Annotated in this window: 41 protein-coding genes (1 of these 41 cut by a window edge); 24 read left to right on the top strand and 17 right to left on the bottom strand. The window is 42.3% G+C overall.

The features are described 5' to 3' along the window. Nucleotides 1-84: 84 nt before the first annotated feature. Nucleotides 85-771 (bottom strand): helix-turn-helix transcriptional regulator, encoded by a 687-nt coding sequence (locus A0125_RS14160; protein ID WP_066757699.1) that lies wholly within the window; start codon nucleotides 769-771, stop codon nucleotides 85-87. A gap of 593 nt (nucleotides 772-1364) precedes the next feature. On the opposite strand from A0125_RS14160, the gene A0125_RS14155 reads away from it, so the two are divergent. Both A0125_RS14155 and A0125_RS14150 read left to right on the top strand, forming a co-directional pair. Beyond that, complete coding sequence (locus A0125_RS14155; protein WP_197464888.1) at nucleotides 1365-3725, top strand: TonB-dependent receptor; 2361 nt, start codon at nucleotides 1365-1367, stop codon at nucleotides 3723-3725. Between the two features lie 30 nt (nucleotides 3726-3755). Then, complete coding sequence (locus A0125_RS14150) at nucleotides 3756-5162, top strand: hypothetical protein (protein WP_066757694.1); 1407 nt, start codon at nucleotides 3756-3758, stop codon at nucleotides 5160-5162. A 96-nt stretch (nucleotides 5163-5258) separates the two neighbouring features. On the opposite strand, the gene A0125_RS14145 is transcribed toward A0125_RS14150, so the two are convergent. Next, nucleotides 5259-5609, bottom strand: a complete 351-nt coding sequence (locus tag A0125_RS14145; RefSeq protein WP_066757692.1) for a phage holin family protein — start codon at nucleotides 5607-5609, stop codon at nucleotides 5259-5261. A gap of 192 nt (nucleotides 5610-5801) precedes the next feature. Here A0125_RS14145 and A0125_RS14140 point away from each other — a divergent pair, with 192 nt between their 5' ends. Together A0125_RS14140 and kbl are read left to right on the top strand one after the other, a co-directional pair. Beyond that, nucleotides 5802-6212, top strand: a complete 411-nt coding sequence (locus A0125_RS14140) for a DUF2147 domain-containing protein (RefSeq protein WP_066757689.1) — start codon at nucleotides 5802-5804, stop codon at nucleotides 6210-6212. A gap of 143 nt (nucleotides 6213-6355) precedes the next feature. Then, nucleotides 6356-7546 carry a glycine C-acetyltransferase gene (gene kbl / locus A0125_RS14135; protein WP_066757685.1) on the top strand — a complete coding sequence of 397 codons (1191 nt, stop codon included), beginning with the start codon at nucleotides 6356-6358 and terminating at the stop codon, nucleotides 7544-7546. A 108-nt stretch (nucleotides 7547-7654) separates the two neighbouring features. Here kbl and A0125_RS14130 read toward each other — a convergent pair whose 3' ends face one another. After that, nucleotides 7655-8314, bottom strand: coding sequence for an SGNH/GDSL hydrolase family protein (locus A0125_RS14130; RefSeq protein WP_066757682.1), 660 nt, complete (start codon nucleotides 8312-8314; stop codon nucleotides 7655-7657). Nucleotides 8315-8427: 113 nt separating this feature from the next. Between A0125_RS14130 and typA the strand changes: the two genes are divergently transcribed. Then, nucleotides 8428-10233 carry a translational GTPase TypA gene (typA, locus tag A0125_RS14125; RefSeq protein WP_066757679.1) on the top strand — a complete coding sequence of 602 codons (1806 nt, stop codon included), beginning with the start codon at nucleotides 8428-8430 and terminating at the stop codon, nucleotides 10231-10233. A gap of 174 nt (nucleotides 10234-10407) precedes the next feature. On the opposite strand, the gene A0125_RS14120 is transcribed toward typA, so the two are convergent. The 7 genes from A0125_RS14120 to A0125_RS14090 form a co-directional block, all read right to left on the bottom strand. Continuing rightward, a complete protein-coding gene (locus A0125_RS14120; RefSeq protein WP_066757674.1) occupies nucleotides 10408-11100 on the bottom strand; it encodes an OmpA family protein in 693 nt (230 codons plus the stop codon). Between the two features lie 106 nt (nucleotides 11101-11206). Beyond that, nucleotides 11207-11977 (bottom strand): hypothetical protein, encoded by a 771-nt coding sequence (locus A0125_RS14115; RefSeq protein WP_066757671.1) that lies wholly within the window; start codon nucleotides 11975-11977, stop codon nucleotides 11207-11209. 58 nt (nucleotides 11978-12035) lie between these two features. After that, nucleotides 12036-12434: a hypothetical protein gene (locus A0125_RS14110; protein WP_066757668.1), complete on the bottom strand. Its 399-nt coding sequence runs from the start codon at nucleotides 12432-12434 to the stop codon at nucleotides 12036-12038. A 4-nt stretch (nucleotides 12435-12438) separates the two neighbouring features. Further along, complete coding sequence (gene rlmD / locus A0125_RS14105; protein WP_066757665.1) at nucleotides 12439-13845, bottom strand: 23S rRNA (uracil(1939)-C(5))-methyltransferase RlmD; 1407 nt, start codon at nucleotides 13843-13845, stop codon at nucleotides 12439-12441. A 69-nt stretch (nucleotides 13846-13914) separates the two neighbouring features. After that, a complete protein-coding gene (locus A0125_RS14100) occupies nucleotides 13915-14400 on the bottom strand; it encodes a thioredoxin family protein (RefSeq protein WP_082785046.1) in 486 nt (161 codons plus the stop codon). Nucleotides 14401-14408: 8 nt separating this feature from the next. Further along, nucleotides 14409-16769 carry a TonB-dependent receptor gene (locus A0125_RS14095; protein ID WP_066757726.1) on the bottom strand — a complete coding sequence of 787 codons (2361 nt, stop codon included), beginning with the start codon at nucleotides 16767-16769 and terminating at the stop codon, nucleotides 14409-14411. Nucleotides 16770-16934: 165 nt separating this feature from the next. Next, on the bottom strand, nucleotides 16935-17294 hold the full coding sequence (locus A0125_RS14090; RefSeq protein WP_156472560.1) for a hypothetical protein: 360 nt from the start codon (nucleotides 17292-17294) through the stop codon (nucleotides 16935-16937). Between the two features lie 166 nt (nucleotides 17295-17460). Between A0125_RS14090 and A0125_RS14085 the strand changes: the two genes are divergently transcribed. Together A0125_RS14085 and A0125_RS14080 are read left to right on the top strand one after the other, a co-directional pair. Then, nucleotides 17461-17997 carry a 3'-5' exonuclease gene (locus A0125_RS14085; protein ID WP_066757657.1) on the top strand — a complete coding sequence of 179 codons (537 nt, stop codon included), beginning with the start codon at nucleotides 17461-17463 and terminating at the stop codon, nucleotides 17995-17997. A 61-nt stretch (nucleotides 17998-18058) separates the two neighbouring features. Continuing rightward, nucleotides 18059-18889 (top strand): UDP-2,3-diacylglucosamine diphosphatase, encoded by an 831-nt coding sequence (locus tag A0125_RS14080; RefSeq protein ID WP_066757655.1) that lies wholly within the window; start codon nucleotides 18059-18061, stop codon nucleotides 18887-18889. On the opposite strand, the gene A0125_RS14075 is transcribed toward A0125_RS14080, so the two are convergent. Further along, entirely contained in the window at nucleotides 18884-19405 is a 522-nt protein-coding gene (locus A0125_RS14075; protein ID WP_066757653.1) for an NADPH-dependent FMN reductase, read from the bottom strand. The two genes, A0125_RS14080 and A0125_RS14075, sit on opposite strands and share 6 nt — an antisense overlap. 221 nt (nucleotides 19406-19626) lie before the next feature. Here A0125_RS14075 and A0125_RS14070 point away from each other — a divergent pair, with 221 nt between their 5' ends. From A0125_RS14070 to lepB, 5 genes are read left to right on the top strand one after another with little or no spacing between them, the layout of a single operon-like run. Beyond that, a complete protein-coding gene (locus A0125_RS14070) occupies nucleotides 19627-20427 on the top strand; it encodes a ParA family protein (RefSeq protein ID WP_066757650.1) in 801 nt (266 codons plus the stop codon). A 7-nt stretch (nucleotides 20428-20434) separates the two neighbouring features. Next, complete coding sequence (locus A0125_RS14065; protein ID WP_066757647.1) at nucleotides 20435-21376, top strand: ParB/RepB/Spo0J family partition protein; 942 nt, start codon at nucleotides 20435-20437, stop codon at nucleotides 21374-21376. Then, nucleotides 21339-22130, top strand: a complete 792-nt coding sequence (locus A0125_RS14060) for a DUF5683 domain-containing protein (protein WP_066757644.1) — start codon at nucleotides 21339-21341, stop codon at nucleotides 22128-22130. The genes A0125_RS14065 and A0125_RS14060 overlap by 38 nt, the downstream gene beginning before the upstream one ends. A 25-nt stretch (nucleotides 22131-22155) precedes the next feature. Then, complete coding sequence (dapB, locus tag A0125_RS14055) at nucleotides 22156-22899, top strand: 4-hydroxy-tetrahydrodipicolinate reductase (protein WP_066757641.1); 744 nt, start codon at nucleotides 22156-22158, stop codon at nucleotides 22897-22899. A 5-nt stretch (nucleotides 22900-22904) separates the two neighbouring features. Then, nucleotides 22905-24353, top strand: coding sequence for a signal peptidase I (lepB, locus tag A0125_RS14050; RefSeq protein WP_066757638.1), 1449 nt, complete (start codon nucleotides 22905-22907; stop codon nucleotides 24351-24353). 106 nt (nucleotides 24354-24459) lie between these two features. Here the strand turns inward: lepB and A0125_RS14045 are convergent, their stop codons facing one another. Further along, the gene (locus A0125_RS14045; protein ID WP_066757635.1) at nucleotides 24460-25179 is read right to left on the bottom strand and encodes a pyridoxine 5'-phosphate synthase; all 720 of its coding nucleotides are present in this window, start codon (nucleotides 25177-25179) and stop codon (nucleotides 24460-24462) included. A 121-nt stretch (nucleotides 25180-25300) separates the two neighbouring features. Between A0125_RS14045 and cdaA the strand changes: the two genes are divergently transcribed. Next, nucleotides 25301-26086 (top strand): diadenylate cyclase CdaA, encoded by a 786-nt coding sequence (gene cdaA, locus A0125_RS14040; protein ID WP_082785045.1) that lies wholly within the window; start codon nucleotides 25301-25303, stop codon nucleotides 26084-26086. An 86-nt stretch (nucleotides 26087-26172) separates the two neighbouring features. On the opposite strand, the gene A0125_RS14035 is transcribed toward cdaA, so the two are convergent. Next, nucleotides 26173-27015 carry a DUF2911 domain-containing protein gene (locus A0125_RS14035; protein WP_066757629.1) on the bottom strand — a complete coding sequence of 281 codons (843 nt, stop codon included), beginning with the start codon at nucleotides 27013-27015 and terminating at the stop codon, nucleotides 26173-26175. A 121-nt stretch (nucleotides 27016-27136) separates the two neighbouring features. Here A0125_RS14035 and miaB point away from each other — a divergent pair, with 121 nt between their 5' ends. From miaB to secG, 5 genes are read left to right on the top strand one after another with little or no spacing between them, the layout of a single operon-like run. Beyond that, nucleotides 27137-28570 (top strand): tRNA (N6-isopentenyl adenosine(37)-C2)-methylthiotransferase MiaB, encoded by a 1434-nt coding sequence (gene miaB, locus A0125_RS14030; protein ID WP_066757626.1) that lies wholly within the window; start codon nucleotides 27137-27139, stop codon nucleotides 28568-28570. Between the two features lie 27 nt (nucleotides 28571-28597). Continuing rightward, nucleotides 28598-29881, top strand: a complete 1284-nt coding sequence (locus A0125_RS14025) for a sigma-54 interaction domain-containing protein (RefSeq protein WP_066757622.1) — start codon at nucleotides 28598-28600, stop codon at nucleotides 29879-29881. A gap of 6 nt (nucleotides 29882-29887) precedes the next feature. Next, the gene (gene lptE / locus A0125_RS14020; RefSeq protein ID WP_066757619.1) at nucleotides 29888-30415 is read left to right on the top strand and encodes an LPS assembly lipoprotein LptE; all 528 of its coding nucleotides are present in this window, start codon (nucleotides 29888-29890) and stop codon (nucleotides 30413-30415) included. A gap of 13 nt (nucleotides 30416-30428) precedes the next feature. Then, complete coding sequence (locus A0125_RS14015) at nucleotides 30429-31472, top strand: hypothetical protein (protein ID WP_066757617.1); 1044 nt, start codon at nucleotides 30429-30431, stop codon at nucleotides 31470-31472. Between the two features lie 12 nt (nucleotides 31473-31484). After that, the gene (gene secG, locus A0125_RS14010) at nucleotides 31485-31844 is read left to right on the top strand and encodes a preprotein translocase subunit SecG (RefSeq protein WP_066757614.1); all 360 of its coding nucleotides are present in this window, start codon (nucleotides 31485-31487) and stop codon (nucleotides 31842-31844) included. Nucleotides 31845-31926: 82 nt separating this feature from the next. Here secG and xylA read toward each other — a convergent pair whose 3' ends face one another. Beyond that, a complete protein-coding gene (gene xylA / locus A0125_RS14005; RefSeq protein WP_066757610.1) occupies nucleotides 31927-33255 on the bottom strand; it encodes a xylose isomerase in 1329 nt (442 codons plus the stop codon). Continuing rightward, nucleotides 33252-34751 carry a xylulokinase gene (locus tag A0125_RS14000; RefSeq protein WP_066757607.1) on the bottom strand — a complete coding sequence of 500 codons (1500 nt, stop codon included), beginning with the start codon at nucleotides 34749-34751 and terminating at the stop codon, nucleotides 33252-33254. The genes xylA and A0125_RS14000 overlap by 4 nt, the downstream gene beginning before the upstream one ends. Before the next feature lie 95 nt (nucleotides 34752-34846). Between A0125_RS14000 and A0125_RS13995 the strand changes: the two genes are divergently transcribed. Next, on the top strand, nucleotides 34847-35866 hold the full coding sequence (locus A0125_RS13995) for a LacI family DNA-binding transcriptional regulator (RefSeq protein ID WP_066757604.1): 1020 nt from the start codon (nucleotides 34847-34849) through the stop codon (nucleotides 35864-35866). On the opposite strand, the gene A0125_RS13990 is transcribed toward A0125_RS13995, so the two are convergent. Beyond that, entirely contained in the window at nucleotides 35863-36372 is a 510-nt protein-coding gene (locus A0125_RS13990; RefSeq protein WP_082785044.1) for a TlpA family protein disulfide reductase, read from the bottom strand. The two genes, A0125_RS13995 and A0125_RS13990, sit on opposite strands and share 4 nt — an antisense overlap. Nucleotides 36373-36452: 80 nt before the next feature. Then, nucleotides 36453-37664, bottom strand: coding sequence for an alanine dehydrogenase (locus tag A0125_RS13985; protein WP_066757601.1), 1212 nt, complete (start codon nucleotides 37662-37664; stop codon nucleotides 36453-36455). 81 nt (nucleotides 37665-37745) lie between these two features. Here A0125_RS13985 and A0125_RS13980 point away from each other — a divergent pair, with 81 nt between their 5' ends. The 5 genes from A0125_RS13980 to A0125_RS13960 all read left to right on the top strand — a co-directional run. Beyond that, a complete protein-coding gene (locus tag A0125_RS13980; protein WP_066757599.1) occupies nucleotides 37746-39674 on the top strand; it encodes a polysaccharide biosynthesis protein in 1929 nt (642 codons plus the stop codon). Between the two features lie 80 nt (nucleotides 39675-39754). Further along, a complete protein-coding gene (locus tag A0125_RS13975) occupies nucleotides 39755-40426 on the top strand; it encodes a tetratricopeptide repeat protein (RefSeq protein ID WP_066757597.1) in 672 nt (223 codons plus the stop codon). A 66-nt stretch (nucleotides 40427-40492) separates the two neighbouring features. Next, nucleotides 40493-40981 carry a 6,7-dimethyl-8-ribityllumazine synthase gene (ribH, locus tag A0125_RS13970; protein ID WP_066757595.1) on the top strand — a complete coding sequence of 163 codons (489 nt, stop codon included), beginning with the start codon at nucleotides 40493-40495 and terminating at the stop codon, nucleotides 40979-40981. Between the two features lie 339 nt (nucleotides 40982-41320). Next, nucleotides 41321-43633: a GH92 family glycosyl hydrolase gene (locus tag A0125_RS13965; RefSeq protein WP_066757718.1), complete on the top strand. Its 2313-nt coding sequence runs from the start codon at nucleotides 41321-41323 to the stop codon at nucleotides 43631-43633. Between the two features lie 9 nt (nucleotides 43634-43642). Beyond that, nucleotides 43643-44475, top strand: partial view of an endonuclease/exonuclease/phosphatase family protein gene (locus tag A0125_RS13960; protein WP_197464887.1) — the 5' portion only. It continues 118 nt past the right edge of the window; the window shows 833 of its 951 coding nt (coding positions 1-833); the start codon lies at nucleotides 43643-43645; the stop codon falls past the right edge of the window.

Raw genomic sequence — 44475 nt, 5'->3', positions numbered from 1 at the left:
TGTAGTAATTGCCCGAAATACGGCTATTCCCACAACGCGATATAAAAAAGTAATGCGTAGCTGATTTGATACTAGCGCGGCAAATTATTTAAACTCTATCGGTTTATAGCCGTGATATTTTTTAAAGGTAGTTGTAAAGTGAGTCGCATGTTTATAACCAGTCATTCTGGATACATCACTGATTAGAAGATTGCCACTTGCAAGCAAGGATCGTGCATATTCCATCTTAATCTCTGTGGTATAGTTCGCTATTGTCTTACCTAAGTAGGTTTTAAAATATTTCTTGAGGTATTGTTCATTTGTTCCCACTATTTTGGCCAGCTCAGGAATAGTTATCCGCTTGCTCATGTCCTGATGGATGATCGATTTGGCAAGTTGAACTCTTTCGTAATGACATTTCAGATCTGGACGTAGATCCGAGCTATTATCTGTTAAATGGTTGTAGAGAATCTCAAAAATTTGTGCGTTGCATAATAGATGATGATAAGAATCCTCAACCATAAGCGTATTACTAATTTTTTTAATCAAGTAATCGCTCTGGTGTGAAATCTTTCCCTTTACTTTATCCTGTTGTAGCTTTGGGATCAATTTGTCAAGGCCTAAGTTTTTGGCTTCATAGTGACTGATAATAAGTACTATTGCGAAGGAGCTTCCTATTGTTTCCAAAATTGTATTCTCGCCCAAGTAGAAGCTTTCAAAATGTGAAGGGGGGACTTGGTAGATCTTATCGTGCACTCTATAGCTGATGTTTTCTTCATTTTTCGCACACATAATGATGACCAAACTCTGATGTTCGACTCGAATTGATGTGCTACATCGTATATGCGTCCAAGCTTGAGCTGTATGCTGTAATAGCAACGGCTTTGGTTGCGTATTTGTATGTGCGCTAATTATCGTTGTTGTTCCGCGGTAAGACACTTTTTAACAGTTAATATCAATGCTTGTGAGACTATTTTAATTTAGACTCCATCTAAATTAGTGTAAATATACTAAACAGTTTTGATTATCATAATTCATTTGCGCGGGAAGCCGAATGTTTAAATGAATCTTATACTCGTTATGGACATGTCGTACTATTTATCGAGCTCTACTCATGTTGGGAACATCGTAATTAGGAAACGTTGTACTGCTGCTATACGCTATCGCCATACAGACTGGTAATTACCAATTAAGCATAAAATCGAGCTAAATTTCTAGTATCGTCATCAAAATTTCGTTTTGCGTCGGAAAAAAGTGATTGTAAGATGTATTTTTGTCGCACAAATTTTATTTAGACTTTGTCTAAATACGATGTGATTTATACTATGTACAAATATCTAACTATCCTTTTCTACTTGTGTTCACTATCTAGTGCAACTGCTCAAATGATTGGCTCCATTAGCGGGCAGCTCATGCATAAAGACGGTAGCGCAGCAAGCCATATAACTGTAACGTTAGATGGAAGCAGCTTGGGTACTATTACTGATCAGCACGGTCGGTATGAGATCGCTAATGTCCCATATGGTCGCTTTAAGCTGCATATTTCAGCTATTGATATTACTCCACAACATCACGAAGTGCACATAGGCCAGCCAAATATGGTGTTTAATAGCATCGTTTATCCAAAGGGGGAAACCAATATTGAAGAAGTGGCAGTAGAACGGAAGACGGTAAAGAGGGATATGGAAACCAGTGGCTTTGCGGTAGCTGTAATAGAGACCAAAGAAGCTTCACTTCGCAATTTGACCACCAATGAATTGTTGGATCGCGCCGTAGGTGTGAGAGTCCGGCAAAATGGTGGCATAGGTTCTCAGATCGAGTACAACCTTAATGGTATGTCGGGAAGTGCGATCGGTATTTTTATCGATGGTACGCCGATATCTACCTTTGGCCAATCATTCAACCTCAACAATATACCTCCTGCCATGATCGAGCGCATTGAGGTATATAAAGGCGTATTACCTTCGCATCTTACTGGTGATTACGTTGGTGGTGCCATCAATGTTATTATGAGAAAGGATGCCTCAGCAAATAATATCACCGCTGCTGTATCCTATGGTTCATTTAATACATTTCAAGCTGATATCGCAGCGCTTTACCGGAATCAGAAGAATGGATTTACCACACGATTATCGGGTGCATACATCAATACAGATAATAGCTATGAGATGTGGGGCAATTGCATGATGACTGATGCACAGCAACGTCTTACACGTTACAATAGGTTCAGAAGATTCAATAATAAATACAGATCGATCTCTGGTCGTTTCGAATTTGGATTCACTGACGTAAAATGGGCTGATCAATTTTTCCTAGGTTACAATATCTCTGATACCTATCAAGATATACCGCACGGCGTGACGATGGCACAGCCTTACGTAGGAAGATTCAACGAATACCAAGCGCATGTATTTAGCTTAAATTATATCAAAAACAATTTTTTGCTGCATGGCTTAGCTCTAAATGTAAATACCGTATATAGCAAGAGAAGTACCTATCTACAAGATACAGCCAGAACGATCTATAATTGGGATGGTAATCCAATGATGATTATACGTAACGGTGAGACTGTTCCTTTGGTACGACCAGTCGGCCGAGGCCAACAAGGAGCCGCTGTCATTACCAATATTGATCGTGATATCATCAACTCGCGCACCAATCTTTCGTACATGGTCGCACAAGGTCATCGTATTTCAGTAAACCACAATCTAAACTCTACCCGCCGTCAAGACGAAGATTTATTGAATCCATCCGCACCGATGAATCCGCAAAATCAGCGAAGTACCACAACAAATATTTTTGGATTCAACTACGAAGCACAAATGCTGAACAACAGATTGAAAACAAATGTATTAGCAAAATACACCATCAACCAAAATCATTACGATAATGCCGGCACTACTACAACCCTTACCAATAGAAATCCAGGATATGGTTTTACAGCATCCTATAATGTGATCCCGAAATTATACCTTATCGCTTCTACAGAAAACAGCTTTATTTCACCTCGCGATGAACAAATTTTTGGAAGCCCAGAAACCAATATTGTCGAGAATTTGGAGTTGAAGCCAGAGCGCAATGTCAACTACAATGCAGGATTTCGTTACGAAGCGCTATCTGATGAAACGCACAGATTGTCCTTATATGCGAGCGCTTTCTGGCGAAATGGTTACGACAAAATTGCTGCCGAAGCCGTAGATTCTGTCATCGTGGGTCGAGAAAACGATGCTAATCTCCAAACTACGAGATTTATCAATATAGGTCGTACGCAATCACGCGGATTTGAGGCCGAGGTGACTTATGTATACGCCAACAAACTCAACCTATTGGTGAATTTTTCTCGATTCAATACGTTGATGAAAACGGAGTTTGATGAAAATGGAAACCCACATCGCTTCTTCAACCGTCAGCTGCCCAACGAACCTTATTTTATGGTAAACGGAAGTGTTCAATATCGTTTGGACAACCTGATACAAAGAAAATCTACCGTCAATGTATTCTATAATACCGGTTACGTTGCCCCTTTTAGCACCGTATGGTTCGATTCTGAAGACTGGTTTAGGACGCCAACACAATTTTTTCACGACGTGGGAGCCAGTTACCGCACTCCAAGTGGGAAAATCATTGTCAGCTTGGATGTCAAGAATATCACCAATGGCGAGGTATACGACAACTTTGGCGTGCAGAAACCTGGCCGCGGCTACTATCTGAAGCTCAACTATATGCTCAACAACTTTACTAAATAAAATTAAACATTTAACTCATCAATATCTATCATGAACAAAAAACTATTGAAAACGACCTTATTCGGTGTAGCTATCGCGTTGAGTACAGTGGCTTCATGTACTAAAAATGAAGGCCCTAGTGGTGAAAACCCCAATGCAGGATCTGGCCCTGATACAGAAGCAAGACAATTCATAACATTGACAGCAGCTTTTCCAGATGCAAAAACAAACAGAGCAGGTGATGGTGGTACATTAGCACATGCGCTTACATTGGCCGAAGCGAGTGATGCTTCCAAAGAACTTAATATTTTTGCTGCTGGAGTTGGCTATCCGCTACGCTCTCAAAGAACGGCCCGTGTACAAGGTTCTGTTAATGGAAATTTCTTGTATAACATCCAGTATACTGGTACTAATGGTGGCATATTTAACAAATACCGTGTAACAGGAACAAATAAGTTCGAGGACACAAATGAAGAACTAAATGTAGCTAGTATCTTGAGTGCATCCCCACGATGGGTGAAAGCCGCCGAAGGGGTAGGTGTAGGTGTAAAAATTGAAGGAGTCTCAGCGCCTATCGACGCAGCAAAAGCAGAAGCTGGCACACAGACCTACGAGTATACTCGTGGTACTGTTGATGTAGCGATTATTGACTTGAATAACCCAAGTGTGCCAAACACAACTGAGTTTGTTTTCCCATTCACCGATGAAGAAAAAGCGCAAGGTTATTCTGTAGGACGAGTAGATGTACCAGTTATTAATGGCAATAAAGTGTATATCGGTTGTAATATTGCGAAAGTTGATCCATCTAAAGGGCCGCAGAGATCAGTAAATCAAGAAACGCAAGCAGTAAGCTGGTCCTGGGCTAATGATGCTGCCAATATCAAAGGAACCGTCACGTTGGTATTAGACTATCCGTCGTTGGCTAATCCAAAATTAATCTGGTCTACACAAAGTAAATCTGCCAATCATAGCTACCGTACGATGACTCAATATGTAGCAACAGATGGAAATGTGTACCAAGCGACTGCTACTTCAGGGTCACAAATCTTACGTATCAACAGATCCACCAGCGATTATGACAATAGCTATAACTTTGATCTCAAAACAGCTTTAAGCAAATCCAACGATTTAGCAATCAGAGCATGGAGATATTTTGGCGAAGGAAAAGGATTGGTATTATTTACCGAAACTGGTGTTGCGGGCGGATATTTGGCTTTAGTAGATCTGAACTCAAAAACAGCTACGCAATTAGCTACAGAAGTTTCCTCAGATGCTGGAATGAATGCAACATTGGGTCAATTTCAGCATATCGGAGTAGACGGAGATTTGGCGTACGTCCCATTGACTCCTAGTGGCAAAGATGGCAACCTTTACATCATTAATTGGAAAACGAATAGCGTTGCCAAAGGAATCAGACTAAAAGGACAAGCAGGTAGTTTCTTTATCGGAGCTTACTAGGATCTGATCCTATCGAATTACTTACGATCTGCAACAAACAAGGGCAGCAAGATTTCTTGCTGCCCTTGTTTGTTGCAGAAAATTATTTGCGTTAATCTACGTGTTTTTTGGCGCTACCAATGCCCCTAAAATCATCTCCATAACGGCTACGGCGATAGCGAAAAAGAATGCTGACCAAAATCCGCTGACCTGAAATTTGGTGCCCATGATGCTGCTACTTAGCATAATCATCAGTACGGTGATTATAAAGGAAACTAATCCAAACGTCAGCCAATTTAGCGGAAAAGTAAACAATCTTAAGATTCCTCCAACGATCCCATTAACCAAACCAATTACCAATCCTGCGACGATTGCCCAACCAAAACCTGCGACTGATACGCCAGGGATAATATAAGATGCTCCCGCTATAATAATTCCGGTGAGTAGAAGTGAAAGTACAAAATGCATAATATCTATAATTAAGTTGTGATTTAATTTATTCCAGACAAAACAAATGCCAATTTATATTAATTAAAAACCCTATGCGCATTGTACTGTTTAAACTATGGGGTCAAAAAGATTTCTAGCTAACAACTGGTATTATGCATGCATAGTAAAAAATCGTATATTTAGACATAACAATTGTAAACAACAAAAGCTATGAAGAGAATTATTTTAGTTTTAAGCGCGATGATGATCGCCTTTTCGCTCCTCGCGCAGTCATCAGATCCAATTCTAGGAAAGTGGGAGAACTCCAGTAAAGAAGGGCGTATCGAAATTTACAAAAAAGGCGACAAGTACTATGGTAAGTTGTATTGGATAAAAGATTCGTCAAAGAAAGATGAAAACAATCCCGACAAAAATCTCCGCGATCGTAAGATAGAAGGTTTAGAGATATTGACCAATTTCACTAAAAAAGGAAAGGTTTACGAAGGCGGAGAGATCTATGATCCTAAATCTGGAAAAACATACAGCTGCAAAATGACGCCAAAAGGCGATAAGTTGGAGGTGCGTGGTTTCGTAGGAGTAAGCTTATTAGGCCGGACAGAGGTCTTTACTCGTGTAAAATAGAAAGAGCTATCGTGACAACAAAAAGAAGGACTGCTTATATGCGGTCCTTCTTTTTGCTATTAGCGAGATACGCCCTGCGGAAACATAGTAGCCATAAAATATTGTATCTTTGGATAGATACGCAACAAAAGCATTTTAAAAATATGTACCAAAATTTGCAAGCCACCTTACAAAAGGAACTATCAGACATTAAGGAAGCCGGTCTTTACAAAGAAGAACGCATTATCACGACTCCTCAAGGAGCCGACATTAAAATCAATACCGGGCAAGAAGTGATCAACTTCTGTGCAAATAACTATCTGGGGTTGTCTTCGCATCCAGATGTAATCGCAGCGGCCAAAGCCGCGATTGACTCGCATGGATATGGAATGTCGTCTGTTCGTTTTATTTGCGGTACGCAGGATACTCACAAAACATTAGAAGATAAACTATCGCAATTTTTAGGAACAGAAGACACGATTCTTTACGCTGCAGCTTTTGATGCCAATGGTGGAGTTTTCGAGCCCTTGTTTGGCGCAGAAGATGCCATCATCTCCGACGAACTGAATCATGCTTCCATAATCGATGGCGTACGTCTGTGTAAGGCGCAACGTTTTCGCTACAAAAATTGTGATATGCAAGATTTGGAAGCACAATTACAAGCTGCGTCAGGGGCACGTCATCGTATTATTGTGACCGATGGGGCTTTTTCGATGGATGGATCTGTAGCACCTTTGGATAAAATTTGCGATCTGGCAGATAAGTATGATGCTCTAGTTATGATCGACGAATCGCACTGTTCGGGTTTTATTGGTAAAACAGGCCGCGGTACGCACGAATTATGTGATGTAATGGGCCGTATTGATATCATCACAGGTACGCTTGGTAAAGCGTTGGGCGGTGCTTCTGGCGGTTTTACCTCTGGTCGCAAAGAGATTATAGATATGTTGCGTCAGCGCTCCAGACCATATCTTTTTTCCAATACATTGGCACCAGCGATTGTAGGAGCTTCTATTGCCGTGTTAGATATGCTAAGCGAAACTACGGCCTTGCGCGACAAACTAGAAGAGAACACCACGTACTTTCGCGAGCAAATGACTGCTGCTGGATTTGACATCAAACCAGGAGTACATCCTATTGTACCTGTTATGTTATACGACGCGAAGTTGGCACAAGAATTTGCAGCCAAAATGCTCGAAGAAGGTATTTATGTGATCGGTTTTTACTATCCAGTGGTGCCAAAAGACAAAGCTCGTATTCGTGTGCAGATATCGGCTGGCCATGATCGCGCACATTTAGACAAAGCGATTGCGGCATTTACCAAAGTCGGCAAAGAGCTGCAAGTAATAGCGTAATCTTCGGATCAATCATTCGTATAAAAACGCAGAACCCCGCACCAATTTGGTGCGGGGTTCTGTGATTAATAAGCCTATTTATTTCCAGGTTTAAGCCCTGTTAGATCGTTATTTCAAGACCTTTTGTAATGTCGCTTCCATGATTTCGTACGCCGCATTCGTTGGGTGTACACCATCTTTCGCATACTCTACCGACAGTCCGTTTCGCTCATCTTTGAGTGCCGAGTGATAATCGACATACGGGATGTCATTGCTCTCGGCATAAGAACGAATAAGTGTGTTCAATTGTATGATCTGATTGGCCACATCTTGAATCTCCTTTCTCCAGCCAAATTCGTAAGCTGGTAGTACAGAGCACAAATACACCTGAATATTGTGATGTTGTGCCAGCTCTACCATCGATTGTATGTTGCCCAAGATATTTGCTTGTGAAATATACCCCTGGTTTTGTGCAATATCATTGGTGCCAGCAAGAATTACCACAGCTTTCGGCTGTAGATCGATCACATCTTTGCGAAAGCGAACCAGCATTTGTGCACTAGTCTGCCCACCAATTCCTCGGCCGATATACCCATTTTCGCTGAAGAATTCAGGGCGTTGATTTTTCCACCCTTCGGTAATAGAATTACCCATAAACACGACTTGCCCGGGTTTCTCCTGCGCGTTAGCCGCTTCATATTTACCAAAATTCGCCCAATCGGTCTTATTTTGTGCCGATATGTGATGCGCCATAAATACGGATATTACTACTGTTAAAAGCCATTTCATATTAAGAAATCTTTATTATTCAACTATTCCAAATATATCATTTAAAATTTAGTGATTAGTTGTTTTTATTTTTATACTTTTGCACCTTAGAATTTTACACGACAAGCTGTAGCATGCAGAACATCAGAAACATAGCGATTATCGCTCACGTTGACCACGGTAAAACAACATTGGTTGACAAGATTCTCTATTTCACGAATCAATTCAGAGAAAATGAAAACGCAGGAGAACTAATCCTGGATAACAACGACTTGGAGCGTGAACGCGGTATCACTATCGTTTCCAAAAACGTATCTGTTACCTATAAGGATGTAAAAATTAACATCATTGATACGCCAGGTCACGCCGATTTCGGTGGTGAGGTAGAGCGCGTATTGAAAATGGCCGATGGGGTTGTCCTTTTGGTCGATGCCTTTGAAGGTCCGATGCCTCAAACACGTTTCGTAACAGGTAAAGCGTTAGCTTTAGGTATCAAACCTATTGTTGTAGTCAACAAAGTAGATAAAGAAAACTGCCGTCCGGACGAAGTATACGAAAGTGTATTCGACTTGTTTTTCAACTTAGGCGCTACCGAAGATCAATTAGATTTTCCAGTACTTTACGGTTCTTCTAAACAAGGTTGGATGTCTACTGATTGGAAACAACCAACAACGGACTTCACCGATTTGTTAGAAGCTATTTTGGATCATATCCCTGCTCCAAAAGTATCAGAAGGTACATTGCAGATGCAAGTAACCTCTTTAGATTACTCTACATTCGTAGGTCGTATCGCGATCGGTCGTGTAGCTCGTGGCACCATCAAAGAAAACCAACCGGTTTCTTTGGTAAAACGCGATGGCAAGATTGTAAAATCCCGCGTCAAAGAACTTCAAGTTTTTGAAGGACTTGGTCGTATCAAAGTACCAGAAGTACATGCTGGTGATATTTGTGCCGTAGTAGGTATTGAAGGTTTTGATATTGGTGATACGATCGCCGATTTCGAAAACCCGGAGCAATTGGAAGTAATGAGCATTGATGAGCCAACGATGAACATGTTGTTCACCATCAACAACTCACCATTCTTCGGTAAAGAAGGTAAATTAGTAACATCACGTAATATCTACGATCGTTTGCAAAAAGAATTGGAGAAAAACTTGGCACTACGCGTAGTACCAACCGAATCTCCAGATGCTTGGTTAGTATATGGTCGTGGTATCCTCCATTTGTCTGTATTGATCGAGACCATGCGTCGCGAAGGATACGAATTGCAAGTAGGACAGCCACAAGTTATCGTAAAAGAAATTGATGGCGTAAAATGCGAGCCAATTGAAGAGTTGGTAGTAGATGTACCTGCGGAAGTTTCTGGTAAAGTAATCGAGCTAGTTACACAACGTAAAGGTGAGCTGTTGATTATGGAAGCCAAAGGTGATATGCAGCATTTAGAATTCTCTATTCCTTCTCGCGGAATCATCGGTTTGCGTAACAACGTATTAACCGCTACGGCTGGTGAAGCCGTTATGGCGCACCGTTTGAAGGGTTACGAGCCTTGGAAAGGTACCATTCCTAAGCGTATGGCGGGTGTATTGATCTCTTTGGATACAGGTTCTACAACAGCATATTCTATCGATAAATTGCAAGATCGTGGCCGTTTCTTCGTCGATCCAGGAGTGGATATTTACGAAGGTCAAATCTTAGGTGAGCACATCCGTGACAATGATTTGACGATCAATGTAACCAAAGGTAAGCAGTTGACCAACATGCGTGCATCTGGATCAGATGACAATACGCGTATTGCGCCAGCGATTAAATTCTCTTTGGAAGAATGTATGGAATACATCCAAGCAGACGAATACATCGAAGTAACGCCGCAAAGCATGCGTCTTCGTAAAATCTACTTGACAGAAAACGAACGTAAGGTTAACGCTAAGAAGTTCCAATAAGCACAATCTGCTTTAGCAGAGTAAGCTCCTAGCAGAATTGCTAGGAGCTTTTTTTATGGACTGATTTCACGCTTTGGGGAGATCGTGTTTTGATTATGTATACAATAAATGCCTCAACAAAAAAAGCTCCGAGAGATCAACTCCCGGAGCTTTTTAATTACCTATATACCACTTTTAGTTAGTTCCAGCTTCGCGCTTTGCGTCTTGTTGCATTTTCTCACTAGCTACGATTACAATCTCCACACGGCGATTTTCAGCACGTCCGGCATCCGTATCGTTAGATGCAATAGGTTCTGAGAAGTTTTTACCTTCTGTTTTGATTCTACCACCTAATAATCCTTGCGATACAGCGTAATCACGTACAGATTTTGCACGGCCTTCAGATACCTTTTGGTTAGCGCTCACAGACCCAACGTTGTCTGTGTGCCCGATTACCAAAATTTCAGTATCTGGTTCTTTGTTCAAAGTTTCTACTAATTTGGCAATATTTGTTTTAGCATCTCCTTTTAATTGAGTACTGTTGAAGTCAAATAGGATTCCGCTATCAAATTTTACGATAATACCTTCTTCTGATTTGATTACTTCAGCACCAGCTACAGCGTTCTCGATTTCTTTTGCCTGATTATCCATTTTACGTCCGATCAATCCACCCGCAGCTCCGCCAATGACGGCTCCGGCAATGGCACCTACTGCCGTATTTCCTGCTTTTCCTCCGATCAATGCTCCAAGAGCACCTCCAGCCGTAGTGCCAATTACTGCGCCTTTGGTAGTGCTACTTGTATTTTGTATGGTAGAGCAGCTTGCAAGCAACATAGCAGAAGTTGCAAGTGACAGACCATAAACTGATAATTTTTTGTTAATTGTCATAATTGTAATGATAAATGTATACTTCTAATTCATTTGAGAACAAAGCAAATGCCAAAGTATTTTTTTAGAAGCGAAGTAACGTTGTTGAAGCCTAGCAATCGATTGATTATTTCTCCTGTGGTGGAATTTCGAGTTTTGGCAATCTTTGGGACTTGGGTCGGCCATTGGCATCCCAATCGTCAAACGATTTATTGATATAAACCATCAAATCATATCTTCCCCATTTCTCTGCAGTCGACAAACTTGGGCGATACCATTCCATGAATGATCGGAGCTCTTCTCCTTCTAAACCCGTTAATTCCGTAACGATGGTTTTATTAAAAATGCGATCGATCTTGGTTTCCTCCAATTCCTGTTCCATATATTCTTGAAAACGTCGCGCATTTTTTGGTTCCTTGCCAAAGAGGTTGTACAATGCCGTCGCTGGGCTCGCAAGATAAGTGCCTACCGAATTCTGCCCGCCGCGATAGACTCCCTTACGCTCATAATCTTTCATGATTCCACGCATTTCCGATTCTCGCGTGCCGCGCGACACCACTACAGTCTCAATTTGTAAGCCGGGCTGCATATCTAAAATGATGTCTTCAATACGATTAATCTGTGTTTTAATCGGTCCATATCCTACTTTTTCGATAGATATGGAATCACCAATCGCTACCGCAATGGTAAAAACACCCTGCATAGAAGTACGCACTTTCTGCTGTGTATTGAGGTTGGTCACATTCGCATCAGCGATTCGGGTATTGTTGGTGCCCCGTTCTAATATCATACCAGAGATATTATTACGCTCTTCAGCTCCAGTTTGAGCAGATGTACGTAAGCTTGTTGCTAGTAAAATGCAACAAATGCAGATAATATGTAGTAATAAACGGTTCATGTAATAATCTAAATTAACCAAAGATCGCTATTCCCGATGTTAAATAACGCTAAACCTTTTACTTGTATGGATAAAATACAAAATTTGCCCCTTCGGGCACAACTACGAATAAACACATAAATTGTGCAGCCGGTTTATATTGCTTGATGAAGTAATCTTTACGATCCTCTTTAATTATTCCTTTCTCTACGAATTCTTCGAGTGTGCTCACATTGATGCTCCATGAAGTATTCAGCTCCATTTTATCTAAAATAACCTCTCCAATTTTGACACTATGTTGGTGCGCTATGAAGATCGGATGTGTCGAATATTGCTCCGCGATCAGGTCCGCAGATACCTCTTTGATAGCATCGCTATAGAAATCCAAATCGATCTTTAGACTTTCCAGCGGACTGCTGCTTTTCCCTTTTTCACTACCATTGCCCGAGGGCTCCTTTAGTAATTCTTCTATATTCATTTCCTTATTTTCTGGTCAAAAGAACCACGTTTTCTACATGCTGCGTATGCGGGAACATATCTACCGGCTTGATACGCTCGACCTGATATTTTTCAGAAAGCAAGTCGATATCGCGCGCTTGCGTTGCCGCATTACAACTTACGTACACGATTTTTGGTGATTCTACATCCAACAAGCATTTGATCACATCAGCGTGCATACCAGCTCTTGGCGGATCGGTGATAATAATATCTGGCTTACCATGTGCCGTGACAAATGGAATCGTCAATACATCTTTCATATCACCGGCATAGAACTTCGTGTTGCTGATGTCGTTTAACTCGGAGTTGATCTTCGCGTCCTCAATAGCAGACGGAACATATTCTATGCCAATTACTTCCTTAGCACTGCGCGCCACAAAGTTGGCGATAGTACCAGCACCAGTATATAAGTCATACACGGTTTCTTGGCCGGTGAGGCCAGCAAAATCACGCGTAATCTTGTACAACTCGTACGCTTGAGCCGAATTCGTTTGGTAGAATGATTTTGGACCAACTTTGAACTTCAGGCCTTCCATCTCCTCGTAGATGAAATCACGACCACGATACAGCATGATCTCTTGATCAAAGATCGTATCGTTGCCCTTCTGGTTCACGATATATAATAACGAAGCTAATGTTGGGAATTTATCCGCAATGAAAGCCATGAGTTGATCAATCTGTTCTTGTGTCGGGTACGCAAATACCACGATAACCATCACTTCGCCCGTAGAAGCGGTGCGGATAATGACATTGCGCAGCGCGCCTTGATGTGCGCGCAAATCGTAAAATGAAATTCCGTGATCAGCCGCGTAAGCACGAATGCTATTACGGATATCATTCGAAGGATCGGCCTGCAAAAAGCAGTGATCTATATCCAAGATCTTATCAAAGCGACCGGGTACATGAAAGCCCAAGGCATTCATATCCTGATCGTCCACCTGCTCATCTTTGTTCGTCAGCCAACGTTTATTGGAAAAAGTATATTCCAACTTGTTGCGATAATACGATGTTTCTTGCGAACCCAAAATACTCTCCATCGAAGATGTATCTACTTTGCCGATCCGGCTCAGTACATTGCTCACATATTTCTCCTTGAAGTGCAGTTGCGCATCGTAATTCATGTGTTGCCATTTGCAGCCTCCACATACGCCGAAGTGCTTGCAAAAAGGTTCTACCCGATGTGGAGACGGCGTCTTCACGGCAGTCACTTTCCCTTCTACCAAATTCTTTTTCTTGCGAAGCAGTTCTACATCGACGATATCGCCCGGTATTGCCTTCTCGATAAACATTACCAGTTCGTCTTGCTTTGCGACGCCTCTTCCTTCTTCGGCGATGTCAATTATCTCTATATCAGAGACAAATTTCTTGTCCTGAGGTATTCTCTTTCCCATTTGGGCACAAAAATACGCTTTTAATTTTATATGTGAAGCTGGCGAATGACCTCCGAAGGAGATATGCTTTTACGGTTGTAGCAGTTCAAGCAATTTTTTGCTATGTAGGTATTCAAATTGCCTTTGATCGACGAAGAAGTTTTTGTCCAGAATTAGCGTGGTAGGTAGCACCAATTGTCCGTTTCTAGCGCCCAAGAGCATAGCGAGATCGTGGTATTTGCCTCTTCTTTTCTTTGGTGAGTTGTTGCTGAATAATTGACCATCGAAGCGAATGCTATCCACCGTTTCTACATCGAGCTGTACTGCGTAATAATGGGCATTAATCTCCGCAATGACAGCGGGATTTGTAAATACCTCACGCTCCATTTTCTTGCAATACGTACACCAGTCTGCGTGAAAGAAGATCAAGGTCTTTTTTGGCTTAGTAGCCAATGAGTCTGATAACGCTTCGAAAGACAGCCAGTTGATTTTCAATCCTTCCTGCGCCATCGTATATGACGCAGGGAAGATTGAACAAAATAGTAGGAAAATCCAAACCTGGAATCGTACCATCATTTTATTTATTAATGAGTGAAATTGCCAATCTTAACACCGACAAAATAGGTGCGTGGACGAGCAGGCCCGTAAATATAATCCGAATCGCGGCGTGGGCCTTGATCAAAATCATTCTGATAGCTGTTCAAAATGTTTTGTACGCCCGCGCTCAACTCCAGTGAAAAGCTCGATTTCACATGAATCATGCGCGACAAACGTACGTTCATCTCCAGAAATTCTCTGGATTGTACTAAGTCCATGAATCCGGATTCGCGAACTACATGTGGCACGATCATCGATCCGGTATATACGCCCGTAATGTCGACGCCAAAATCTTCTGTCACGCGCCAGTTAGTGTTCAAATAGCCATAGCTATTTGGTGTGCGCACGAGGTTACGCGTGAATACTGCTGGGTCACCATCCACTATATCCTCGCCTTCAAATAATTCTTGCTCTTCGCGGTAACGATTCGTTTGGATCGTGCCACCGAATTGAAAAGTCAATCGGTCCGATGGTGCAAGCCCCACTTCTATATTGCTACCCGCTACATATAGCCCTTCGCCATTTACCATTTGCTCCAAGCGTATATTCTCACCAATTACGCCTTGCGATACGTAGGTAAATGGATTCCTAATATCCGTGTAAAATCCTTCCACTAAAATATTGGCCTGAGTAGAGCCAATTGCCTTTGTGAAATTAAGAGATGCAGTGTATGAATTCGAAAATTCGGTTTTCAAATCCTCGCCTAGTAAGATAAATTGCTGGTCGCCGCCCACCGATGATACGTGCATATCTTCATCAAAAGCTTGTGGCGCTCGAAATCCACGAGCATAGCCGCCACGAAGTTGAAATACCTCATCAATGTCATATAAAATGGTCACTCTCGGGCTAAATGCTGATACAGAAGCATCGGAAGCTCGTGAGATATCTGCCAGATAGTAAGTTCCCGATACATTGACATGATCAAATCGTCCGCCAAGCAAGGCTTTGAACCGATCTGTAGGTTTCCATTCGTATTGTGCATAGATGCCTGTGCTATTCACGTTTTGTGCTATGGCTCTGTTATACCCCGCAATCTCATCATCCACATTACTATGATTGTATTCTATACCGGTGGTAAGTACATCTTCATTTTTAAGCGTATGCGCCATTTGTCCACCGCCTACAAAAGCAAAATCCTTTGTGGTTCCATATGCATTGGCTGCCATCAAACTATCGGCTGCGGTGCGCTCGCCCCCCAATCCACCGTAATAGCTATCTCGAACGGTGCGCTGAGCAGAGCCATAAACGCTGAATTTGGTGCGTTGATCTTTAGTGTATTGATCAAAAGTCAATCCGCCCATGATCGTATTATGATTCAGTTGTTCGGTTATGTCAGTAAAATGCGGTGCGAGATTTAGTCGATCGCCACCACGACGAAATTCTTTGATCGCACTGAAATCCATCGTTAATTTATTCAGTTCCGAAAATTTATAGAAAGCTTTGGTTCCGAATGCGGTGCTTTCCAGTTTAGTGATTTCAGAAAATCCGTCGCCGTCAGCATCGTATGCCTCTCGACTTCTTTTGGCGCCATAAAAAGTAGCGCCATGCGAAAGATCTTCGCTAACGACCGAGGTGTTGAAGCTGAAGTTGTTGTCGAGACTTTTGCCACCAATAAGACTGGTATTGTTGTTAATCTCCCAGGAATTGATAACAGGATCTTTAGTAATCACATTGATGGTGCCGGCAATGGCATTAGAGCCATACAAGGCCGAACCACCTCCGCGAACCACCTCGATGCGCTCAATCATACTTGTTGGAATCTGATCCAAACCGTATACGCCATTGAGCGCGCTGAATATCGGACGGCTATTCATCAAGATTTGAGAATAGCTACCATCAAGGCCATTCATCCGCACCTGCGTGAAGCCACAGTTCTGGCAGTTCACTTCCAGGCGTACGCCTGGTTGGTAGTTTAGCGTCTCAGACATTGCCACACTTTGCGTAGCATTCATCAGCTTAGATCCAATAACGTTGACGATCACTGGCGATTGCTTTCTGTTTACATCGTAGCGAGTGGCACTGACCACCACTTCGTTGAGGTTGAGTCGATCTGCCTCGAGCACGATCTGTAGCGGCGGTGTGTTATTCGCAAGTACCGACACCGATTGACGAAAAGGAACATAGCCAATAGCGTCAACCAATATCCGATGGTTTCCGAGCGGCACATTGGTTAAGGTGAAGTGGCCGTTTTCATCAGTGGTGGTCGCCAATGTTGTGCCTTCAATGCGTACCGTTGCGGTAGTTGCGCTTGTTTTTGCAGTAATGATTCCAGTAAGGGTAGTCGCAGTTTGTGCAGTTATATTGAGGGATAATAAAGTCAATAAGAAAGTGTAGAAAATTTTTTCCATCTCTATTTTTTTAGCTTTTAATAACAAGTTGTATGCGTAAAAGAAAGCTGCTGTGAAGTGTGTCACAGGGGCTTTTCATGGCGAAATATGGCAGGGATAACGAGCACAATTACTGTTGTCGTGCTGAACTATCGCTTAGTTTTCGCAATTCTGTAAAAAGGTAGATTAGGAAAAATATGGTGGCCCACGTAGGCTTGGCGCATCGTGGTATTGATGGCACTCGATCTGCTCATTGCGTATCGGAGCTTGATAACAGCTGTAAGCCGTTGCGCTCAATCCGATCACGCCAGCGAATGGTTCCATCTGTACGATTCCTTGATGAGCGAGAAAATCATAAAAGATCATCTCATCGTCATCGTGATCGTGAGAAGCCACGTCACCAAGTTCGTCGAGAGCAAAAGGATGCACGTGCATCACCAAGTGACCATGCGACACGTGGCTATGCATAAATAGCGCATTACTCGTCAAAATGGCACATAAGAGTACCAATTGTACATAGGCGAGAAACGAGCGATTTATCTTCATGAGCATCATGTAGCACCACAGGTGCTATTTCGGCGCTAAGATAAGAATTAATATAGTAAGACGGATTTTAATCCTGCTCAAAATCGGAGCGAAGACATTCGCGTTGTATGCCGCACCGTATGTGTTTCGTAGAAAAAGGCCTATCTTTGCAGCACAATAATAGTATATGTTAAGTTTTACAGCAATCGATTTTGAATTGGCCACTGCAGATTATAATAGCATTTGTGCTGTAGGCGTGGTTCGGGTCGATGATGGCATAATCACCCAAGAGTACTTCAGCTTGGTAAAGCCTCCCAATAACAAATATATGTGGCAGACCACTCGTGTACATGGCATCAAACCGAAAGACACGGCCGAGTCGCCGACATTCGACGAGCTGTACAGCGAACTGGCACCGTTACTCGCGGGGCGTGATATGGTAGCGCACAACGAAAAATTTGATCGGTCTGTCTTGAAGCAGACTATGAAATACTATGGCTTGCGATATGAAGATTTGAATATTAGCGATCAGTGGCTTTGTACAAATATCCTCTATCAACAATTAGGATTTGCTCGAACTAAACTAAACGTATGTTGCAAGATTATGGACATACCATTAAAGCATCATGATCCCTTGTCCGATGCGCGAGCTACCGCCATGCTGTACTTGCAGCGTGATGAGGCGCCCGAAAAATGGCAGCGTAGCTTGACCGATTCTTTATAAAATCTTAACTCTCTGAGAATGATGGCTTAATAGTGCGGTTGTTTCTTTGTAAAAACACCACATGAGAAGAGCCGTAGATATTGCCGTCATATCCGACATTCATTTAGGTACGCATGGTTGTAGAGCAGATGAGCTGCTCCAGTACCTACACTCTATCAAACCGAATTATTTGGTCCTAAATGGAGATATTATCGATATCTGGCAGTTTAAGAAAAGTTATTTTCCCGAATCACATTTCCGCGTGCTCAAATGTTTGTTAGATATGGCCTACTCGGGTTGTCAGGTCGTATACATTACAGGTAATCATGATGAAATGTTGCGCAAATTTGGGCCGATGCATTTTGGAAAAATCCAGTTTGCCAACAAATTACTGCTCGATGTAAATGGGTATAAAACGTGGATATTTCACGGCGATGTATTCGATGCTTCGATTCAACATTCCAAATGGATTGCTAAGCTTGGAGGCTGGGGGTACGATCGTCTCATTCAGCTCAATACGCTCATCAACGCCGTGCTAGTGCGTATGGGTCGTGAGAAATATTCGCTCTCCAAGCGCATCAAAAACTCCGTCAAAAAAGCGGTAAAGTTTATCTCCGATTTTGAAAAGACAGCTTCTGAGTTAGCCATTGAAAATCACTATGACTACGTCATTTGTGGACATATCCACCACCCGACCATTCAAGAGGTAAAAACCAAAAAAGGTTCTTGCGTGTACATGAATTCTGGTGACTGGATCGAAAATCTATCAGCATTGGAATACAAGAACAACGCTTGGAGCATCTTCTTGTACGAAGAGAATAGCCATCTCCTTAATCAGCAAGTGTTTGACGAGTATAAGTTTAAGCATTCTATCGAAGATTTGCTGACCAGCATTATCAAAGGAGATTTATAAACGTTCGATATCGGCCAATTGCTCTTGAACATACTTTTCCGTTAACGGATCTATAAAACCGCCCTGCTCATTCAGCTCATTCTGGATGTGTGCAATGTGGATCTTTAAAGGCATCACGTGCATACGCATGTAATGACACACGCCTGTAAAGTGATCGACACCACGTACATTGCCGTATTTTCCGGTGGATATGCCGACTAGTGCCGCTTTTTTGTGGTGAAATGAAGCTGGATAAGCGCAAGCATCCATAAATACTTTAAGAATGCCCGGATAGCTGCCATTATATTCTGGAATCATAAATATGAATCGCTTCGCAGAAGATATGGCCTCTTGAATAGCGGCAAAAGTAGTACTGCGGCGACCGTATAGATCAGATACAATCATATCGTCAGGCAGGCTGTCTAAGGAAAGAATGTCCCAAAGTTGGCCCTTTTTACGTAATTCATCCTGATAGTATTGCGCTACACGCGCCGAATTATTTTTGGGGCGATTTGTTCCTACGATGATTAAATCCATGTGTATGACTTGGTGTTTTTTGCCGGTAAATGCGCTAATCAAATGTCGGACTACAGCTAATTTTTTGCTAACTTAGCGTCCTGAGATGTGAAGCTTTCTGAGCTCACAAAAGTAGCAAATTTAACATGTTTTAAGTAGGATCAAAATCAGGAGAATGTTATCTTGCTAGCATGTGGCTGTAGAATTGTTAGATTCATACTCAGTTATAGGTAATCATCAATATGGGAAAAATTATTGCCATTGCAAATCAAAAAGGTGGTGTTGGGAAGACAACAACCGCAATCAATCTTGCTGCTAGTCTGGCAGTATTAGAATATAAAACCTTACTCATCGACGCCGATCCGCAGGCAAACTCTACATCAGGAATAGGTTTTGATCCACGGGAGATCAAGGCCAGTGTGTACGAGTGTTTGGTAAATGATATAGCTCCGCGAGATGCGATCAGGCAAACCGAAACACCGCACTTGGATCTCCTGCCGGCACATATCGATTTGGTAGGAGCGGAAATTGAGATGATCAATCTCAATGAGCGCGAGTACCGCATGAAGCACGTACTCGATCAGATCAAGGATGATTACGATTTCATTATTATCGATTGTTCACCTTCATTAGGATTGATTACCATTAATGCATTGACCGCGTCAGATTCGGTGATCATACCAGTGCAATGTGAATATTTTGCCTTGGAAGGATTAGGTAAGTTGCTCAACACGATCAAAATCGTGCAAAATAGATTAAACACCGCGCTAGAAATAGAAGGTATTTTGCTAACCATGTACGACGTGCGACTTCGCCTGTCCAATCAGGTGGTAGAAGAAGTGCGTACGCACTTTACCGATCTGGTATTTGATACGATCATTCAGCGAAATACACGTTTGAGTGAGGCGCCAAGTTATGGGATATCGGTCATCATGCACGACGCATCGTGTAAAGGAGCGATAAATTACCTGAATCTGGCCCGTGAAATTTTACAAAAAAACGGCCTTTTGTCTGTAGAAAATAAAGAGTCAGCGATAGTTTAGAAAAGATATGGCAGCACAACAGCGAAAAATAGGATTGGGGAAGGGTCTAGGTGCTTTGCTTCAAGATGAAGATATTAATAGAGGGCAATCCGCTCCAAAAGTGAACGCTGAGCGAGTGGATAAACAATCGGATGAAAAGCCCGTTGGCGGAATTAACTTTATCGAAGTAGGTCAAATAACGATTAATCCGTTTCAGCCACGTACTGAATTTGATGAAGTAGCTCTGCAAGAGCTTTCCGAATCGATCAAATTACAAGGCCTTATTCAACCCATCACCGTTCGGCAGATGAGTAAAGACGCTTACCAATTGATTAGTGGAGAGCGTAGGCTACGTGCTTCGAAGTTGGCGGGCATCACAGCGATACCAGCCTACGTACGTACCGCAAACGATCAGCAGATGCTAGAAATGGCATTGATCGAAAATATTCAGCGTGAAAACCTGAATGCAATGGAAGTCGCCCTAAGCTTTCAACGGATGATTGAGGAATGTGATCTAAAACAAGAAGAGCTTGGAGAACGTGTTTCTAAAAACAGAAGTACAGTTACCAACTATCTGCGATTACTAAAATTACCTCCGGTCATACAGGCTGCGATTCGGGATGGTCAATTATCCATGGGGCATGCGCGTGCGCTCATTAATATTGCCGACGAGGAAAAACAACTTTTCGTTTTTCAGCAAATTGTGGAGCAAGGTTTGTCCGTTCGCAAAGCTGAAGAACTAGTCCGTGCTATCCAGCAGGGCCAGCCAGAGGGCGAAGGCAAACAAAATGCAGAAGGCGCTAAAAAAACCTTAAATTTTCAATACCAAAAGATACAAGATGATTTGGCTTCACGCTTCGCGACAAGTGTAAAGCTTAATATGAAAAACAGTAAAGGAAAAGGAGCGATTGAAATCCCATTTGACTCAGAAGATGATCTTGGCCGTATTTTGGAGTTGCTTGATTGGTAAATATATGCGCTATCTTGGCCTCTTATTGTTTACTGTGCTGTGCTGGGGAAGCGTGCAGGCACAAGATCGCGACAGTATTATCCGCACGGCCGATAGTATGGCCAATAGCATCTTGGCAGACTCTGTAAGAGCTAATGTTGAGAAAAAAGAATCACGTGCAGAAAGGCGCGCGCGTACTAGGGAAGAAAAGGAACGCGATAAATACTATTTTAAGGGCGTTTTGAAAGATTCGGCTCGGTTAGAAATCGAACGGGTGTCTCGTGTTGCATGGCGCCGTTCTGCGATTTTGCCAGGCTGGGGGCAGTATACCAACGGAGGTTTGTGGTGGGTCAAAGTGCCAGTTATCTATGGTGGCTTAGTAGCTGGATATCTCACCTTTGATTACTGGAATTTTTTTTATAGAGAATATCAAACAGAGTTGCAATTTCGTTTCAACAATAATAAAGAGCCTTCCGATGGCCCACTGGGAAATGTTCCAGCCGGCTCAGAGCAGGCACTTATAAGGCAGCGTGATAATATGAGGCGTAATCGCGATATTGTCGTATTAGCTACCCTAGGTTGGTATGGATTGAATGTGGTAGAAGCCTATGTGAATTCTATGTTGAGCAATCGCTGGAATATCAGCGACGATTTGTCTTTCAGGGTGACGCCTACAATGATTCCGAATTATTCTGGTAACTTATCTGGTAATTCGCGTATGGGTGCCACCGCATTGTTCACTCCAGGTTTAAAATTAACAGTGAATTTGAATTAAAATTTTAACCAATTATACTATAAAAATGAAAATTGGATTATTAGGGTACGGTAAAATGGGGCAACTCATCGAACGGTATGCAATCAAAAGAGGGCACGAAATCGTGTGGACTATCGATGCTAACAATCGAGATCAAATCAATGCCAAAGATTTGGTCGACGCAGATGTGGCTATTGACTTTAGTACTCCCGATGCCGCTTTAGACAATATTCATCTGTGTTTTGATATTAACTTACCCATCGTTGTAGGAACTACTGGTTGGTACGATCGGCTTGAAGAGATAAAAGCCATCTGTAATCAAACGAATCAAGCCATGCTTTATGGTTCTAACTTCAGCATAGGAGTAAATGTGTTTTTTCACGTTAACCGGCTTTTGGCAAGAGCAATTAGCCCCTACAAACAATATGATGCGCAAGTGGAAGAGATACATCATATCCATAAGCTCGATGCGCCAAGCGGTACCGCGATCACGATTGCAGAAGGAATCTTGGATGCATATGTCGAGAAAGATAAATGGGTGAATCGCGTAGAGGGATCCGGAGAAGAAGTAATTCCAGCGAAAGACGAATTGCTAATCGAAAGTTTGCGGCTCGAAGAAGTACCCGGCACGCACACCGTGCTGTATAGCTCAGAAGTAGATCAGATCGAGTTTAAGCATACAGCACACAGCCGCGATGGGTTTGCACTAGGCGCCGTTGTGGCAGCAGAATGGCTGGTAGGTAGAAAAGGATTCTATCAAGTCACCGAAATGTTTGACTTTAATAAGTAATATACATGATCTATTATATTTTATTTGGCCTATTTCAAATTGTCTCTTGGTACGGCCTCTTTTTACTGTTTAGAAAAGCAGGCAAGCAGGGATGGGAAGCCTTTGTACCATTTTACAGAGAGGTCATATTTGCCGATCTTGTTGCTCGACCACGATGGTGGGTGCTCTGGTTATTAGTGCCGATCGTCAATGTATTTGTGTTTTTCGGATTGTATTTCGATTTATTAAAGAGCTTTGGCAAACGTCGTTTCTGGGAAACAGCCGCTGCGGTATTAGTGCCCTTTATTGTATTGCCAATGTGGGGCAACGATGCTACTGTAAAATACCTCGGGCCATCCAACACCGAAGAATTTAAGAAAAAATATCCCTACAAGAAGTCTGCTGTTAGAGAGTGGACAGATGCCATTATTTTTGCCACGGTGGCCGCCTCTTTAATTCGGAGCTTTCTGATTGAGCCTTATGTCATACCGACGGGCTCCATGGAGCGCAGCTTATTGATTGGAGATTTTTTATTTGTTAGCAAATTAAATTACGGTGCACGTATCCCGATGACGCCATTGGCATTTCCATTTGCGCATCATACCATGCCCATTACCGGAGGAAAAGCCTATTCGGAGTGGATCAAGTTACCCTACAAACGACTTCCTGGATTTCAAGAAATTAAAAGGAATGATGTCGTTGTATTTAACTATCCTATGGACGCAGATGCACCTTTCGAAAGACCTGTCGATAAACGCGAAAATTATATCAAACGCTGTGTAGGTATGCCAGGCGATGTACTAACGATGAAAGGCGCGCAGCTCTTCGTAAATGGCGAGGTGGGTTACGAAAGCGAAAATTTACAACCAAGTTTTATCGTCGTTACCGAGCAGCCTTATGGCTTGGACCTGAATCGATTAGTCGACAAACGGTATGAATTAAGTACTTATCTCAACGACCCCTCGCGTGGTGTCTATGTACTGCACATAACCCGTGAAGAAGCCGAGGAAGTTCGCCAGTGGAGCAATGTGAAAGAAGTCATCGAACAAGTATATGGCCCAGATGATAACTCTGAAATGGCTCAAGCATTTCCTTTCTATAAAGATGGTACAGTCTGGAACTACGATAACTTCGGCCCATTCACTATTCCTAAAAAAGGATGGACTGTGAAGCTCGATAACAAAACATTGCCATTGTACCGCCGAGCGATCACCGTATACGAAGGAAATACATTGGAAGAGCGTGCCGACGGACTTTATCTCAATGGAAAATTAGCAGATAGCTATACCTTTAATATGGATTATTACTGGATGATGGGCGATAATCGCCACAACTCCTTAGATTCGCGTGGATGGGGGTTCGTTCCAGAAGATCATATCGTCGGAAAAGCTGTACTCACCTTCATGAGTTACGACGAAGATGGAAGTTTTCTATCTAAAATTCGTTGGAATAGAATTTTTAGAGGTATTAATTAACCTATTTTGCTGGTGATGCTCGCATCACCAAAGTCCTACAAAACGCAAAGGCGTGAAGACTAAATCTTCACGCCTTTGCGTTTTGTAGAAAAAGGAACAACCGTTTTTATGCTTTGAGCGCCGCCAGATACCTTTTAATGGTTTCTTCAAGTCCGAGAAATAAAGCGTCAGCGATGAGTGCATGTCCGATACTAACTTCTAATAAACCTGGAATGCGCTCATTAAAGAACGCGAGATTATGCAAGTCAAGGTCATGACCGGCATTCAGTCCCAAACCTACTTCACGCGCTTTTACTGCCGCCTTAAAGTAAGGTTCAATCGCTTTTTCTTTATCGTAGCCATATTCTGAGGCATATGCTTCTGTATAGAGCTCAACACGATCGGCACCTGTTTCTGCTGCGGCTTCCACCATTTCTTCAACAGGATCTACAAAAAGAGATACGCGAATACCTTCTTGCTTAAATTGGCTAACCATATCGCGCAAGTATGTTTTGTTTTTTATCGTGTCCCAGCCGTGGTTAGAAGTGATTTGTGCATTTGCATCTGGTACAAGCGTCACCTGCGCTGGTTTGTTGGCCAACACTAGCTGCACAAATTTATCTTCTTGGCAGTTACCTTCTATATTAAATTCGGTCTGTATTTCTTTTTTTAAATCATACACGTCCTGATAACGTATATGGCGTTCATCAGGCCTCGGGTGCACAGTAATTCCTTGTGCGCCGTAGCGTTCGCAGGCAATAGCGGTAGTGAGTACATTAGGAATATTGCCGCCACGTGCATTGCGCAATGTCGCTATCTTGTTAATATTTACTGATAATCTTGTCATGAACGAAAAACTTGTTGTCTCACAAAGATAGTTAATAAAAAATGGCTGGTAGTAGTCTAAATCTGTTGTGAAGTAGTACAGGTTGCAGAATATTCGTTAAATTGCAGAGTATATGCAAAGGATGGATTTTAACCTACTTAGTGGTTTCCGATGGTTCGATTTTATCGACATTTTGCTGGTGGCCATTATCATTTACTATGTTTATAGTTTGATAAAAGGAACCATAGCGGTCAATATCCTGATCGGTGTTGGCCTGTTTTATGGTATTTACCTGGTAGTAAAGCAATTGGAAATGCGACTGCTTACCGAGATTTTTGGTGGTTTTATATCCGTCGGCTCCATCGCGCTAATTGTGGTATTCCAGCAGGAAATTCGACGCTTTCTACTTCATATAGGTAAAAATATCTCCATGCGGCGCAAGAAGGTTATCTGGTCTTTCTTTGGTGCAAGGCGTGCGGTGGAGGGCGATCGCACAGAATTGATTAAACCGATTGTTGATGCATGCCGTAGTTTGTCTAAGTCACAAACCGGAGCTTTGATGGTATTCTCCCGCCATTTTGATGAAGAGTACTATCAGTCCAGCGGCGAATACATTGATGCTCCTATTTCCAAACGCCTGTTAGAATCTATCTTTTTTAAGAATTCCCCACTACACGATGGCGCTGTCGTGATTGTTGACTTTAGGATCATGACGGCGAGTTCAGTACTACCTTTATCTGATAGTGAAGATTTGCCTCCACAATTTGGTCTTCGCCATCGCGCAGCTATTGGCGTTACAGAAGTTTCAGAGGCCGTATCTGTTATCGTATCCGAAGAAACTGGGGAAATTTCTTTTGCCAAAGACGGCAACGTGAATATGAACCTTTCGGCAGAAGAGTTGGAAGCTATTCTCAAAGAAGAATTATAAGATCGTAGTAGTATGTAATACAGAAGCCGCCTATAAAAACGGCCTAACGACCAAATTTTATAGACGGCTTTAATATTGTTAGAGAATTACTTCGCTGCCTTAAGCGCGTCAGTATTCAACCTAATGTATTCTGAATTATTCGCCTGAGTAGCCATATCAATTCCTTCCTGAGCCGCTTTGGCAGCACCAGCTTTGTCGCCCGCTTTCGTTAGTATTTGTGCTTTCCAATATTTAATGTGTGGCGCTTTCGTATTTCCTTTATCAGCTTGTTCAATCCACTCAACAGCTTTTTGAATATCTAGGTTGTTTTGGAAATAATATTGTGCCGCTTGAAAGTAAGGCTTCTTCTCTCCCTGCATCGCCGCTTCCAAAGATGCCATGATCTCTTTGGTCTGATCGACCGATACGGTGAACGGAACAGCGATATTTTCCCAGCTCAACACTACATCCAAGCTATTTTTGGTCACATTGATGAAGTTGATGCTGAATGTCTCTACTTTCTCGTTTAGCTTGTTTGGTTTTGTGGTAAAGCGAAGGATATCATCTTCCTGTTTGTAGGTATACGCTCCCCATTGCTCCGCCGTTTTGTTAAGAATGATCGTCCATTCATCTTTAGTAGGTATAGTGAACAAACCGTACGTTCCGGCAGGAACAGTTTTGCCATCAATCGTTACTTCGCTATCGAAGGTAATCGCAGTCGCATTGTTTGCACCAGTACGCCATACTTCGCCATACGGTACCAATCCGCCAAAAATAGTACGACCATTGCTATTTGGCCGTTGATAAACGAGCGATATTTTGCTAATTCCGAGTCCTTGCGAAACTTCCTGTGTGCTACTTGCTGGCGGCAATTTTGCTTGAGCTTGCGCGATCGAAGCCCCAGACACCATTGCTAACATGGCGATACATGCTGATAATATTTTTTTCATAACTACTTTTTTTATGCTAAAATAAAAAACATTAAACCGATATGCAACATGCTCTTGTGGATGACATCTTGTCACGCATTGTAAGATTTAATTCTTAACTTTGTTTCTTTGAGAAATAGACATGTTAGACTTATTACATACAACCAAAACACACGATGAAACTCGCCAGGGCGAAGCCCTAGATATGCTGCCTACTGGCGCTAGCAATGGGCGAAAACTGTATATCGAGAGTTACGGTTGTCAGATGAATTTTTCGGACAGTGAGATTGTTGCATCCATCTTGATTGATCATGGTTTTGAGACCACCAAAGATTTCAAAGATGCGGATGTCGTGTTTATAAATACGTGCTCTATACGCGAAAATGCCGAACAACGCGTTCGGAATAGACTGAAAGAATTCGAGTCAGCAAAGGCTCGTAATCCAGGCATGATTGTGGGTGTACTTGGTTGTATGGCTGAGCGGCTCAAAGCCAAGTTTTTGGAAGAAGAAAAGTTGGTAGATGTCGTCGTTGGGCCAGATGCGTACCGCGATCTTCCTAATCTCATCGAGAAAGTAGATGATGGCGCTAAGGCGGTTAACGTTTTGCTGTCGCGCGAAGAAACCTACGCTGACATTAATCCCGTTCGATTGAATTCAAATGGCGTAGCTGCATTCATATCCATTATGCGAGGATGTGACAATATGTGTTCATTTTGCGTAGTGCCATTTACACGCGGGAGAGAGCGCAGCCGTGATCCACAATCTATCGTACAAGAAGCTAAAAATCTTTTTGAAGCAGGATATAGAGAGGTCACCCTATTAGGGCAAAATGTAGATTCGTATAAGCACGCTCAAAAGACTGAGGATGGAACAACGACCGACGAAACAGTTAATTTTGCTATGCTACTAGCGATGGTCGCCGATGTAAACCCGCTATTGCGTGTTCGTTTTTCAACTTCTCATCCAAAAGATATTACCGACGAAGTGTTGCATACTATTGCTCGGTACGATAATATTTGTAACTACATTCATTTGCCAGTACAGTCAGGCAATTCTAGGATATTGGATATTATGAATCGCACGTATGACCGAGAATGGTATATTGATCGTGTAGATGCTATCCGTCGTATTATTCCTGGGTGTGCTATATCTACCGATGTTATAACAGGATTCTGTACCGAAACTGAAGCTGAACATCAGGACACGATTTCTATGATGGAGTACGTAAAATATGATTTCGCGTATATGTTCGCCTATTCAGAAAGGCCTGGTACATTGGCCGCCAAACGTTTTGAAGACGATATCGCGGAGGAGGTCAAGAAACGCCGACTAACAGAAATTGTGGCGTTGCAACGTACACATGGACACGAGCGTTTACAAGAATTTGTAGGTAAGGTACATCGCGTACTTATCGAAGGATTGTCCAAACGCTCTGATCAACAATATTGTGGGCGCAACGATCAGAATGCGATGCTGGTTTTCCCGATAGATGCTCGTTTCAAAGCAGGCGATTATGTCGATGTTTTAGTCGAAAGCTGTACTTCAGCAACATTAATTGGAAAAATTGTCCATTAAAAAAGCGTTAAAAGCTCAATAGTAAACATGGTCGATCATCAGGATTTAAAAAGTAGATTTGGGATCATTGGCAATTCGCCTTTGCTGAATCGTGCACTCGACATTGCCCGTCAGGTCGCACCGACGGATATATCGGTACTTATACAAGGCGAGAGTGGTTCTGGTAAAGAAGTGTTTTCGCATATTATTCATCAGCTCAGCTCGCGCAAGCATGGACCTTTTATCGCAGTCAACTGTGGTGCTATCCCAGAGGGTACGATTGATTCCGAACTATTCGGACATGAGAAAGGCTCTTTCACAGGAGCTACCGAAGCACGCAAAGGTTACTTTGAAGTGGTAGATGGTGGCACCATTTTTCTTGATGAAGTTGGTGAGCTGCCTTTGGGTACGCAGGCGCGCCTGTTACGCGTTCTGGAATCTGGCGAATACATTCGCGTAGGCTCTTCCAAAGTGCAGAAAACAAATGTGCGTGTAGTCGCTGCCACCAATGTAGATATGTATACTGCCGTGCAAAAAAGCAAATTTCGAGAGGATTTGTATTATCGGCTAAATACCGTTCCGCTGAAGATCCCTGCTTTGCGTGAGCGGCCCGAAGATATCTATTTGTTATTTCGGAAATTTGTGGTTGATTTTGTGGACAAATACCGTACTCCAAGCATTCAACTGCTACCCGATGCACAAGATTTATTAGTAAGCTATAATTGGCCAGGCAATGTTCGGCAGCTAAAAAATATTGCCGAGCAGGTAGCCGTTTTGGAAAAGGAGCGCAATATTAATGCGGCCATTCTCAGTAACTATATTCCGACAGACGCCAAGCAATCTAATTTGCCAGTTTTTGTGAACGAGCAAAATAAAGACGATTTCTCTGAAAGAGATTTGCTATATAAAGTGCTATTTGACATGAAGAGGGATATGGTCGATCTCAAAAAACTCGTCGTCGAACTGATTCAAAATGGGATAAACCCGCGTACATACGAAGAAAATTCACCCGTGATTAATCAGCTATATAAAGATATTGATACGAATAGTAGCAATGTTGCAGCGCGGATGAGCGACGAATACGGCTTGCCTTCGCCAGCCACATTGACGATCCACAACCCCAACAGACCAAAGACCGCTAACGGTGAATATCGCTACAATGCGCAAGATGTAGAAGAGGTGGAAGAGTCTTTGTCGCTAGTGGATAAAGAGTCAGATCTTATCAAGCGAGCACTAAAGAAGCATAAAGGCAAACGCAAAGCAGCGGCACAGGAGTTGGGCATTTCAGAGCGTACGTTGTATCGAAAGATTAAGGATTTGAACTTAGACTAACTTTTTATGAGAAACTATCAATCGATTCTCACTGTCATATCTATTTCGCTGCTATTAATATGGACCACACAGAGCTGTGGAGTAAAATATAGTTTGAGTGGAGGAAGTATACCCGAGAACATGAATACCTATACGGTCGAGTTTTTTGAAAATATAGCACCTATGGTTATTACCTCCCTCAGTCAAGATTTCACCGAAGGATTAAAAGAGCGGATCAGGACACAATCTCGGCTAAATCAAGTTGATCAAAACGGGGATGCTATATTCGAAGGAGTAATTACTAATTATGCGATAACATCGGCAGGTGTAGAAGCTAACTCAAACCTAGCCGCACTAAATAGATTGTCGATTACCGTTAAGGTGAAGTACACCAATCGTAAAGACGAATCCGGAGAAAGTGACTTTGAAGAATCCTTCACACAATTTAGAGAATTCAGAGGGGTGGTAAATACAAATAGTGAGTTAGAACTAACTAGGGAGATTATCTTAATGCTCACTGAAGATATTTATAATCGTACATTCAATAACTGGTAACTAAAGACCTGTCATGAATCACGCATCTACACCAAATATCAAACAATTGTTTGCCACGGCACTACGAGAGCCAGATGCAGTGTCGGAGGCCGACTTTCAGGTATTGTTATCTGAATATCCATTTGCACAAGCACTTGTATTTGCATACCAATGCCGAAAAGACGCCAAATCGTCAACAACGCAAACTACTGTTGACAATACCGTACAAAAAGCGCTCATACACACCGATAATCGCTACTGGCTGTACGATTTGATAGAACAGCGTGCAGAAATAGCAAATCAAGAAATTGTTGAGGAGGGCGAAATCCTAGCCAGCCCCGCCGAACAAGAAGCTGATATTAACGACTCTCAAAAAGACGAGCAGATCATCGAACAGGCAGACGATGAGTTGGCTGATCTGATTTTGGAGCAAGTGCAATCATCGGACTACTTTGCCTTGGAAAGTGCGGCAGAAGAGTCGACAGCCAAGACCACTACAGCATTGACCTCTCTTGATGCAAGGAAGGAAGAAGCTAATAGTGAAGAGGATCTTAGTGTATACGATGATGCGTTGATGCCATATAGTTTTAGATGGTGGTTGTACAAAACACGGCAAAAGCATGCTGATACCTATCAACCTTTTGTAAATAGTCATACCCTCACAACACGTGCAGATGGGCAGTTTGTGCCATCCAAGTTTGATGAGACAATATTGGATCATCAAATCAGAGAGAATATCTTCCATCTTCAAAATCCCGAAGACAAATTGAGCGCTGCTATTCGGCAAAAAACCGTAGAAGTGTCCATGCCGAAAAAAACAGATGCAGTCATTGAGCGCTTCATTCGCGAAGAACCTCAGATACAACCGCCCACACCAGATGTCGTGAACAATGAGAATAAAGCAAGAAAAAGCGCGGAGGATCACTTTTCGCTCGTCACCGAGACCCTTGCCAATATTTACATCGAACAAGGCCTTTATCCCAAAGCTGCCGATGTTTTTAGGAAATTAATTTCGATTAATCCAGAAAAAAAAGCGTACTTTGCGAGCCGAATTGAAGAATTAGAGCAAAAATTTTAATATTTATATAGTATGGTTACCCTAATCATTATTTTAATTGTATTGGCCAGCGTATTACTTGGTTTGATCGTGTTAATACAAAATCCTAAAGGTGGAGGTTTATCTTCTGGTTTCGCAGGCGGTTCTAACCTTATGGGCGTGCAACGCACCGGAGATTTCTTGGAAAAAGGAACTTGGGCATTGGCAATCGCTTTGATGGTTTTCTGCTTAGGTCTAAATATGGTTGGGCCAGGTGGCTCATCGTCTTCATCCGAAAGATTGAATGATCAATTGGAAGCACCAATGCAAAATAATCCTGGATTGAACCTTCCAACAAACGAAACGCCTGCACCTACAGCTGCACCAGCAACAGGTGATACAAGTGCTAATTAAGTAGCAATACTCCATATACACAATACAAATAAAGCGGGCTTCACCAAGTGAAGCCGCTTTATTTGTAGCTGGAAATAGGATTTTAGATGTATCGGTTAATCAGGTTCTCCAAGAACTCCTGCTGGCCGCTTCTTACCTCGGGTTCACCATTTGCTGCCGCAAAGTCGCGTAATGTTTCTAAAGTATGTGCACCGCTCTCGAATTTGGCGCCTTCACCTCCGTCAAACGAACTGTAGCGATTTTTACGAATTTTCTGATAATCTGAGTTGGATAAGATTCGATCAGCCGTCACGAGAGCTCTAGCAAATAGATCCATACCGCCCACATGCGCATGTACCAAGTCGGCCAAATCGGTTGAATTGCGACGTATTTTAGCATCGAAATTAACACCGCCACCTTGGAATCCGCCGGCCTCTAAAATAATCAACATGCATTCAGTCAATTCATTGATGTCGTTTGGAAATTGATCCGTATCCCAACCATTTTGATAATCTCCACGGTTAGCATCCATCGAGCCAAGCAAGCCTGCATCTACAGCTACTTGCAACTCATGCTGGAAGGTATGTCCTGCCAGCGTCGCGTGATTTACTTCCAGATTGAGTTTGAAGTCATCCAGTAAATCATATTGACGCAAGAACCCAATAACTGTCGCCGCATCATAGTCGTACTGATGTTTGGAGGGTTCACAAGGTTTTGGTTCTATGAAAAATGTTCCTTTGAAACCATTTTTACGCGCATAATCCCTTGATAAGTGAAGGAATTTGGCCAAGTGCTCTTGTTCACGTTTCATATTGGTGTTGAGTAACGACATGTAACCCTCTCTGCCACCCCAAAAGACGTAGTTTTCTCCGCCTAGCGCCATCGTAGCGTCTAATGCTGCTTTTACTTGCGCTGCTCCATGAGCCAATACATGAAAATCTGGATTAGTTGCTGCACCATTCATATAACGAGGATTGCTGAACAGGTTGGCGGTACCCCACAATAACTTCACTCCACTATCTTGTTGTTTCTGTTTTGCATAACCTACGATCTGCTGCAAGCGATTTTCATTTTCCACCACATCGTTGGTAAAGTCGACTAGATCCACGTCGTGGAAGCAGTAATAAGGAATTTGTAATTTGGTGATAAATTCAAATGCAGCATCCATCTTATCTTTGGCGCGAGCCACTGGATCGTTTTGGCGATCCCAAGGGAACACATGCGTAGCGCCACCGAATGGATCTCCACCATCTCCATTAAAAGAATGCCAATACGCACAAGCAAACTTAAAATGCTCCGCCATCGTCTTACCTGCTACGATCTGCTCCGGGTTGTACCAACGGAAAGCCAAGGGGTTATCGCTCTCAAGTCCCTCAAACTGGATCTGTTTAATGTCTTTAAAAAATTCTTTGTCACCTGTTAATACATTCATATTGTCTTTTTTATATTTAATTTTTTAATTAGTTCTTCTTTCCATCCCTGATAAAGCGCTTCGTATTGGTCGCATAATACGGGCTCTGGAGCAAAATCAGCAATGCGTTGTAATCCGCCCAGCGCTTCTTGAGCATCGCGGTATGCGTGCGCGCCAATACCTGCACCTAAGGCCGCACCTACGCTCCCATCATTTTGGTAAAGCTCCAATGGTGTATTGGTTGTAGCCACAAAGGAGGATCTGAAAACAGCACTTCGAAACAAATTAGCATGTCCGGCACGGATTACTTTTGGAATCATGCCATTTTCGCGCATTATATCTAGCCCATAGCGAAAGGCAAAGGCAATCCCTTCCTGTGCCGCACGAAAAAGTGAAGCTCTGTCGTGACGATTGAAGTCGATATCCATGATCGATGCTTGTATCATTCGGTCATTCAGCATGCGCTCTGCTCCATTGCCGAAAGGAAAGATACGTAGGTCTTGAGCTCCAACCGGTGCCTCTGCAGCAATCTGATTGATCTCGTCATAGGAAAGTCCTCCACCAGCAATTTTCCGTATCCAATTGTACAATATTCCTGTCCCGTTGATACATAGTAGTACTCCCGTACGCGTAGCGTCCTCACGATGGTTGACATGGGCAAACGTATTGACGCGCGATTGTTTGTCGTACACTAAATCATCGCTCACGCCGTAGATAACGCCTGAAGTGCCTGCAGTAGCAGCTACTTCGCCTGCTTGCATTACATTTAACGATAGCGCATTATTAGGCTGATCTCCTGCTTTGTAAGTTACGTGCACGTCGTGTGCTAATCCCAGTTCGTCAGCTATTGTAGGCAGAATCCGTCCGTGATCATCAAAAACGGGATGAATAGCCGGAATCACCGAAGTGTCCAACTTATAGTGGTCAAGTATGGTCTTTGATAAGCTATTTTTAGAAAAATCCCATAACACGCCTTCGGATAAGGCGCTATGTGTCGTGCAATATTCGCCCGTAAGGCGATACGATACAAAGTCGCCAGGAAGCAATAGGTGCTTGGTCTTGCGGTAGATTTCTGGTTCATTTTCCTGCACCCATTTGAATTTAGATGCTGTAAAATTTCCGGGAGAATTTAGGTGTGTTTGCAATATCGCTTGTTCACCAAGTTCCCGAAAAGCCTTTTGTCCGATCGGCACGGCTCGGCTATCGCACCATATAATCGCATTTCGGAGGGTATTGCCTTGCGAGTCAAGAAGAACCAATCCGTGCATTTGGTAGGCAATGCCTATATATTTGATGTCGTTCGGGTTATAAGCACCTTTGGAGTGTGCTTTTTGAATGCCCATTTTTATATGTTCCCACCACATGTTAGGATCTTGTTCTGCCCAGCCGGCTTGAGCGGACTGAATAGGACTTTCTTCGTCGGGATAGCTCACCGAGGCCAGAGTTTTCTGACTTTCGTGATCTACGACAGATATTTTTATAGAAGATGTACCTAGGTCTATTCCAAGTAAAAGCATATTGTCATCAATTAGGTTAGCATGCAAGCGCTTGCATAAATCTAGTTAGATTATTTTATATTTACAATTATTTGTAAAAAACCAATAAACCTAAAGTGAAAAAGAGAACTACGATCTACGATATAGCGAAAGCCCTTAATACGACTATTTCTACCGTTTCACGCGCGTTGAATAATTCTGATCTCATCAGCGATACGACCAAAGATGCTGTTCGGAAGATGGCGGAAGAGCTAAACTATCGTCCAAATAAGGTGGCTTCGTCCTTGAGTTCGGGGAAGACTTATATAATTGGTGTAATTGTGCCAAGTGCGCAAATTCACTTTTTTTCTTCTTTCATATCTGCTCTTGAACTACACTTTAAGCGTGCCGGATACTCCATAATTCTCTATCAAAGTAATGAATCCTTGCAGTCTGAGCAGAATGGTATTGCTACATTACTCGAAGCTCAGGTCGATGGCGTTATTATTTCACCTTCTTTGGAAACTACAGATTTTAGTCATTTGCATAAAGTGCACGAAGAGCATAAGGCATTGCTGGTCTTCGATAGGATTGACGATAGAATTAGTGCTCCTAAAGTTGCAATTGATGATTACCGCGCTGGCTACTTGGCCACTTCTCATTTGATTAAGCAGGGGTATCGTAGGATCGCTTATGTTTCAACAGCCAGTACGATCAAGATTTTTGAAGATCGATATGAAGGTTATATCCATGCACTTCAAGAACATGGCTTGTCAGTAGATCCTCGTCTTGTTATTCGTGAGGGAATTTCTATTGAAGCAGGGATAAATGCAACTCGCCATTTGTTGAACCAGCCTCGCCGGCCAGATGCGATTATTGGTGGTGATGATTTTACGGCCTTAGGCGTATTAAATGTATTAAATGAGGGGCAAATTGATTCTGGAGAAATTGGTGTTGTCGGATTTGCCAACCAAACCTTTTCAGCCTACATTAATCCATCACTTACAACAATAGATCAGCAGGCAGAAAAGATGGGAGAGGAGTCGGCAAGGTTATTTCTTACGATGTTACAATCTGCTGATCCGGTAGGATTATCTACTACACGTGTCATTCTTGATCCAATCTTGATTGTGCGAGATTCGACGCGAAAAAATTAATTGGATCGATCCAATTGAAGCTGAATAAGACTGGTCATCTGAGCAAATTCCTCCGGTTCATAACCAATGGATTGATAGATGATCTTGCCATCACGGTCAATAATCACGTTGCGTGGAATTGTATCCGTAGCAAACAAACTATATACCTTTCTATTTAAATCTGGATAAAATGGGAAAGTGTATCCAAATTGTTCTAAAAATGGCGTGAGTTTGTCCCACCCTTGTTCGCGCGCAAGCACAACTATTTCAAAATCTTGGCGATCCTTGTGCTTATCCCATATCTTCTTCTGGACTTCGGGCAGCTCCTGTCTGCACGGTGGGCACCATGTTGCGAAGAAGTTAATCAATACGACCTTTCCCTTTAAAGTTTCTGTTGATTTCTTAGTGCCATCTTTCGTGTCGATTTCAAAATACGGCACGTTTTGTCCTACTTTGGTGTGCCAGTCTTGGGCGTCGGTATGCCATATGTTGATCAGAAAGATGCTGACTAGAAGGATATATTTCATGAGGTCTTTATTTCAATTTATGAATTTGAGTGTTTACGGAAGTGACTATTATTTTAGCCGTATGCATACTAACTTCCAGTTTACAAATTAGATACTACTATCAGGTTAAGATCTTTTGATGGCAAGTTGAATTTATTCGCAATATCTTTGTTTGTGAGGTTGCCATGATATAAGTAAATCGCACTGCGAATACCAGGGTTTGCCCAGATCATATTATTCATGCCTCCACATTCTCCAATCTCTAGAAGGATGGGGGTAAAAATGTTGGTTAATGCATACGTAGCTGTTCTTGCTACACGCGAAGCGATATTGGGTACGCAATAATGAATGACATCGTACTTTCGGAAAGTTGGTTGGTCATGTGTAGTTACCTCCGATGTTTCGAAACATCCTCCTTGGTCAATGCTTACATCTATTACCACGGAGTTGGGTTTCATTTTTGAAACGGTTTCTTCTGAGATAAGGCAAGGAGCACGACCATTCTTTGCGCGCATAGCGCCGATTACGACATCACAAGATTGTACTGCTTTGTTCAAGACTACGGGCTGAATTACAGAGGTGAAAACTCGGCTGCCAACATTACTTTGTAAACGACGTAATCGAAAAACTGAGCTATCAAAGACTTTGACTTGTGCGCCAAGTGCAATTGCTGTACGTGCAGCAAATTCTCCCACTGTGCCAGCGCCAATTATGACCATCTCAGTCGGCGGTACACCCGTAACGCCACCTAGCATTAGCCCTTTCCCATCAAATACATTGCTTAGGTATTCCGCAGCAATTAAGACAGAAGTGGTACCCACAATTTCGCTCATTGCACGCACGACTGAGAGATGACAACCCTCGTCTTGTAAATATTCGAAAGATAAGGCTGTGATCTGCTTGCGCATCAGTCCTTTCAATACTTCAATATCCATGAGCGAAGGTTGCTGTGAAGAGAATAGTACTTGCCGAGGCTTCATCTTTTCGACTTCGGCTAGCGTCGGAGGCGAAATTTTGATGAGAATATCCGATTGGTAGACTTCTCGCGGATCTTGTGTGATCTGAGCACCTTGTTCACTGTAATGGTGATCCATAAAATTGGAGGCACTGCCGGCGCCTGACTCCAAGATCACTTCATGTCCATGTTCTACCAGCAATCCTACAGAGAGCGGTGTGAGTGCGATCCTATTTTCTTGAAACGTGATCTCCTTAAGCAATCCAATTTTTAGAGAATTCTTCTTTTTGCCCGTCATAGCGGTAGCTTCCTTCGTCTGTAAAATAGCTTCGTGGGCTATCTTCGCCATACTGCTCATTTTTTTCCCTTGTTAATATCATTAAAAATAGGAATAAATAAGTAACTTGGCAATCAATCGTAGACAAGATAAGTAGGGTATATGCCAAGTTTCAATCCATTCAAACATTTTAGGATCGTTCCTAGGTGGATCATTTTCCTCTTTGATATGGCCGTTGCGGTCATTGCATTTTTCCTTAGTTATTTGGTATATAGTGCTTTTCAAGTTGGGCAGATGACGCATGTCGTTGTGTTTTGGGAAGCTTTTTTGATGATGGGAGCTGCGGCTGTGTCCTTTTATTACTTCAAGTTGTATTCGGGTATTGTTCGTTATACCAGCGCGACGGATTCTATTCGTATCCTATCTTCGGTACTTTTCAGCGTTATTATAATTTTAGTAACTAAGTTTCTTTGGGCGGTAGTACTTGATCGGTACGCGGTTCTTCCAATTACTTTAGTGATACTTTATGGGTTGTTTTTGTTTACAGGGCTTACGATATATCGTGCCTGTATTAAGATCTTCTTCCAATACACCAAATTAGCGAAACGAAAAGTTAAGAATATTGTGATATATGGCGCGGGCGATTTGGGCTTGGCCGTAAAAAGGACATTCGACCATGATGTCCATGCTGAAAAACTCATTGTAGCCTACATCGATGATGATGATAAAAAGGTTGGCAAATCGATTGATGGCATTAAGATATATCAATCAAGTGATTTGAGTAAAATGATTCATAAGTATCAAATCGATGAACTCATATTTGCTTCGCACAAGATAGGTGTAGAAACGAAACAAAGAACAGTAGACGTTTGCCTTGAGCATAGCGTGAATGTATTGACCTTGCCACCGATCGATCGCATTATGAATGGAGATCTTTTGGTTAAGCAGATTCAAAAAGTCAAAATTGAAGATTTGCTCGAACGTAAACCAATACAGATCTCGAATGAAAATATCTTACACCAGTTAAAAGGCAAGCGAGTGCTGGTGACCGGTGCGGCAGGATCGATTGGTAGTGAGATTGCTAAGCAACTTGGGAAGTTTGAGCCGCAGATGATCGTTCTTTGCGACCAAGCGGAGTCGCCACTGCATAATCTGCAGTTAGATTTGCAAGATTTGTATAAAGACCAAGTATATCATACATATATCGGTGATGTGCGCGATATACATCGGATGCGAGCGCTATTTGAGATTTTTAGACCTCATGTGGTGTACCATGCAGCCGCGTACAAACATGTGCCATTGGTGGAAAGTCATCCAATTGAAGGTGTTCGGACTAATGTTATCGGTACATATAATTTGGCCAATTTATCTGTAGAATATGAAGTGCAAAAATTTGTTTTTGTTTCTACCGACAAGGCGGTAAACCCGACCAACGTAATGGGGACGACAAAACGTATTGCAGAAATATACGTGCAGACATTGGATAAAAAGCTAGCCGAATCGAAGCAAGATCAACGAACGCGTTTTATCACGACAAGGTTTGGAAATGTGCTCGGATCCAACGGGTCGGTTATACCTCGATTTAGGGATCAGATTGAGCGCGGAGGACCCGTTACGGTGACGCATCCCGATATTACGCGCTATTTTATGACCATACCAGAAGCATGTCAGCTTGTGATCGAGGCCGGAAATATGGGTGCCGGAGGTGAGATATTTGTTTTTGATATGGGCAAATCTGTTAAGATTGTAAATCTTGCTGAGAAGATGATTAAACTTTCTGGCCGAGTACCTTACAAAGAAATTGATATAAAATTCACCGGATTGAGGCCGGGAGAGAAACTATACGAAGAGTTGCTCAACGATCTTGAAAATACCTTGCCAACGCATCATAGCAAAATCATGATTGCCCAAGTGCGAGAGAATGATATTAATGTAGTAGAAAAATCACTCCAAATACTTTTCGAAAAACTGCAAACGCAGAATGAAACCGAAGTAGTAAGACAAATGAAAGCTATCGTTCCTGAATTTATTAGCCAAAACTCTGTATATGAGCAGCTCGATAAAGAGCAGCAAGATAATGTACTGGGTTAAATAAGTTTGCAAATTATAGCCGATTTTGTTGCATGTAACTTTGAAAAGTGTATTTTTGCGTTCCAAAATAGTATGAACTGATGTCAACGAATGAAATTAAGAATACAGAAAAGAGCCCATTGAACAAGGGATCTTTTATACAAAACAACTCTAAAAGTCTCGTATTTATTGTAGCCGGTATTGCAGCGTTAATCGTACTGTATGTGGGTTATCAATACTTGTATTTGAAACCAAGAGCAGAAAAAGCAGCTAGCTTGATGTTCAAAGCTGAGCAATATGCAACGATTGATTCCTTGCAACAAAAGGCGATCGCAGGAGATGGTTCGCTGATCGGGTTGAAAGAGATAGCAGATGAATATTCAAATACAACTTCCGCAAATATGGCTAACGCTTATTTAGGAGGATTATATTTAAAGCAGCGAAACTTCAAAGAAGCGATTACTCATCTAGAAAGATACAATGAGACAGGAAGCGAAGTGCTCGATCCATTGATAATAGGTCTTTTAGGAGATGCGTACTCAGAAGAGAAAATATATGATAAGGCAGCTAAATTCTACAAAAAAGCAGCGGAGAAATCAACCAACTCCTATACCACACCTTTGTTCTTGAAAAAGCTTGCATTAGTATACGAAGTACAAAATGATTTCAAAGGCGCAGAATCGACCTACGAAAAGATTCTTCAAGATTTTCCAGAAAGTAATGAAGCATCGGGTGTTGAAGGACATATAGCGCGTGTACAAGCGAAAAAATAAATTTTCGCGAAGGCAAATGATATATAGGGCTACTGAAAAGTAGCCCTTTTTCGTATATTTGTTGCTATGTCAAGCAGTCTTAAAAATTTATCCGATTTTTCTCATCTAACAGTAGAAAATGCCGCAGGTTTTCGTATTGCAATCGTGGTGGCACAGTGGAACGCGCGTATTACTGGTGCTTTGTTATCTGGCGCAGTAGATAAATTATTGGCGCATGGCGTTGTAGAACAAGATATCGAAGTTATCCCCGTTCCTGGTAGTTTCGAGCTCATTTCTGGTGCTGATATCGCATTGCGTAATGACGGTTTCGATGCAGTAATTTGTCTGGGATGTGTGATTCAAGGAGAAACTAAACATTTTGACTTTATATGCAACGCCGTTGCCGATGGAGTTGCCAACGTTGGTATCAAATACAATAAACCCGCAATTTTTGGTGTACTAACTACCGACAATGAACAGCAAGCCTTAGATAGAGCAGGTGGTAAACATGGCAATAAAGGCGAAGAGGCTGCAGTCACGGCTATACAAATGGCGCACATCAGCCGTCGCTTTTAATTTTAGCCAGCACTTTCCTGTAATTCATTATATTTTTTGCGACCATTAGGTCAATTGCAAATATCTTAGCTTAGTTTAACGATGTGGCTTTTGATGCATGGGCTTTTATAAGCATAACTTTTTCACAGCATGTATTACTAATAAGTAACTTTTCAAAACCCCATAGCACAATGCGTAGCTATTGCGCACTATATAGATTCGCTATCGCGAGCAATAAGTGTAAAATCCCTATTACATGCTCGTCAATATATTAGCATAATTCCTACAAATTGCAGTATATTCATTATTATTGCTAAAACGTGTTAGCTAACTGAGGCTTATTGCCTAAAATCTATTATGATGAAATACAATTTCTGGTTAAAAAATGTTCTAATTTGTCTGTTTACTCTCGTGTCCATAAGTTCAGGATTTGCACAGAGCAAAAAATCAAAATCTTTTGAACCTGTTGATTTTGCCGATCCTATTATAGGGACGATGTCTAAATATGAGCTTTCCAATGGAAATACTTATCCCGCTATTGCCAGACCATGGGGAATGAACTTTTGGACACCTCAGACTGGCGACATGGGTAACGGTTGGACCTACACCTACACAGCCGATAAAATCAAAGGTTTCAAGCAAACACATCAACCCAGCCCATGGAATAATGATTATGGTCAATTTTCACTGATGCCCATCACTGGGCAACCTGTTTTTGATCAAGATGCACGCGCAAGTTGGTTTTCGCACAAAACCGAGGTCGCCAAACCCTACTATTACAGCGTATATCTAGCCGATCATGATGTTACGACCGAACTAACACCCAGCGAACGCGGTGCTATCTTCCGAATAACCTATCCAGAAACTGATAGTGCTTATGTCGTGATAGATGCTTTTGATAAAGGATCTCACGTAGAGATTTTGCCAGAGCAACGTATGATTAAAGGCTACACAACACGCAATAGTGGCGGCGTAGCCGAAAATTTTAAAAACTACTTCATCATTGTATTTGATAAACCCTTTACTTACACACAGATTGTAGAAAATGGGCAATTGCTAGCCAATAAAGATGCCACCACTACCGATCATGCAGGGGCCATTATAGGCTTCAAAACGAAACGCGGCGAAGAGGTTATTGCTAAAGTCGCTTCGTCATTCATCAGTTTTGACCAAGCCGCGATCAATCTAAAAGAGGTAAAGGATCACGATTTCGAATCGATCGCCCAAGCGGGTCGTGATCGTTGGAACGAGGTTCTGGGAAGAGTGGAGATTGAAGATGATCGGCAGGATTTGTTGCGTACTTTTTATTCGTGCTTATACCGCTCTACACTTTTCCCGAGGGATTTTTCGGAATGGGACGCTGAAGGCAAGCAATGGCATTACAGTCCTTATAATGGACAAGTATTGCCAGGTCCTTTATTTACGGATACTGGTTTTTGGGATACATTTCGGAGCTTATTTCCCTTGTTAAATTTGCTTTATCCGTCGATGAATACGCAGATGCAGCAAGGCTTAGTCAATGCATATAATGAAAGCGGCTTTCTGCCCGAATGGGCAAGTCCAGGGCATAGGGCATCTATGATTGGTAACAACTCTGCATCTGTGGTAGCAGATGCATATATGACCGGCTTGAGAGAATACGATTACAATACGCTGTGGGAAGCTGTAAAACATGGAGCTAACAACGTGCATCCTACAAACTCATCTACAGGCAGAGCAGGATATACGTTTTACAACGAATTGGGTTATATTCCGACGGATAGCAAAATCACTCAAAATGTGGCCAGAACATTAGAATATGCATTTAATGACTGGTCTATCTACCAATTTGGAAAATCCTTGGGCAAGTCCGAAGACGAGCTAGCGGTGTACAAAGCTCGTGCAATGAATTATAAAAACCTGTACGACCCCTCGACAAAATTAATGCGTGCGCGCAGTACTGATGGCACATTTCGATCACCGTTTGATCCAAGCGGCTGGTCAAGAGATTACACGGAAGGTAATGCTTGGCATTGGAGTTTCTGTGTATTTCATGATCCTCAGGGGTTAATTGATTTGATGGGTGGCAATCATGAGTTCACAGCGATGCTTGATACAGTTTTTGTGATCCCAAGTTATGAAGGAATGAACAGTCGTAGCATGATCCACGAAATGCGCGAGATGCAGATCATGAATATGGGTCAATATGCACATGGTAACCAACCGATTCAGCATATGCCATACCTTTATAATTACAGTGCAGCGCCGTGGAAAACACAGTATTGGGTACGCGAGATCATGGATCGCTTGTACTTGCCAACGCCAGATGGCTATTGTGGTGATGAGGATAATGGACAGACATCAGCGTGGTACGTTTATTCATCTTTAGGATTTTATCCGGTGGCGCCTGGTACTAATCAGTACGCACTAGGATCGCCTCAGTTCAAAAAAGTTACTTTACATCTAGAAAATGGTAAAAAGGTCGTGATCACGGCAGCCAACCAACAAAAGGAAAATGTATATGTGAACAGCTTGAAGGTAAATGGGAAGAAGTATACCAAGAACTACTTGGATATTCCTACCTTGCAGAAGGGAGCACAGTTGCGCTTTGATATGGCACCTACTCCTAATAAACAACGTGGTACAACGAAGGAAGATGCACCATATTCTTTCACTAATGAACTTAAAAAATAATAGATCAGCATGAAAAGCAAACAGTGGTATTCGAAATGTAAGGCCGTAGGCATTGGGCTTTGCCTAACGCTAGTTGGGATGGCGGCGCAAGCCCAAGACGCGATCACCTTGAAAGTCGCCAGTTATAACGTGCGATATGACAATAAAGGAGATCGCGACGCTGGCAACGCTTGGCAAAATAGATTGCCTGTCATCAGTTCTTTAATTAAATACAATGATTTCGATATCCTAGGTTGCCAAGAAGTACTGGCGCACCAGTTCGAAGACCTAAAACAGCAGCTACCGCAATATACATTTATCGGCGTAGGGCGCGATGACGGAAAGTTGGCCGGGGAGTTTGCGCCTATTGTCTTTAAGTCAGATCGATTTTCACTATTAGATTCGGGAGTAATGTGGCTTTCCGAAACACCTCATACGCCTTCTACCGGTTGGGACGCTGCGTTACCAAGAATATGTACTTGGGCACGTTTGCAGGATACAGCTAGTGGCAAGCGCGTGTGGTTCTTTAATCTACACCTTGATCATGTAGGTTTAAAAGCACGCGAAGAAAGTTGTAAACTCGTATTACAGCGTATGCGTAATGTGGTGGGCGATGATGATGTATTGTGGACAGGAGATTTCAATGTCGATCAAAGCAATTCTATTTATCAGATCATACAGGGATCTGATTACGTGTTCGATGCCTATGAGCAAGCAGCTATTCGCTATGCGCATAATGGTACTTTTAACGCTTTCGATCCCAACTTATGGACAGATAGCCGCATTGATCATATCTTTGTAAGTAAAGATATTCAAGTAAATAAATATGCTGTACTACTTGATACCTATCGAAGCGCGGAAGA

It is taken from the genome of Sphingobacterium populi (assembly GCF_001586775.1).
Taxonomy (GTDB): Bacteria; Bacteroidota; Bacteroidia; order Sphingobacteriales; family Sphingobacteriaceae; genus Sphingobacterium; species Sphingobacterium populi.
The sequence above is the reverse complement of the archived record's forward strand: the minus strand, read 5'-3'. Positions and strand labels throughout refer to the sequence as shown.

What these genes read in the sequence shown, in the direction of transcription:
- A0125_RS14150 (WP_066757694.1), top strand. Translation starts at nt 3,756, where the DNA reads ATGAACAAAAAACTATTGAAAACGACCTTATTCGGTGTAGCTATCGCG.
- A0125_RS14095 (WP_066757726.1), bottom strand. Translation starts at nt 16,769, where the DNA reads ATGGAAAAAATTTTCTACACTTTCTTATTGACTTTATTATCCCTCAAT.
- A0125_RS14145 (WP_066757692.1), bottom strand. Translation starts at nt 5,609, where the DNA reads ATGCATTTTGTACTTTCACTTCTACTCACCGGAATTATTATAGCGGGA.
- miaB (WP_066757626.1), top strand. Translation starts at nt 27,137, where the DNA reads ATGTTAGACTTATTACATACAACCAAAACACACGATGAAACTCGCCAG.
- A0125_RS14045 (WP_066757635.1), bottom strand. Translation starts at nt 25,179, where the DNA reads ATGACAAGATTATCAGTAAATATTAACAAGATAGCGACATTGCGCAAT.
- A0125_RS14065 (WP_066757647.1), top strand. Translation starts at nt 20,435, where the DNA reads ATGGCAGCACAACAGCGAAAAATAGGATTGGGGAAGGGTCTAGGTGCT.
- lepB (WP_066757638.1), top strand. Translation starts at nt 22,905, where the DNA reads ATGATCTATTATATTTTATTTGGCCTATTTCAAATTGTCTCTTGGTAC.
- A0125_RS13965 (WP_066757718.1), top strand. Translation starts at nt 41,321, where the DNA reads ATGAAATACAATTTCTGGTTAAAAAATGTTCTAATTTGTCTGTTTACT.
- cdaA (WP_082785045.1), top strand. Translation starts at nt 25,301, where the DNA reads ATGGATTTTAACCTACTTAGTGGTTTCCGATGGTTCGATTTTATCGAC.
- A0125_RS13990 (WP_082785044.1), bottom strand. Translation starts at nt 36,372, where the DNA reads ATGAAATATATCCTTCTAGTCAGCATCTTTCTGATCAACATATGGCAT.
- kbl (WP_066757685.1), top strand. Translation starts at nt 6,356, where the DNA reads ATGTACCAAAATTTGCAAGCCACCTTACAAAAGGAACTATCAGACATT.
- lptE (WP_066757619.1), top strand. Translation starts at nt 29,888, where the DNA reads ATGAGAAACTATCAATCGATTCTCACTGTCATATCTATTTCGCTGCTA.
- A0125_RS14025 (WP_066757622.1), top strand. Translation starts at nt 28,598, where the DNA reads ATGGTCGATCATCAGGATTTAAAAAGTAGATTTGGGATCATTGGCAAT.
- rlmD (WP_066757665.1), bottom strand. Translation starts at nt 13,845, where the DNA reads ATGGGAAAGAGAATACCTCAGGACAAGAAATTTGTCTCTGATATAGAG.
- A0125_RS14115 (WP_066757671.1), bottom strand. Translation starts at nt 11,977, where the DNA reads ATGAACCGTTTATTACTACATATTATCTGCATTTGTTGCATTTTACTA.
- A0125_RS14000 (WP_066757607.1), bottom strand. Translation starts at nt 34,751, where the DNA reads ATGCTTTTACTTGGAATAGACCTAGGTACATCTTCTATAAAAATATCT.
- A0125_RS14110 (WP_066757668.1), bottom strand. Translation starts at nt 12,434, where the DNA reads ATGAATATAGAAGAATTACTAAAGGAGCCCTCGGGCAATGGTAGTGAA.
- A0125_RS13985 (WP_066757601.1), bottom strand. Translation starts at nt 37,664, where the DNA reads ATGAGCAGTATGGCGAAGATAGCCCACGAAGCTATTTTACAGACGAAG.
- secG (WP_066757614.1), top strand. Translation starts at nt 31,485, where the DNA reads ATGGTTACCCTAATCATTATTTTAATTGTATTGGCCAGCGTATTACTT.
- A0125_RS14035 (WP_066757629.1), bottom strand. Translation starts at nt 27,015, where the DNA reads ATGAAAAAAATATTATCAGCATGTATCGCCATGTTAGCAATGGTGTCT.
- A0125_RS14080 (WP_066757655.1), top strand. Translation starts at nt 18,059, where the DNA reads ATGAGAAGAGCCGTAGATATTGCCGTCATATCCGACATTCATTTAGGT.
- dapB (WP_066757641.1), top strand. Translation starts at nt 22,156, where the DNA reads ATGAAAATTGGATTATTAGGGTACGGTAAAATGGGGCAACTCATCGAA.
- A0125_RS14075 (WP_066757653.1), bottom strand. Translation starts at nt 19,405, where the DNA reads ATGGATTTAATCATCGTAGGAACAAATCGCCCCAAAAATAATTCGGCG.
- A0125_RS14120 (WP_066757674.1), bottom strand. Translation starts at nt 11,100, where the DNA reads ATGACAATTAACAAAAAATTATCAGTTTATGGTCTGTCACTTGCAACT.
- ribH (WP_066757595.1), top strand. Translation starts at nt 40,493, where the DNA reads ATGTCAAGCAGTCTTAAAAATTTATCCGATTTTTCTCATCTAACAGTA.
- typA (WP_066757679.1), top strand. Translation starts at nt 8,428, where the DNA reads ATGCAGAACATCAGAAACATAGCGATTATCGCTCACGTTGACCACGGT.
- A0125_RS14100 (WP_082785046.1), bottom strand. Translation starts at nt 14,400, where the DNA reads ATGATGGTACGATTCCAGGTTTGGATTTTCCTACTATTTTGTTCAATC.
- A0125_RS14130 (WP_066757682.1), bottom strand. Translation starts at nt 8,314, where the DNA reads ATGAAATGGCTTTTAACAGTAGTAATATCCGTATTTATGGCGCATCAC.
- A0125_RS14085 (WP_066757657.1), top strand. Translation starts at nt 17,461, where the DNA reads ATGTTAAGTTTTACAGCAATCGATTTTGAATTGGCCACTGCAGATTAT.
- A0125_RS14160 (WP_066757699.1), bottom strand. Translation starts at nt 771, where the DNA reads ATGTGTGCGAAAAATGAAGAAAACATCAGCTATAGAGTGCACGATAAG.
- A0125_RS14090 (WP_156472560.1), bottom strand. Translation starts at nt 17,294, where the DNA reads ATGAAGATAAATCGCTCGTTTCTCGCCTATGTACAATTGGTACTCTTA.
- A0125_RS14015 (WP_066757617.1), top strand. Translation starts at nt 30,429, where the DNA reads ATGAATCACGCATCTACACCAAATATCAAACAATTGTTTGCCACGGCA.
- A0125_RS13980 (WP_066757599.1), top strand. Translation starts at nt 37,746, where the DNA reads ATGCCAAGTTTCAATCCATTCAAACATTTTAGGATCGTTCCTAGGTGG.
- A0125_RS14140 (WP_066757689.1), top strand. Translation starts at nt 5,802, where the DNA reads ATGAAGAGAATTATTTTAGTTTTAAGCGCGATGATGATCGCCTTTTCG.
- A0125_RS14070 (WP_066757650.1), top strand. Translation starts at nt 19,627, where the DNA reads ATGGGAAAAATTATTGCCATTGCAAATCAAAAAGGTGGTGTTGGGAAG.
- A0125_RS14155 (WP_197464888.1), top strand. Translation starts at nt 1,365, where the DNA reads ATGATTGGCTCCATTAGCGGGCAGCTCATGCATAAAGACGGTAGCGCA.
- A0125_RS14060 (WP_066757644.1), top strand. Translation starts at nt 21,339, where the DNA reads ATGATCTTGGCCGTATTTTGGAGTTGCTTGATTGGTAAATATATGCGC.
- A0125_RS13975 (WP_066757597.1), top strand. Translation starts at nt 39,755, where the DNA reads ATGTCAACGAATGAAATTAAGAATACAGAAAAGAGCCCATTGAACAAG.
- xylA (WP_066757610.1), bottom strand. Translation starts at nt 33,255, where the DNA reads ATGAATGTATTAACAGGTGACAAAGAATTTTTTAAAGACATTAAACAG.